The following is a 55,736-nucleotide window of genomic DNA, read 5'->3' on the forward strand; positions in this document are numbered from 1 at the left end:
TTCGGCTTCAGAGCCAATCATGAACCGCCGTGGTACGGAACCGTATGCCCGGTGGTGTGAGAGGACGGGGGAGGCAACTCCCCCTCCTACTCGATTCAGGTTTCCCTGGGCCGGCTGTATGAATGCAATCCAGATCAGCTCAAATGGATGTCAGGCAACCGCTTCTTCGCGTTCCTTGTACTCGTCATCCAACTTCGGTGGCAAGTGCCGACCATTATCAGTAATCAACGACCAGACATCAGGCCTCCGCTTCTTGATGCCTTTAATCAGGGCTGCAGCCTCAGTGAACGCAGGACGACGGCGGCCGTGGTACTCCAATACAGGACCGACGTGATCAAACTCCACGCCAAATCGTTTTAACAGCCGAAGTTGCGACGGCTCCATGACAGCCATCCAGTGGGTTATGCCATGCTGAATCGACATCTGAAGAATGGCAGAGAAAAGGCCGAGACTGATGTAGGGCATCGCTCGCTTTCCTTTTTCGGCGTCACTGTAACAGGCGAGGGCGCTGATGCCGCTGGTGGATTTGTCTTCATTCAGGCGCCGACGGAACTCCCTGCTGACGGCCATTCGGGAAATCTCCGCAACCCTGTCTCGAGGTGTTTGCATGATGGCCCGTAATGCCGTTCGATCCATGTGTGGGAGGCATGGGCCCTCCATAGGGAAATCAATATCGTCGGGCGTGTCGCCAGCCATGACCAGCCGAACGGCGGCCACGCTGTCACCGGTGACCCTGTGCCGTATCAGTGCGTGAGCCGAGCGGTGATCATATTCATCGTGCTCCCTCTTGTCGGCAAAGCAGTTGGGGTCTTCGAACGGCCGGTCGATACAATAGACCTGATATCGTACTGCAAAAACCTCGTCGATGGTTTCTGGAGAATTTGCCAGGTGTACGGCAAATACCGAGTTGAAAATATTGCTGATGTCTTCCGGCACCTGAGCGTTCTTGGTGTTATTTGTTTGATGCGGAAAAGCAAACCCTGTGTGCATTGTTAGGTCCTCGCTCTTTTCCGTCCCTGGAGCTGTATTATCTATGATGTTGGGGGTAAAGCGCCCTCAAGGTCTGAAGGGGGTGCTTCGTTATATCGAGGCTACAGCTCATAAAGCCTCGTAGTTCTTTGGCCCGGGCACGTATCGCCCGGGCGCCAGAATATTGTTAGGGTCGATTGCAGATTTCAGCTGGCTGGCGAGCTTGCCGGATCTGGAGCCAGCGGGATAGGCAAGCTCCATGGCGTCAACGTTCAGACGGTAAGGTAGAAACCCTTCCTTCTGGCCGGCTTCATACAATGCCCGGTAACACTCCTGAGCTCGTGCGGTGGAGTTGGCGTCGCTACGATCAAACAGCAGTGGCACGGTAGAATCAAAACAGCGGTCGTTAATGGTCGTTAGTGTGATCAGTGGATTCACGCCATACTGGGGGCAGATCCGTTCAATCATGTTGACATACCGGCGCGCATCGCTACCGCGGATGGGAACCAGGGGTGCAAACCATATCAGCCCGCAACCATCCCTCGCGGGATTTTTCGGCTGTCCGTTAGCTGGCAATGCCCCTGAGCGCCAGTAGGCTAATGCAAGGGCAACATCATTAGGGCGCCCGTGCATTATTTCCAATGCGCCGGAAAGCGTGTCCGCCATGCCTGTAATTTTCGTGGACCATCGCTGCGGGACCAACTTCGCCAGCTTTCTTGCTGCGTTAACTCTCCGTTTGTCGATAAACACCAATCGGTCGGTATCCGGGCCAAGTAGTCGTTTCAATGTTCGTTTGGCAGCCTTTGCTACCTCCCGGGGTGCATAGATTGCGCCAACGCCACTCCATGCTGGCACGCCGTGGATGTCGGCAAGCAGTTGAGTCTCGTGGTCAGGCAAAATCCCATCGACTGCTTTGTCTTCGGGGAAAGGCACCATCATGGAGAGCATTCGTCTGCTATTTAGCAGGTTTATCGCTACGACCGATCCACCCAGCGCTCGTAACACGGACCTGACCGTGGGCACCAGGGCTTCGAGTTGGGCGTCGTCTTTTGTTGAGAAGAAAAAGGCAGTTACAGTCTCGGGGGCCGGGGCAAGGGCGATGGTCATATTGACGACCACTCCGAAATTGCCCTGGCTGAAAAGGCCGTCCAGATAGGGGCCGACGCCCCATTTAAACAGGCGATCAACCTCTTCCCCGCCTTGTTCAGTGAGAGACGTCTGGTAAAGACTTCCATCGGGTAAAACGGCGGTGATTCTGGTCACTGCTGAAAAATGGTCAGTAATAGGCGTGATGCCGTAGCCTCGTTCCAGCGCATTACCGAGTAGACTGCAAGTGGGGCCTGCGCCGGTTACGGGAACAAGGTAGTCGCCTTCATTCTCATCCAGGAATTCGCGAAGTGCTGCCTGTGTCACTCCGGGCTGAATAGTGATGACACCCATTTCCGGGTCAAAGTCGGAAATACGGTCAAGCCCGCTCAGGTTGAGGATGACGCAGCCATCCTCAACCGGGTTGGCGCTACCGTAACCCCAGTTATTTCCAGTGCTTACGGGGTACACCGGCACTTGCCACCGCTGCGCGATCTGTAAAATCTTCGCGACTTGTTCCTGGTTCGTTGGGTGGAGTACGGCTGGAATCGAGCGCTTGGTTCCAATAGTTGAAGCGCCGAAGCCGGCCGTGTCAGTGGCACTGACGCCCGACGCCCCCAGAACGGCGGTCCATTCGTCAATTGCGGACTGAATAGGGATTTTAATCACTGGCATTCTCAAGGTTCATTAACGTTAAGTTAACGTCTGCTAACTGTGCGGTAAGTTATTGCGATGGGATTATAAGTGAGGTAGGGACTGTAACACTATGGATCGGTATTACGGCTTGGATAATCGATTTCAAGCGTGAAATTCACGTTATAACAGATGGTTGAACTCGATTCGGGTAAGCGGTAGGCAATACCTATGCATTAAAAAGACTTAACCTATGTTAAGCCTGGGACGGTAATTTATTGGTTATCAAAGGGTTTTCGGGTGTTTTATGGAATCGTAAAGAACTGAAAATAATGGTTATTTTTTGTTCTGATGACTGGGCGCATGCGGAGAGGGTGTGTTTCGGCGGGCAGATAATTTGAATTACTGTTCATATATGCGACACGTTTAAATAGGCGTCATATAAATGCAAGAGGATAAGAAAGGGTTTTAGGGTAAGTCAGAGACCAGCCCTCAGGGCCTGGTCTCTGAATACAGATGCTAAATGACTATTATGATTGGCGGCGGCGGGCTGCTCCCAGGCCAACCAGGCCGAGACCGAGTAGGGCCAGGGTGCCAGGCTCGGGAACCGTGATTTCGAACGATTGACCCATGAAAGTGCCCGCGTTTGGCTCGGCAAATGTGTGCCAGTCAAGGATCTCTACGTCGGGAGTATTGAATGCATCACTGATGAAGATGCCCTGGCCAGCTATGCCGCCGTTTGCACCTTCACCTCCACCAAACTCGCTTAGGTCCCAGAGGTTTGAGTAGAGATCAAACCGCATTTCATCGCCGAACGTGAATCCATTGTTGAGGGTGAAGTCGATGCCATCCCAGCAGCAGCTGTTGAGGGTGTTCCAGTCTGCAAATCCAAAGGTGCTGATATTGCCGGACGTCAGGATATCGGTGCCGTTGGTTTCGAACTGGAAACTTGACGCTTCATTAATGCTGTTGTTGAAGACTGTAACTGTTCCATTGAACACAAACGCTGCGGAAGAGTCTGCCGTCCAGCGGATGTGCCAGTCTTTGGCACTGCTGTTCCATATGTAATAGCCGGCCGCGCCTCCATTAAGCTCGCTATCGATTGCGGCGTCGCTGGAATTCGCATCGTAGGCAGCGGTGAAGCTCCCCGTTGTTTGTCCGTTGTACTCAGGTGTCGCTAATGCCGCGGCAGAGCCGAGCGACAATACGATGCCCGCTGTTACTAGCTGAAGGTTGTTCATCGAATACTCCTTGATACTGCATTGGCGTTCCATGCAGCCCGGCGGTCTCTGAGAGATCCGTGGCTTTCCGTCCCATCCTCGCGAATGGTTTGGCCAGCGTGACCGAGATTCTTGGCTCGGCGCTGGTCGGTGGTATGCAAGTGCGGTTCCAACTGAATAAAAAACATTAAAAACAGGAGGATAGGGATCTTATTGGGTCGAGGTGTAAAGAAATTCGACGCCAAAAATGCGAGTTGTATCGCTTTCTAGCCAATATAACAAAATTTAACAAATTGAGGTGTCAAGAAAGCTGACGTGCATAACTGCGGCGGATGACGATGGGAGGCCGGAGGATGAAGGCGCTCATCCTCCGGCGTGTTTCGGGTGATATTGGAGTCGTTTGGGTGGGCGGCTAGCCTACTGGCTAGAGCGCCTGCCGAGCATCGTTCAGGTGGTTTTTGATTTCCTGGTTATCAGGGTCAAGGTCCAGGGCCTTAGTGAGTTGTTCCACTGCCTGCTCATGCTGCCCGTCAAGATGGAGAATCCAGCCGTAGGTGTCCTGTACTGCGGCATTCCCGGGAGCCAGCTGGGCAGCCTGTGCGGCCAGGTCCAAGGCGCGTGGACGATTATTTTCCCGTAACAGCCAGGCCAGATTGTTCATGGCTCGGACATTATTTGGCTGTAGTCCTAATACCTGCTCGTATCTGGGTAACGCCTGTGCGTCGCTGCCCTTGCTCATCAGGTGATCCGCTCTAGCCAGGTGGGCAGCAGGGTTGGCAGGTTGGCGTTCAACCCACTGCTCGGTTAGCGAATCCACTTTATCAGGAGCCTCGCTACGGCTCAGCTGTATCAGGTCGGCAAGGACGGCTGGGTTTTCACTGTCCTGGTAATAATTCTCCAGAGTGGCCATGGCTTCGTCTGGACGTTCAGCAAGCATGAGGAGTTGTGCCCGGGACCGAACGGTGGCCGGTTGTTCGCCGAATGTAGCTTCAACCTCGTTCAGTGTGCTCAGGGCTGAGTCGGTATTGCCTTCCATGGCTGCGTAACGAGCCGGAAGCAGGGCTAAACTGACGTTGTCCGGCTGCAGGGTTGCGACTTCTCCTGCCTTTGCTCGGGCGGTTTCCCAGTCTTCTGCTTGCGCCGCCTGCTCAGCCTCGGTCACCAGGAGCTGGCTGGTCAGTGCGATGACAGTATCTTCCCTGTTGTTCTGGGTAAGCTTTTCAAGCAACTCGCGGGCATCTTCGGTGCGGCCCTGCTGGATTCTGGCCTGGGCGGCAAGGACAGTGGCGTTAAATTGGATTTCCGGGCGTTGTGTGCCTAACTCCTGGAGCCAGCTGATAGTTTCCTCTGACGTGTGGGTTGAGGCGTATAGCCGGGCGGCTTCGCTGAGCGGTCTTATCGAATCCGGGGTCAGCGCGGCTGCGGTAATGAGGGACTCAAGCGCCTTGTCCGTATTCCCCGTTCGCTGATAAGCGGATGCCAGGGCCTGATGAGTCAGAGCTGATTCGGGGTTGTCATTTGTGAGTTTTTCGAGCCGATTCAGGGCAGACTCGGTTTCTCCCAGGCGGAGTTCTGCCAGGCTGGCGAGCAGCAGCGCCGGTGGTTCATTGGCGAAGCCGTTGAGTAAGGACTCTTTCACTTCCTCGGCTTCTTTTTCCCTGCCAGTATGCATCAGCAAGGCCAGATAGCTCTGAGTCACGGTCCAGTCTGTGGGTGTTTCAGTGAAGGCAACGCGCATCTGGGCCAGTGCCTGCTCCTGCTGCTCTTCCGACATGTAATGACGTGCCAGAGCCAACCTTAAACGCGACCGGGACCGGTCCAGTTCCAGTGCTTTGCTCAGGCTGGCGACACCGGTTTCTTTATAATCATCCAGGGACAGGGCCAGAATGCCGTGCATCGCCAGTAGCTCTGCATCCTTAGGGCGTGCCTCGATAGCGCGGGATAGCGTTCGAAGGGCTTCCTCGCGCTTGCCGCTGTCAATTTGGGCAATGGTCGCTGCGCGAAGAAACGGGGTGGGTGTAGTCTCTGCGTCAATGTTACCGGCGAGCAGTTTTTCCGCTTCTTCCCTCTCGCCTTCCTGCAGGCGAAGTGTGCCCAACATAAGGGCGACCTGTTCATTGTCGGGGTTCTGGCGTATCAATTCTTCGAGGGTCGTGCGTGCTGTATCCATGTCGCCACGTAGAATGGCTTCGAGGGCAGACTCAGCACGCTCGCGGGTATCGGAACTGGTGTTCTCCGCCAGGATCTTGTTGTAAACCTGGGCCTCGGTGATGCGACCCTGCTCGGTCAGGCTCCGGGAGAGCAGGGTAAGGATGCTGCGGCGCACCGGCAGGAAGATGTCCGAGGTGGGAACGGCCGCGGTGGCATCGGTCAGCACCTCGGTACTTTCTTCAATATTGCCCATGCGGTAATGGGCCAGGCCGGTCAGGTAGAGCACCTCGGCATTATCGCCGTTCTGTTCGGTCCACCGGGTCAGGCTGTTCACAGCGGCCTCGGCCTCACCGCTCGCCAGCAGTGCCTTGGCCAGGGCCACGGTAATTTCAGCATCGGCAGGGTGGGCTTCCTGAAGGCCGCGTAGCTGGCTGACGGCCTGCTCGGTATTGCCCGCCAGGCGCTGGCTCTCGGCTCTCAGGTAGTCGTATTCCCGTTGTGCTGAATCGGTCTGGGGCTGGAAGCCATCCAGGGCTTCGCGGGCAGACAGGTGCTTGCCTTGCAGGATATAGCCCCGGGCCAGGGGCAGGGACACCTGGTCCCCGTGGTCCTCTTGCCAGGGTTCCAGCAGGTCGGTGGCCTGTTCCCCGGCGCCAATGCTGTTATAGATGCCCGCCAGGACCAGCACGTGGTCCACGTTGCCCGGATCCTTCTGGACGGCATTGCGGACTTCCAGCATCGCGGAGCGGTACTGGCCCTGGTCGGCGTAGGTTTCGGCGCGGGTAATGTGGCCGGCGGCTTCCGAGTTGGTGTCGTCGGAGCTGCTGCAGCCAGCGGTAAACACAAGGATGGAGGAGGTAGCGGCAGCGGCCAGGAACCGGAGTGCGGTGTTCATGGTTTCGATCCTTCGAACAGGTCTGGTTGGTTTTTAATCGTATCCTAGCGTCAATGTTACTTTTTGGATAGGCGGATTTTGCAGTGAAGGGGATTTGTCGGGAGCGTCGCCAGGTGGCTGTTTTCTGGTCTGGTCTGTGTGAGTCCGTGCCATCCGTGGCGAAGGACTGCGGCTTCGGGTACTACCAGCGGCAGGAAAGGTTCAGCGCGACAGGTTGCTCAGCTTCGGGTTGGGCTGCTTGGCGCGGCGCATCACGATGGCAATCTTGCCGATGGTCTGGACCAGTTCGGCACCAGACTGGCTACACAGCTCGCTGATGACTTCAGCGCGGGCCTCCCGGTCATTGCTGGCCACTTTCACCTTGATCAGTTCGTGGTCGTCCAGGGCCCGGTCCAGCTCCTGCATCAGGCCCTCGGACAGGCCCTTGTCGCCGATGATAATGATGGGCTTCAGGTTGTGGGCGATGGCGCGATATTCGCGACGCTGGGCAGACGAAAGGCTCATGATGAACTCTCTTGATCAAGGCTATTAAAAGATAGTAGCGGGCGATCGGGAGAAATTAAGGCCCCGAGCCCGTATAATCGCGGCATGATAACAGAGAAGCCTGTCGGTTGGATGGGCGATTGCACTTACAGCACGACCGGGAGGCACATTGGCGCGCTCGAAATCCAGTGATCGCTGGCTTAAGGAACATTTTGACGATGTATGGGTCAAGAAGTCGAGGGAAGACGGCTATCGTTCCCGGGCCAGCTACAAGCTCATCGAGCTGGACGCGAAGGACAGGCTGTTCCGCCCCGGTCAGACCGTTGTGGATCTGGGCGCAGCCCCCGGCGGCTGGACCCAGGTGGCGGTTGAAAAGGTGGGCGACAGGGGTGTCGTGGTCGCCAGCGACATCCTGCCTATGGATCCCATCGCCGGTGTGGACTTTGTGCAGGGGGATTTTACCGAGCAGTCGGTGTTCGATGAACTCATGGCAGTGCTGGGTGATCGGCCGGTGGATGTTGTGATTTCCGATATGGCCCCCAACATGAGTGGTAACCCGGCGGCAGATATCCCTCGGGCCATGGCGCTGGTAGAGCTGGCGCTGGATATGGCCACGCAGGTATTGCGCCCCGGGGGCGTGTTTGTCGCCAAGGTGTTTCAGGGGGAAGGTTTTGATTCGCTGCTGGCGGAGATGAAGCGTTCATTCTCGTCAGTGGTCAGCCGCAAGCCGGATTCGTCCCGCGCCCGGTCCCGTGAGGTGTACCAGGTGTGCAAGGGTTTTCGCGGATGACCGGTTTCTGGTGGTAGCACGTACAATTGGTGTAAGGTAACCGACAACAGGCCGCTGTGGCTCAGGCCCCGGCTGCCCTGCAATTCACAGGTGATGATCCTTGAACGATATGGCTAAAAATCTGGTTTTGTGGCTGATAATCGCAGCCGTACTGCTGATGGTGTTCCAGAATTTCTCTCCGACGACCACCGCTCAGCAGGTCAACTATACCGAATTCGTCCAGATGGTGGAGCAGGGCCAGGTGCGCCAGGTCACCATCGACGGACTTCACATTCAGGGGCAGCGTAGCGACGGCTCCCGGTTCGACACGGTACGGCCGCCGATTCCGGATAATCGCCTGATGGACGACCTGTTCAGCAATAATGTCGAGATCATCGGCAAGGAGCCAGAGCGTCAGAGCCTCTGGACCCAGTTGCTGGTGGCGGCGTTCCCCATCCTGATCATCATCGCGCTGTTCGTGTTCTTCATGCGGCAGATGCAGGGCGGCGGTGGCGGCAAGGGCCCCATGTCGTTCGGCAAGTCCAAGGCCCGCCTGATGAGCGAGGACCAGATCAAGACCACCTTTGGCGACGTCGCAGGTTGTGATGAAGCCAAGGAGGACGTGAAGGAGCTGGTGGATTTCCTGCGGGACCCCAGCAAGTTCCAGCGTCTTGGTGGCCGCATTCCCAAGGGCGTGCTGATGGTGGGTCCTCCGGGTACGGGTAAGACCTTGCTGGCCAAGGCCATCGCGGGTGAGGCCAAGGTGCCGTTCTTCACCATCTCCGGTTCTGACTTCGTGGAAATGTTCGTCGGTGTCGGTGCCTCCCGGGTGCGTGACATGTTCGAGCAGGCCAAGAAGCAAAGCCCCTGTATCATTTTCATCGACGAGATCGACGCCGTGGGTCGCCATCGTGGCGCCGGCATGGGCGGTGGTCACGACGAGCGTGAACAGACCCTGAACCAGCTGCTGGTCGAGATGGACGGCTTTGAGGGCAACGAGGGCGTTATCGTCATCGCCGCTACCAACCGTCCGGACGTCCTGGACCCGGCGCTGCTGCGTCCCGGCCGTTTCGACCGCCAGGTGGTGGTCAGCCTGCCGGACATCATTGGCCGTGAGCAGATCCTTAAGGTGCACCTGAAGAAGGTGCCCCTGGCAGACGGTATCGAGCCGGCGGTGATTGCCCGTGGTACGCCCGGCTTCTCCGGTGCCGACCTGGCCAACCTGGTAAACGAGGCCGCCCTGTTTGCGGCACGTCGTAACCAGCGCCTGGTCACCATGGAAGAGCTGGAGCTGGCCAAGGACAAGATCATGATGGGCGCCGAGCGCAAGTCCATGGTCATGAACGAGAAGGAAAAGCTCAACACGGCCTACCACGAGTCTGGCCACGCCATTGTTGGCCGGCTGATGCCGGAGCACGACCCGGTGTACAAGGTGAGCATTATTCCCCGCGGCCGCGCCCTGGGTGTGACCATGTTCCTGCCGGAAGAGGACAAGTACAGTCACTCCAAGCGTTACCTGATCAGTTCTATCTGCAGCCTGTTTGGTGGCCGTATCGCTGAAGAGCTGACCCTGGGCTTTGAGGGTGTAACCACCGGTGCCTCCAACGACATCGAGCGTGCCACCCAGCTGGCCCGCAACATGGTCACCAAGTGGGGTCTGTCCGAGAAGCTCGGCCCGCTGCAGTACGATACCGAGAGCGAAGAGCCGTTCCTGGGTCGCAGTGCCGGCCAGAGCCATACGGTCTACTCTCCGGAAACTGCCCAGCGTATCGATGAGGAAGTGCGTAACATCATCGATACCTGCTATGAAAAGGCCAAGCAGATCCTGGTGGAAAACCGGGACAAGCTCGACCTGATGGCTGAGGCACTGATAAAGTACGAGACCATCGACCGCTTCCAGATTGACGACATCATGGAAGGCCGTGCGCCGCGTCCGCCCAAGGGTTGGGGGGATGGCTCCGGTGGTGGTGTCACCATCGACCAGCCGGAAACCGGCACCCTGTCCGACAATGACGGTCGCGACAGCGGCGCAGCCGGGCAGCCGGCCGGCGAGCACTGATCGCCAGCCGGTAAGTTCGGAAGCAAGAATACACGCCGCCTGCGAGGGCGGCGTTTTTGTTTCAGTCAGGCCCTTTCTTTCCCGTATTATTTCTTTTCAGATCCAATCAGGCAGGTTGTGTTATGCAGATGACATTCGCCGGGCGCGAGCTGGACATGGGGCGTTGCCATGTCATGGGCATTGTTAATGTCACGCCGGACTCGTTCTCCGATGGTGGCCGCTACAATTCGGTTGAGCTGGCGGTGCAGCGGGCCCGCGAGATGGTCGCTGACGGCGCCGCGTTCGTGGATGTGGGTGGCGAATCCACCCGCCCGGGTGCGGCACCGGTGTCCGAGCAGGAAGAGCTGGACCGGGTGTGCCCCGTTGTCGAGGCGATTGCCCGTGACGTCGATACGGTTATTTCGGTAGACACCAGTACGCCCTCGGTTATCCGGGAAACGGCGCGCCTCGGTGCGGGCCTGGTCAATGACGTGCGGGCCCTGGAACGGGAAGGCGCCGTCGATGCTGCCGTGGAGGCCGGCTTGCCGGTATGCCTGATGCATATGAAAGGTGCTCCGGGCACCATGCAGCAAAATCCGGAATACCGCCACGTGGTTCGGGATGTGGCGACCTATCTGATGGACCGGGTCAGGGTGTGTGAGGCGGCCGGCATCCCGGCAGAGAAAATCCTGCTGGATCCGGGGTTCGGGTTTGGCAAGACCCTCGAGCATAACCTGCAGCTGCTGACCGCGCTGGAGCAGTTGCGAGTGCTGGGCTACCCTCTGCTGGTGGGCATGTCCCGCAAGACCATGCTGGGGCAGATTACCGGGCGGGAGGTAAGCGAGCGCTTGCCGGCCAGCCTGGCAGCCGCCACAATATCGGCCCTCAAAGGTGCCTCGGTGATACGGGTTCATGACGTGCGCGAGACCGTGGATGCGGTGAAAGTGGTCGAAGCGGTGCAGGCTCGGAGTTTTTGATATTTTGCCAAGGTTCTTCCACAGACACCCTTCGACGGGCTCAGGGTGAGCGGAATGGCCCTTCGACAGGCTCAGGGCAAACGGGAGAAAGTTTTAGCCACTAAATCCACGAAACCCACTAAAAACACGCAAGGTCACAAGCGTAAATTTTCGTGGATTTGGTGGCAAAGAGTGCTTGGTCTTTCCTTTCTGTGTTCTGTCATGGATGCCGAGGAGGGCCGTTCGCCCTGAGCCTGTCGAAGGGCGCCACAACCTACCGTTCGCCCTGAGCTTGTAGAAGGGCGTTTGTAGAAGAACGGCTGTCGAAGGACCCTGAATTCCGCGGTTAAATAGATTTCAAAAAGGAGCAGACTCACAAATGACGGACAAGAGCGCAGCGGTAACGCGCCGGTATTTCGGGACAGACGGTATTCGCGGCCGGGTGGGTGATGCGCCCATTACCCCGGATTTCATGCTGCGTCTGGGCTGGGCCGCCGGCCAGGCTTTCAAGCGGGACGGTCAGCGCAACAGCGTGATTATCGGCAAGGACACCCGCCTGTCCGGTTATATGTTCGAGTCTGCCCTGGAGGCTGGTCTCTCCGCGGCCGGTGTGGACGTCAAACTGCTGGGTCCCATGCCCACGCCCGCCATAGCCTACCTGACCCGGACCTTCCGGGCCTGCGCGGGTATTGTGATCAGTGCCTCCCACAACCCCCATTATGACAATGGCATCAAGTTTTTCTCCGGTGACGGCACCAAGCTGGACGACAGCCTTGAGGCGGAGATCGAGCGCTGGCTGGATCAGCCGGTCACCGTCTGCGAATCGGCCGACCTGGGCAAGGCGTTCCGGGTGGAAGACGCCCCCGGCCGTTACGTGGAGTTCTGCAAGAGCACCGTGCCCAACGAGTTTGTGCTCGATGGCATGCACATCGTGCTCGACTGCGCCCACGGCGCCACCTACCACGTGGCGCCGAAGGTCTTCCGCGAGCTGGGTGCCCGGGTTTCGGTGATCGGCGGTGACCCTGACGGCCTCAATATCAACCTTGGCGTGGGTTCCACGCACCTTGAGGCGTTGAAGGAGACTGTCCAGCAGCGTCAGGCGGATCTCGGTATTGCCTTTGACGGTGACGGTGACCGTGTGCTGATGGTGGACAAGGACGGTACTGAAGTGGACGGCGATGAGCTCATTTACGTGATTGCCGCCCAGCGCAAGAAAGCCGGCACCCTTCAGGGTGGGGTGGTCGGCACCCTGATGACCAATCTGGGCGTCGAGCTGGCCCTGCAGGATCAGGGCATTCCCTTTGAACGAGCGAATGTTGGCGACCGCTATGTCATGGAGCGCCTGCTCCAGCGGGGCTGGCTGTTGGGGGGAGAGGGCTCGGGCCACCTGGTGATCCGCGACTGCACCACCACCGGTGATGGCATTGTCTCCGCCCTGCAGGTGCTGCTGGCCTGCTGGCGAGCCGACAAGACCCTGGGGGAGCTGCGCCAGGGCATGACCAAGCTGCCCCAGACCATGATCAACGTTCGCGTGGGAGAGCGCTTTGACCCCATGACCCGCACGGATATTGCCGAGGCGGTACGCAAGGCGGAAGACCACCTCGGCGCGGCAGGCCGCATCCTGCTGCGCGCTTCCGGTACCGAGCCGTTGATCCGGGTGATGGCGGAAGGCGAAGACGCTGCTGTGATTGAGCGGGTGGCTGAGGAGCTTGCGGAAGTGGTTGGTCGTTCTCGGGCGTGATTTTTCCGGGATCCAGGCACCCTTCGGCAGGCTCCCTTCGACAAGCTCCCTTCGACAAGCTCAGGGTGACCCTTCGACAAGCTCAGGGCGAACGGTGGTTGTGGCGCCCTGTGGCAGGCACCCTTCGGCAGGCTCCGGGCGACCCTTCGGCAGGCTCAGGGTGAGCGGAGGGGCGGTCCTTCGACGGGCTCCCCAACCCCCGTTCGCCCTGAGCTTGTCGAAGGGCGTTTGTTGAAGGGCGTCTCGCAAAGGGTCGCGGATTCCGAGACAAAAACCACTCTTGTACACTCCAGAACGCTGCTGTATAGTTCGCGCTCGTTTCCGGACGGCCCCCGGGCATAACCCTGATGACGGATGGCATGCGCAGACAGATCGTTGCAGCAAACTGGAAGATGAACGGCTCCCTGGAGTTGGTTCAGCAACTGGTACCGGTCGTCAGGGATGGGGTGGCAGCGCTTGATAATGGCCCCGAGGTTGTTATTATGCCTCCCTCACTTTACCTCGGTGAGGTGAAAGCAAGGCTGGCCGGCTCGTCCATTGCGACGGGCGTTCAGAATGTGGCCCAGTGGCAAAGCGGTGCGTACACTGGCGAGATTGCCGCGGCCATGGCCGCTGATGCCGGTTGCCAGTACGCGCTGGTGGGGCACTCGGAGCGCCGCCAGTTGTTTGGCGAGACTGATGAGGCCGTCGCCGCCAAGGTGGCTCAGGTTCTCGAGAGCGGTTTGCAGGCCGTGGTCTGTGTCGGCGAAACCCTCGAAGAGCGGGAATCCGGCGATGCCGAAGCCGTCGTCTGCCGTCAGGTGGAAGGCGCTCTGGCAGGGGTGTCCGCCGACGAAGCTGGAAAGATTGTTGTCGCCTATGAGCCTGTATGGGCCATTGGTACCGGTAAAACCGCAACAGCGGAAGATGCCCAGACGATGCATGAGGCGATCCGTCAGAAGCTGGTTGAGCTCGGGTTGCCGGGAAATGCGATGTCAGTGCTTTACGGCGGCAGTGTAAAACCGGATAATGCTGCCGCGCTGTTTGCAAAGCCGGATATCGACGGTGGGCTGATCGGCGGCGCCTCGCTGAAGGCCGAAGATTTTATCGCGATCTGTCAGGCGGTTGTTACGTAAGACCGGACAGGATCACACGGGTTCTGCAGTCCTCCGGGACTGTTACAGAGTTACAGAGAGCAGATATGGACTGGATGGAAACACTGGTTGTCGTCGTGCACGTCGTGATTGCCGTGGCACTGGTGGGTCTGATTCTGATCCAGCAGGGCAAGGGCGCCGACGCCGGCGCTGCGTTTGGTGGCGGTGCCTCCCAGACGGTATTCGGCAGTCAGGGTAGCGGCAGCTTCCTGACCCGTGTGACCAGCATTCTGGCCCTGGTGTTCTTTATTACAAGTTTTTCGCTGGCGATTTTCGCCAAGCAGCGCGCTGAGGTGGCGGGTCAGGCCGGAGTTCCCATGGTGGAACAGGTTGATCGCAGTGCCCCGGCGGATGATGCTGAAGGCGGGGCGCCGAGCCTCAGCGAAGAAGAGGGCGGTGATGGTGATTCCATTCCCGAGCTCGAGTGAGTTTTTGCCGAAGTGGTGGAACTGGTAGACACGCTATCTTGAGGGGGTAGTGGCGTAAGCCGTGCCGGTTCGAGTCCGGCCTTCGGCACCATATACAGAAGCGGCTTGGTGTAGCTTTTACCCAGGCCGTTTTTTTTGGTCAGTCCTTGACCACGGTCGCCCGGGTCCTTATACTCCGGCGATTATTGAAGCGACTCGGCGCGTGGGTTTGTCCCGCACCGGGTTGCGGTGACAGGCCAGGTGTCTGTCGGCGGTCCATCCGGTTATCCGGCGCTGGTTCGCGATTACTTGCAACAAAAGGCCCCACAGGCAGGTAGTTCCGGAGTTGTCATGGTCCGGGCTGTCTGAGCAGTCGGGGCTTTTTGATTAAGGGGCCTGGCGCGTCGGGCCCTGATGCATGAAAAGGGCTGCCAGACAGCCCTTTTTTTGTTTTTGTGGCCTGAAAAAATCAGCCGCCGGCAAAGCTGGCGGGTTACCACGGGAGTCGCATCGGACTTGTCTGCAAAACTGAACAAACTTGAAGAAATCCTCCGCCCGGTGGTGGAAGGGTTGGGGTATGAATTCTGGGGGGTTGAATTCCGCTCCCAGGGTCGCAACTCGATACTGCGCCTGTTTATTGATGACCAGGAAAATGGCATCAGCATCGAAGACTGTGAAAAGGTCAGTCGCCAGGTCAGCGGTGTGATGGATGTGGAAGACCCGATCCAGAACGAATACACCCTTGAGGTTTCATCCCCGGGGATGGACCGGCCCCTGTTTACCCTGGAGCAGTTCAGTGCCTGGGCGGGGTACCAGGTCAGTATCCGTTTGCGGATGGCCTTTGAGGGACGGCGCAAGTTCCAGGGCATCCTGAAAGGCACCGAAGACGGCGATGTGGTGGTTGTGGTGGATGACCACGAGTACCTGCTGCCGTTCGAGAGTATTGATAAAGCCAACATTGTGCCGGTTTTCGAGTAAGGCCGGATGACTGCAAGTCTGAGAATTGTAAGGGCAGGGCATTTCAATGAGTAAAGAAATCCTGATGGTGGTTGAGGCCGTTTCCAACGAAAAGGGCGTCGAGAAAGACGTCATTTTCGAAGCCATCGAGCTGGCATTGGCGACCGCGGCAAAGAAACGTTTCGAGGATGAGGAAGCGGACATTCGCGTTTCCATCGATCGTCGCACCGGTGAGTATGAAACCTTCCGTCGCTGGCTGGTGGTGGACAACGATGCCGTTCCGGCCCTGGGTACCGAGCTGACCCTGCAGGAAGCCGAAGAGATCGATACCAATCTCAAGCCCGGCGATATCCATGAGGAAAAGATCGAGTCTGAAAGCTTCGGTCGTATCGGCGCCCAGGCGGCCAAGCAGATCATTTTCCAGAAGGTGCGCGAAGCCGAGCGCATGCGCATCGTCGACAGCTATCGTGACCGCGTAGGCGAGCTGATCTCCGGTACGGTCAAGAAGGTGACACGGGACAACGTCATCATTGACCTGGGTAACAACGCTGAAGCCCTGCTGCCCCGTGATCAGCTGATTCCCCGGGAAACGTTCCGCATGGGCGACCGGGTTCGCTCCCTGCTGCAGGACATCCGCACGGACCACCGCGGCCCGCAGCTGATGCTCAGCCGGACCGACCCGCAGATGCTGATCGAACTGTTCCGCATTGAAGTGCCGGAAATCGCCGAGGAGCTGATTGAAATCCGTGGCGCCGCCCGTGACCCGGGCTCCCGCGCCAAGATTGCGGTCAAGACCAACGACCGTCGCATTGATCCGGTGGGTGCCTGTGTCGGTATGCGTGGCTCCCGGGTACAGGCCGTCTCCAACGAGCTGGCCGGCGAGCGCGTCGATATTGTGCTGTACGACGACAACCCCGCCCAGCTGGTGATCAACGCCATGGCACCGGCAGAAGTGGCTTCCATTGTGATGGACGAAGACAGCCACACCATGGAAGTCGCAGTTGCCGAGGACAACCTGGCCCAGGCCATCGGCCGTAACGGTCAGAACGTACGTCTGGCCAGTGAGCTGACCGGCTGGACCCTCAACGTCATGACCGAAGAGGAAGCCGGCGAGCGGCAGGAGCAGGAATATAACCGCCTGCTGACGCACTTTATGGAAAACCTCGACGTTGACGAGGAATTTGCCGGTGTGCTGATCGAGGAAGGCTTTACCTCTATCGAGGAAGTGGCCTATGTGCCCATGGAGGAAATGCTGGCGATTGAAGGGTTCGACGAGGAGACCGTTACCGAGCTCCGCCGTCGTGCCAAGGATGTATTGCTGAACAAGGCCCTGGCCAGCGAGGAAGCCCTGGAGGGCAACGAGCCGGCCGACGACCTCCTTGGAATGGAAGGTATGGACCGTACCCTGGCGTTCAAGCTGGCGGGTATGGGTGTCCGCACCATGGAGGATCTGGCAGAGCAGTCGGTTGATGACCTGCTCGACATTGAAGGTATGGACGAAGAGCGTGCTGGTCAGTTGATCATGACGGCGCGTGCCCCCTGGTTTGAAGACCAGGCTTAATCGGGAGGAGGACCAGTATGGCAGAAGTAACCGTTAAACAACTGGCCGAAGATGTAGGCGCTCCCGTGGATCGTTTGCTGCGTCAGATCGTGGAAGCTGGCCTCAAGGCCCGTTCCGAAAATGATTCCGTGACCAGCGATGAGAAGCAGCAGTTGCTGACCTATTTGCGCAAGAACCACGGCGAGGCCGAAGCAGAGCCCAGTAAGATTACCCTCAAGCGGAAGACCACCACCACCCTGAAAACCGGTGGCGGTGCCCGTGGCGGCAAGACCGTTAACGTGGAAGTGCGCAAGCGTCGTACCTATGTGAAGCGCGCTGAGTTGCAGCCCGAGCCGGAGCCGGAGAAGCCCTCCGCACCGGTGGCAGAGGAGAAGCCGGAAGCCGCGCCCCAACCGGCCGCCGAGCAGGCGCCGGTGGAAGAGCAAAAGCCGCAGGCCCCCGAGGCGCCCGCTGCTGAAGGCACGCCTGAAACCGGCCCGATTGCGGTTGGTGAAGAAGATGCCGCGGAAGCCACCAACAAGGCGGTCAAGCCGGAGAATACCGCAGCGGAGGAAGAGATTCCGATGCCGCCGCCTGATCCTGAAACCGCCAAGGATAAGGAACGCAAGGCCAAGAAGAAGAAGGAAAAGGCCCGCGAGCGTCCTGATGATGCGGAAGAGGGCAAGCCCAAGAAGAAGTCCGCAGGTCATCGCGGACCACGCAGTCGTCCGGTGGAAGAACCCATTGTGCTGTCCGAAGATGAAGAGGACACCACGCTGCGCAAGCCGTTGCGGGCGAAAAAGAAACCCAAAGAGAAAAGGCATGGCTTCGAGAAGCCAACCAAACCAATGGTCAGAGAAGTCGAAATTCCGGAAACGATTACCGTTGGTGATCTCGCCCAGCGCATGGCGGTGAAAGCCGCTGATGTGATCAAGACCCTGATGGGTATGGGTGTGATGGCCACTATCAACCAGGCCCTCGACCAGGAAACAGCAGTACTGGTAACCGAAGAGCTGGGTCACAAGGCCAGGACCGTCAGCGAGGATGCCTTCGAGGAAGAGGTCATCAGTGAGATTGCCGGCGACACCGGCGGCGAGAAGACCCGCCGTGCACCGGTGGTCAGCGTTATGGGTCACGTCGACCACGGCAAGACCTCCCTGCTGGATTACATCCGTCGTACCAAGGTAGCCGCCGGTGAGTCCGGTGGTATTACCCAGCATATCGGTGCCTACCACGTGGAAACCGATCACGGCATGGTGTCCTTCCTGGATACCCCGGGTCATGCGGCCTTTACGGCGATGCGTGCCCGCGGTGCCCAGTGTACCGACATTGTTATCCTGGTGGTGGCGGCCGATGACGGCGTTATGCCCCAGACCAAGGAAGCCGTTAACCACGCCCGTTCCGCCGGCGTGCCCCTGGTGGTTGCCATCAACAAGATGGACAAGGAAGGAGCCGACCCCGACCGCATCAAGAACGAACTGGCCGGCATGGAAGTGATTCCCGAGGACTGGGGCGGTGACGTCCAGTTCGTACCGGTGTCAGCCCATACCGGTGACGGTATCGATGCGCTGCTGGAAGCGGTTCTGCTGCAGGCGGAAATGCTGGAGCTGGAAGCCGTCAAGGACGCTGCGGCCAAGGGTGTCGTGGTGGAGTCCTCCCTCGAGCGTGGCCGTGGTTCTGTCGCAACTGTACTGGTCCAGAACGGTACCCTGCGCCAGGGTGACATGGTGGTCGCAGGTGCCTGGTTCGGTAAGGTCCGCGCCATGACCGACGAGACCGGCAAGCAGGTCAAGGAGGCTGGCCCGTCCATCCCGGTGGAGATCCTCGGGCTGAACGGTACTCCGGATGCCGGTGACGAGTTCTTTGCCGTTGCCGACGAGCGCAAGGCGAAAGAGCTGGCCGAGTTCCGTCAGACCCGGGAGCGGGAGCAGCGGTTGCAGCGTCAGCAGGCGGCCAAGCTGGAGAACCTGTTCGAGAACATGGGCAAGGACGAGGTCAAGACCCTCAACGTGGTCCTAAAGACCGACGTTCGTGGTTCCCTGGAAGCCATTACCAAGGCCCTGCAGGACCTGGGTAACGACGAGGTCCAGGTGAAGATCATCTCCTCCGGCGTGGGTGGCATCGCGGAAACCGATATCAGCCTGGCGCTGGCGTCCAACGCCGTCGTCTTCGGCTTCAACGTGCGGGCGGATACCTCCGCCAAGCGCCTGGTGGAGCAGGAAGGTGTGGACCTGCGTTACTACTCCATCATCTACAACCTGATCGATGATGTGAAAGCGGCCCTGACCGGTATGCTGGCACCGGAATTCCGCGAGGACATCGTCGGCATCGCCGAGGTGCGGGACGTATTCCGTTCACCGAAGTTCGGCCAGGTGGCCGGCTGTATGGTGGTGGAAGGCACCGTTTACCGGAACAAGCCGATCCGCGTTCTGCGTGACAACGTGGTGATCTTTGAAGGCGAGCTGGAATCCCTGCGCCGCTTCAAGGACGACGTGCCGGAAGTTCGCAACGGCATGGAGTGCGGTATCGGTGTTAAAGGCTACGATGTGAAGGTGGGTGACCAGATCGAGGTGTTCGATCGGGTTCGTGTTGAACGCAAGCTGGAATCTACAGGTTCATAATGCCCAGAGAGTTCAGTCGTCTCGACCGCATTGGTGACCAGATCCAGAAGGAGCTCTCGCAGCTCATCATGCGGGAGGTCAAGGACCCCCGCGTGGGCATGGTTACCGTCAATGCGGTGCGCGTCAGCAAGGACCTCGGCTATGCCGATATCTATGTGTCCCTGCTCAGTACCGAGGAACTGACCGAGGAGTCCGGCGAAGTGCAGGACTCCCTCAAGGTTCTGCGCAATGCCTCCGGGTTTCTCCGGGGGCAGCTCGGTCGCGCCATGAAGTTGCGGGTGATTCCGCAGCTTCGTTTCCACTTCGACACCCTCCAGGGTCAGAGTCGTCATATTGACAGTCTCATCGACCAGGCCGTGGGCAAGAAGCCCACAGTCCGTCAGGACGACGACAACGACCAGGAGTCCTGAGTTTGGCTCGCAGACGCAAAGGCCGTGACGTTAACGGCATACTGGTCATCGACAAGCCCCAGGGCATTACTTCCAACGGCATTCTTCAGCAGGTCAAGCACCTCTATGGCGCGGCGAAAGCCGGCCATACCGGTGCCCTTGACCCGTTGGCGACCGGTGTGTTGCCCTTGTGCTTTGGTGAGGCCACCAAGTTTTCCCAGCTGATGCTGGACAGTGACAAGGCCTATATCACCACGGCAAAGCTGGGCGTCCGTACGGAAACCGCCGACAGTGAAGGCGCCGTGGTCGCCGAGCGGCCCGTGCCGGAAGGACTGACCGAGGCGGATGTCGAGGCCGTGCTGGCCGACTTCCGGGGTGATATCGAGCAGGTCCCTTCCATGTACTCGGCCCTGAAACACAAGGGCCGGCCGTTGTACGAGTACGCCCGGGAGGGCATCGAGGTGGAGCGCCCGGCCCGGCCGGTGACCATCTATGAGCTGACCCTGCTGGCGGTGCGCCCCGACGAGCTGGACCTGGCGGTAAAGTGCACCAAGGGCACCTACGTTCGTAACCTGGTGGAAGACATCGGTGAAGCCCTCGGCTGCGGCGCACACGTGTGCGCCCTGCGCCGTACCCTGGCGTCCGGCTTTACCCTGGCGGATGCCCACCAGGTGGCCGACCTGGAGCAGATGCGGGAGCGGGGCGAGTCCCTGGATGGACTCCTGGTGGCGCCGGATGCAGCGCTCACCATGTTCCCGGAGTTGACCCTTGAGGGGGCAAATTTACAGTCGATATTGAACGGACAACCCGTTAGAATGTCGGGTCAATCCTTGACCGGACCGGTACGGCTTTACGGTGATAACCGTTTTGTCGGCCTCGGTGAAGGACAGCCGGAAGGCGAGGATACAACCGTGGTTGTGCCCCGTCGTCTGGTTTCAAGCAGTCGATAACCAGCCGGTTGTGACTGCCTAGCCGGGCTGCAGAGATGCGCGGTTCGGCCGGATGATTTCAGGCATCGCAAACAATGAGGTGATTTATGGCACTTTCAGCCGAGGAAAAAGCACAGATCGTCAAGGACTACCAGCAAGGTGATGGCGACACAGGTTCCCCTGAAGTTCAGGTTGCCCTGCTCAGCGCCAACATCGACAAGCTGCAGGACCACTTCAAGGCCAACAAGCAGGATCACCATTCCCGCCGCGGCCTGATTCGCATGGTTAACCAGCGTCGTAAGCTGCTGGACTACCTCAAGCGCAAGAACGCTGACCGTTACCTGGATCTCATCCAGCGTCTGGGTCTGCGTCGCTAAGCGGACGACCTGTCGGCTGGCGCCATTCCGGTGCCGGCCTGTGCTCCGATGGCTGGGCCCGGTTTACACCGGGGCTTGTCATCGGGGTATGCTTTTCCACCCGAACCGGTACCAGAACCGGTTGTTACGCCACTACCGAAGTGCTTCTGCTGTCATGACCGAAAGCGCCGATAGCAGGTTGTTGAAAGGCCCGGGTATATTTCCCCGGGGTTTTGCAACAGCCTGTTCGCTTTCTGGTAGCAGGGCTTTGGGAATGCGTCTTCCTGATCTGGTGCATTTGAAGATCAAGCAAAATCAGGAGTTACTGTGATTCCACAAGCAACCAAGAAAACCTTCGAGCTCGGTGGCAAGACCGTCACCCTCGAAACGGGCCGTATTGCCCGCCAGGCCACCGGTGCCGTGCTGGTGACCATTGATGACATTTCTGTACTGGGTACCGTTGTGGGTGCCAAGGAAGCCAAGCCGGGCCAGCCGTTCTTTCCGCTGACCGTGAACTACTTCGAGAAGACCTACGCCGTGGGCAAGATCCCGGGTGGCTTCTTCAAGCGTGAAGGTCGTCCTTCCGAGAAGGAAACCCTGACCTCGCGCCTGATCGACCGTCCGATCCGCCCGCTGTTCCCCAACGGCTTCATGAACGAAGTGCAGGTCATCTGTACCGTCATGTCTTCCAGCAAGACCCAGGATCCGGACATTGCCGGCATGCTGGCGGCTTCTGCAGCCCTGTCCATTTCCGGTATTCCGTTTGACGGCCCCATCGGTGCCTCCCGTGTTGGCTTTACCAACGACCGTGGCTACTTCCTGAACCCCACCTTTGAAGAGCTGGAAACCTCAGTCCTGGACATGGTGGTTGCCGGTACCGAAGACGCCGTGCTGATGGTTGAGTCCGAGGCGAAGGGCCTGACGGAAGACCAGATGCTGGGTGCGGTACTCTTCGCCCACGAAGAGATGCAGTCTGCCGTTACCGCTATCAAGGAATTCGCTGCCGAAGTTGGCAAGCCCCGCTGGGACTGGCAGCCAGAGCCTGAGAACACCGACCTGCTGAACGCCATCAAGGATGGCTTCGGCGGCGATATCGCTGAAGCCTACGCCATCCGCGACAAGATGGAGCGCTACGCGAAGCTGAAGGAAATCAAGGATGCCGCCGTTGCGAAACTGGCCGGTGAAGAAGAAGGCCAGCCGGCTGAAGACGAAGTGAAGAAGTACTTCGGCAAGGTCGAGAAGAACGTGGTTCGCCAGCAGGTTATCGAAGGTAAGCCACGGATTGATGGTCGTGACAACAAGACCGTCCGTCCCATCAACATCGAAGTGGGCATTCTGCCGAGCACCCATGGTTCGGCCCTGTTCACCCGTGGTGAGACCCAGGCCATCGTGACCACCACGCTGGGTACTGCCCGTGACATGCAGATCATCGATGCCCTGGAAGGTGAGCGCAAGGATCCGTTCCTGTTCCACTACAACTTCCCCCCGTACTCCGTCGGCGAAGCCGGTCGTGTGGGTACCCCGGGTCGTCGTGAAGTGGGCCACGGTCGCCTGGCCAAGCGTGGTGTGGCGGCGGTTATGCCGACCATCGAAGAGTTCCCCTACACCATCCGTGCGGTCTCCGAGATCACCGAGTCCAACGGCTCCAGCTCCATGGCCTCTGTCTGTGGTTCCTCCCTGGCACTGATGGACGCGGGTGTGCCCATCAAGTCGCCGGTGGCCGGTATTGCCATGGGCCTGGTGAAGGAAGGTGAGCAGTTCGCCGTCCTGACCGACATCCTGGGGGACGAAGACCACCTGGGCGACATGGACTTCAAGGTGGCCGGTACCTCTGAGGGCATCACTGCCCTGCAGATGGATATCAAGATCAACGGCATCACCGACGAGATCATGGAAATCGCCCTGGAGCAGGCCCACGAAGCGCGCCTGCACATCCTGGGTGAAATGGCCAAGGTCATTGCCGAGCCCCGCACCGAGCTTTCCGAGCGTGCGCCGAGCATCACCACCATCAAGATCCATCCGGACAAGATCCGCGACGTGATCGGTAAGGGCGGTGCGACCATTCGTTCCATCTGCGACGAAACCGGTGCCTCTATCGATCTGGACGATGACGGTAACGTCAAGATCTACGCTGACACCCAGCTTGCTGCCCAGGCAGCGGTCAACCGGGTCAAGGAGATCACCGCCGAGATCGAAGTGGGCGCGCTGTACAAGGGCAAGGTTGAGCGCATCATGGAGTTCGGCGCCTTCGTTAACATCCTGCCTGGCAAGGATGGCCTGGTTCACATCTCCCAGATTTCCGACCAGCGTGTCGAGAACGTCACCGACGTACTCAGCGAAGGTCAGGAAGTCCTGGTCAAGGTGCTGGACGTAGACAACCGTGGCCGCGTCAAGCTGTCCATGAAGGAAGTGAAAGAGGGCGACAAGCCCACCGACTTCAGCTAAGTTCGTCTGAGGTCAGAAAAAGCCGCCCCGGGAGACCGGGGCGGCTTTTTTGCGTTCAGAGTGCAGGAAACCACCCGGGGTGACAGGCCATAAAAAAGGCAGCCTGGAGGCTGCCTTTTGAATCGAAGTGGGCGTGGCTGGTCAGCCGTTACCCTTGCGCATCTGATCGTACTCGTCTTCGAAGAAGAACTTTTCTTCACCGAAGGCTGGCTCCAGCTCGTGCAGCCAGGTGGCGGTTTCGCTGTACTTCGCGAAGAAGGGGCGTTGCACCCAGTCCGGGTTGCGGCCCTGCAGGAAGCGCAGTACAAAGACTTTCTCGCCCTTGATCTCGGTGACCCCCTGGATTTCCACCTTGCCGGGGCCGGCGCTCATGGACGGACCGCGGGCGGTACGGGCCAGGCCGGAGACCTGTTTGATGGCCTCACGGTAGATGTCATAGGCCTTCGCCAGCGGCACCTCGAAGTAGTTCTTGGCGCCGGTGTCCCGCTCCACAAACATGTAGTAGGGGATGATGCCCAGCTTTACTTCCTTCTTCCACAGCTTCGCCCAGTCGTCAGCATTGTCGTTGACGTGCTTGATCAGCGGGCCCTGGGCACGGATTTCGGCGCCCGTGGCCCGGATGCGACGGATCGCTTCTTCCGCAATGTCGGTGGTGATTTCCTGCCAGTGATTGTAGTGGGCCATCAGGGCCACGTGCTTGCCGGCATCGACCAGTTTCGCAAACAGCTCGATCAGCTCGTCGGCGTCTTTGTCGGTGACAAACCGGTACGGCCAGAAGGTCAGCGCCTTGGTGCCGATGCGGATGGTCTGGATGTGATCGAACTCCGGCTCCAGCAGCGGCTCCAGGTACTGCACCAGGTTCTTGGTCTTCATCACCATGGGGTCACCGCCGGTCATCAGCAGGTCGGTCACCTCGGTGTGTTGTTTCAGGTAGCCGTGCAGCTGCTCGGCGTCGCTGCTGGCGATCCGCAGGTCCTTGTCACCCACAAACTGCGCCCAGCGGAAGCAGAAGGTGCAGTAGGAGTGGCAGGTCTGGCCCTGGGCGGGGAAGAACAGCACCGTTTCCCGGTACTTGTGCTGCAGGCCTTCCAGCGGCACACCATCCAGGGTGGGCAGGTTCATTTCCATCTGGCCGGCGGGATGCGGGTTCAGCTCGTCGCGGATTTCCTTGGCGACCTTCTGGATCAGCTTCTTGTCCGCGCCTTCCCGGTGCAGCTTGGCCATGCGTTCAAAGTGTTCGTCCTTGAGCATGCCTTTTTGCGGGAACACCAGCTGATACAGCGGGTCGTTGGGCACGTTGTCCCAGTTGATCAGTTCGTTGATGACGTATTCGTTGACACGGAAGGGCAGCACGCTGGCCACCACTTTCATTTCGAACAGAGTCTCTTCGGGAAGATTCTGGATAATCTCGATCTTGTCGAGTTGGCGGTCGGTGTAGACCTGGAAACGACGCTCTTCAAACTCGACGGTCGGAATCCGGTTCGGGAAGGTGACGATGGAATTCATGGATCGCCCTCTGTCTGAGTGAAATGGCCGGCGGCCGGAATGCATCAGCCACCACTGTTCAAAAATCAGGCAGGCAAGTATACCGGAAAGGAACAACATTTTCAGGTCTAATTAAAAAAATGAGGTTATTCAGGCGGCTGTTGGGATTCAAGGCGGGTGGTTGTCGCGTTATCGCAGTCGTTAGTTGGTTAATTGGTGAAATTGGGCGCATTTGCCTTCACGTTCGCAGCGCTGATGGTTTGGTAAAAGATGTTTAGTGCGAAAAACATTGTGGCACCGGAAACATGGACCGGTGCTAAACGCGGCGTCAGGTTGGCCGGCTTGGTCTTTGGTCGAGTTGTGAAGGATGTCGCAAGTTGGCAACATGACTTCTATAGTCTTGACGTTCCTCTGAATTTTTCCGGCGCCAAAAGCGCTGGTTGATCCACCGCAAGCCAACCGGCCGGAGACCCCGGCTATCCTGATCTATGCTTGTGGTGACGGTTTCTCCGGGCCGGCGTTTATCCCCCGCTGCGCCCTGTTCAGCGGCATCCTGGCCGCCTAATCGAAGACACGGGAGGGTTCGATGTACCAGGACGATGACCCCACTGAAACCAGCGAATGGCTGGATGCACTGGAATCCCTGATTGAGAACGAGGGCGTTGACCGCGCCCGGTTTATCCTGGAGCGCCTGTCAGAACGGGCCAGCCGGGAAGGCACGGAACTGCCGTATTCCATCACCACGCCGTTCCGTAACTCCATTCCGGTTACCAATGAAGCACGCATGCCGGGCGACCTGTTCATGGAGCGTCGCATCCGTTCGCTGATCCGCTGGAATGCCATGGCCATGGTGGTGCGGGCCAACAAGCGCCCCGGTGAGCTGGGCGGACACATCTCCACCTTTTCCTCCGCCGCCACCCTGTACGACGTCGGTTTCAACTACTTTTTCCACGGTGGTGACGAAAAGCGCGAGTCAGACCTGGTCTATTTTCAGGGTCACGCCTCCCCGGGTATCTATGCCCGTTCCTACCTGGAAGGTCGCTTTGACGAGGAACACCTGGACAAGTACCGGGAAGAGGTGGACGGCAATGGCCTGTCTTCCTATCCCCACCCTTGGCTGATGCCGGACTACTGGCAGTTCCCGACGGTCTCCATGGGCCTGGGACCGATCCAGGCCATCTACCAGGCCCATGTGATGAAGTACCTGCACAGCCGGGAACTCATCGACATGGACAGCCGCAAGGTCTGGTGCTTTATTGGGGACGGCGAGTGTGACGAACCCGAGACCCTGGGGTCCATTTCCAAGGCCGGTCGCGAGAAGCTGGACAACCTCATTTTCGTGGTCAACTGCAACCTGCAGCGCCTGGACGGCCCGGTGCGGGGCAACGGCAAGATCATCCAGGAGCTGGAAGGCATTTTCCGTGGGGCGGACTGGAACGTGATCAAGGTGGTCTGGGGCCGCATGTGGGACCCGCTGTTCGACAAGGATGAAGACGGCGTGATGCAACGGGCCATGGATGAGATCTGCGACGGTGACCTGCAGAACTACACCAGCCAGGGCCCGGCCTATACCCGCAAGGAATTCTTCGGCAAGTATCCTGAGCTGGCGAAGATCGCGGAGAACCTCTCCGACGACGACATCAACAAGCTCAATCGGGGCGGTCACGATCCCTACAAGGTGTACGCCGCGTATCACAAGGCGGTCAACGAGGCCAACGGCCGGCCCACGGTCATCCTGGCCCATACCATCAAGGGTTATGGTTTCGGTGCTGCGGGCGAGGCCCAGAACACAGCCCACTCCCTGAAAAAACTCGACAAGGAAGCCCTCAAGGCCTTCCGGGACCGTTTTGGCGTGCCCCTCAAGGACGACGAGCTGGAAGACATTCCCTATTACCGGCCGGCCCCGGACAGCCCGGAAATGGTCTACATGAAAAAACGCCGCCAGGAACTGGGGGGCTTCTATCCCAAGCGGCGCAAGGATTCCCAGCCATTGAAGGTACCGGAGCTGAGTATCTTCAAGAGTGTGCTGGAAGGCTCCGGCGACCGGGAAGTCTCTTCCACCATGACCTTTGTGCGCATCCTCAATTCGCTGGTGAAAGACAAGCGGGTCGGCAAGCGGGTGGTCCCCATTGTGCCGGATGAAGCCCGTACCTTCGGCATGGAAGGCATGTTCCGGCAGTTGGGCATCTACACCTCTGAAGGCCAGAAGTACGTGCCCCAGGACCGGGACCAGATCATGTACTACCGGGAGGACAAGAAAGGCCAGATCATGCAGGAGGGCATCAATGAGGATGGCTCCATGGCGGCCTGGATGGCGGCGGCCACCTCCTACAGCCACAACAACTTCCCGTTGATTCCGTTCTACGTGTTCTATTCCATGTTCGGCTACCAGCGGGTGGGGGACCTGGTCTGGGCCTCCGGCGACATGCAGGCCCGGGGTTTCCTGATCGGTGGTACCGCCGGCCGTACCACCCTGAACGGTGAGGGCCTGCAGCACCAGGATGGTCACAGCCATGTTCTGTTCAACGTGGTGCCCAACTGTCGTGCCTACGACCCGGCCTTCGGCTATGAAATGGCCGTGGTGGTCCAGCACGGTATCAAGGAAATGTTCGAGGACAACAAGAACGTCTTCTACTACCTGACCATCGAGAACGAGAACTACCAGCAGCCGGCTATGCCCAGTACCAAGGGTCTTGAAGAACAGATCATCAAGGGCATGTACAAGTTCGAGTCGGTGGAAACCAAGGGCCGCAAGAAGACTCCGCGGGTCCAGCTGCTGGGCTCCGGCGCCATTCTCAACGAGGTGCGGGCGGCCGCCGAGCTGTTGCGGGATGACTGGAGCGTGGCCAGCGATGTCTGGAGCGTCACCAGCTACAACGAACTCGCCCGGGACGGCATGCACGTGGAGCGATGGAACCACCTGCACCCGGATGATACTCAGAAGACGCCCTATGTTACGAAGTGCCTCGAAAAGCAGCAGGGTCCGGTGGTTTCGGCCACTGACTACATCAAGCTGCATTCCGAGCAGTTGCGGGCCTACATTCCCAAAACCTACTACACCCTGGGCACCGATGGTTTTGGCCGCAGTGATACCCGGGAGAAGCTGCGCAACTTCTTCGAAGTGGACCGTTACTACGTGGTGATCAACGCCCTGTCGGCGCTGGCCGAGGACGGCGAGATCAAGAAGGACCAGGTGTTGGAGGCCATGCGCAAGTATAACATCGACCGCAATAAACCCAACCCGGCGTACAGCTGAGGAGGCCGCTATGAGTGAGCAGGACATCAAGGTTCCCGATCTCGGCGGTGCGGACGAAGTCGAGGTTATCGAAGTACTGGTCAGCAAGGGTGACACCGTCGAGGAGGAAGATCCCATCCTCACGGTGGAGTCCGACAAGGCCTCCGTGGAACTGCCGGCCCCCTTTGCCGGCAAGATCACCAAACTGTCCGTCAAGGTGGGCGACAAGCTCAGTGAGGGCGACGTGGTCGGCACCATCGATACTGACGGGGCCGGCGGTGGTGATGATGACGAAGACGACGGCGACGAGGAACCGGCTGGCGAAGGCAAGGCACAGAAAACGGACGAAGCGACTGAGAAGGACCAGTCCGACGACGAAAGCGATGATGATAATGGCGCCGATGAGGACAAGTCGTCTGACAAGGGTGGCAAGCAGGCAAGCAGGAAAGGTGGCAGCCGCAAGGAGACGGTGAAAGTCCCGGCCCTGGACGGCTTCGAAAACGTTCCGGTGATCGAGATCAACGTCAGTGAAGGCGATTCCGTTGGCGAAGATGACCCACTGGTCACGGTGGAGTCCGACAAGGCCACCATGGAGATCCCGTCGCCCTACGCTGGCAAGATCGACAAGATCCTGGTGAAGGAGGGTGACAAGCTCTCCGAGGGTGACGACCTGCTGGAAATGACCGTCGAGGAAGGCGGTGATGAGGATACTGATGCCGGCCGGAAAGACGACAAGGCCGCTGGCAAGGACGAAGAATCCGGCAAGGCCGACAAGGAGTCGGGGGACGGCAAACAGGAAAAGCCAGGCGATACCTCTGAGGACAGTCAGGGCGACAGCACCTATCAACCGCCAACGCCCGGCGCCAAGGTCCATGCCGGCCCGGCGGTACGCAAGCTGGCCCGGGAGCTGGGGGCAGACCTCACCAAAGTGAAGCCTTCCGGTCCGAAGGAACGCATTCTCAAGGACGACGTGGAAGCCTATATCCGCCAGAACCTGAAGAAAGCCCAGGAGGGCGGTTCGGTGGAAGGTGCCGGCATACCTGGTATCAAGCTGCCTGATTTTAGCCAGTTCGGCGAGGTAGAGCGGGAGAGCATGTCTCGCATGATGACCGCCACCGCCACCAATATGCAGAAGAGCTGGCTGAACGTGCCCCACGTCACCCAGTTCGACGAGGCCGACATCACCGAGATGGAAGCCTTCCGCAAGGGCCAGAAGCAGGCGGGTGAGAAAAAGGGCGTCAAGCTCACGCCACTGCCCTTTATCCTCAAGGCCTGCGCCGCTGCGCTGGAGGAGTTGCCCCAGTTCAACGTGTCACTGGATATGGAGCGCAAGGAGGTGGTGCGCAAGAAGTACGTGCACATTGGCATTGCGGTGGACACGCCCCACGGTCTGATGGTGCCGGTCATCCGCGACGTGGACCAGAAAGGCCTGTGGCAACTGGCCGAGGAAGCCCAGGAACTGGCGGACAAGGCCCGGGACAAGAAGCTCAAACCGGCGGAGATGCAGGGGGCCTGCTTCTCCATCACCAGCCTCGGTGGCATTGGCGGCACGGCGTTTACACCCATTGTGAACACGCCGGAGGTGGCCATACTGGGCGTCTCCAGAGCGGCCATGAAACCGGTATGGGACGGCGAGGCGTTCCAGCCCCGGCTGATGCTGCCTCTGTCCCTGTCCTATGACCACCGTGCGGTAAACGGTGCAGATGCAGCCCGGTTTACCAACCTGCTGGGGCAGTTGCTGGGGGATATCCGGCGGCTGTTGCTGTAGACGCAAGGCCGGGAGCCAGCCTGCTCCACCCTCTCCCTGGCTCTCTCCCGTTCAGGGAGAGGGTGAGGGCAGGCGAACCGACAAGTTTCCGGCCTTGTTTCACGCTTTGAAGTACACTGCCTTCATGAACTTCTTCAACTCCACCACCTTCGCCTTCCTTGACCTGGAGACCACCGGCGGCTCAGCGGGCCATGACCGTATTACCGAGATCGGCGTCCGTTTCTGGCGCAATGGCGAGGTGGTGGACGAGTGGCAGACCCTGGTCAACCCGCAGATGCGGATTCCCCCGTTTATCGAGCGCTTCACCGGCATCAGCAATGCTATGGTAGCCGACGCGCCGCTGTTCGAAGACGTGGCGGATGAGCTGGAGGAGCGTCTGAAGGGCACCGTGTTTGTCGCCCATAACGCCCGCTTTGACTATGGTTTTGTAAAGGCCGAATTCCGCCGGTTGCTGCGCCCATTCGCGGCAAAGGTGCTGTGCACCGTCAAACTGTCCCGGCGTCTTTATCCCCAGTACAAACGCCACAACATGGATGCCCTGATCCAGCGCCACGGCCTTGGCGCCGTGCAGCGACACCGGGCCATGGGTGATGTCACCGCCATGATGGACTTCTTCACCCACGCGCTCGCCGAACATGGCCCGGAGAGTGTGGAGGAAGCAGTACGAACCCTGCTGCAACGCCCCAGCGTGCCTTCCCATATGCCGCCGGATGTACTGGACGAGGTACCGGCGGTGCCCGGTGTGTACCGGTTCTACGGCGAGAATGACGTGCTGCTGTACGTGGGCAAGAGCACCAATATTGCCCAGCGGGTAGCGTCCCATTTCTCCGGTGACCACAACTCGGGCAAGGGTATCCGCCTGTCCGAAAGCATGCGCCGCCTGGAGTGGACCGAAACCGCCGGGGAACTCGGGGCCCTGCTGCTTGAGCTCAGGCAGATCAAGGGGTTGCGCCCCATGTACAACCGCCGCTCACGGCCCGCCAAGACCCTGTGGAGCATCGAGCTGACCGGAAACGAGCAGGGCTACCTCCAGGCCCGGCTGGTAAGGCAGATCGAGCCCCACCGGCTGGGCCATTACTACGGCCTGTTCCGCAGCAAGCGGGATGCCCTGAAAGCCCTCACCGGCATCGCCAGCAAGAACGAACTGTGCAATAAACTCCTCGATCTGGAGCCGGCGGACCAGCACGGCCCCTGCTTCCAGCGCACCCTGGGTCGCTGCAAGGGTGCCTGCGAAGGGGAGGAGGATGTCACCCGCTACAACCTGCGGGTGCAGATCGCCTTCCACAGCCTGCGTCTGAAAACCTGGCCCTGGCAGGGGCCTGTCGGCGTGATGGAGCAAAACCCCAACACCGGACGCACCGACATCCTGATCATCTACAACTGGATGCACGTGGCCACCGTGCACTCGGAAGAAGAGCTACACGACCTCAGTCTGCGGGGCACCGCCGTCACCTTCGACATGGACTCCTACAAACTGGTGGTCAAGGCCCTTTCCGGCAAGGGCATCGGCGGCCTGCGAATCCTTGAGTTGCCTCCGATCGGTGAGCCGGACATCCTGGCGGTCTCACCGGAAAACAGCTGAGTTTTCCACACACTCCCGCTCTGGCGTATGATAAGGCATTCCAACGCTGGCCCCGCACGAGCAATGGCCGGCATCCGCAAGGTCCAGAGAGGAAGGTATGAACAGAGAACCCGTCACCCGCGAACTCTTCAACGATGTCATGGTCCCCAACTACGCCCCCGGCGCCATGATTCCCGTGCGAGGTGAAGGGTCACGACTCTGGGACCAGCAAGACCGCGAATACGTCGACTTCGCCGGCGGTATCGCCGTCAACAGCCTCGGTCACGCCCACCCGGGCCTGATCGGCGCGCTCCAGGAGCAGGCCGAAAAACTCTGGCACGTCTCCAACGTCCTCACCAACGAACCGGCCCTGCGCCTGGCCAGGACCCTGTGCGAACTCACCTTCGCTGAGCGGGTCTTCTTCGCCAACTCCGGCGCCGAAGCCAACGAAGCCGCCTTCAAACTCGCCCGCCGCCACGGCTGGACCCACCACGGCCCGGAAAAGCACGAGATCATCTCGTTCACCAATTCCTTCCATGGCCGTACCCTGTTCACCGTCAGCGTGGGCGGCCAGCCCAAATACCTGGAAGGCTTCGAACCGGCCCCGGGCGGCATCCACCATGCCACCTACAACGACCTGGAATCGGTAAAGGCACTGATCTCCAAAGAAAAGACCTGCGCCATCGTGGTAGAACCCATCCAGGGCGAGGGCGGCGTACTGCCCGCCGAACCGGACTTCCTTCAGGGCCTGCGCGATCTCTGCGACGAAAACGATGCACTACTCATATTCGACGAAGTCCAGAGCGGCGCCGGCCGCACCGGCCACCTGTACGCCTACCAGCACTACGGCGTCACCCCGGACATCCTCACCAGCGCCAAGGGCCTGGGCGGCGGCTTCCCGGTAGCGGCCATGCTCACCACCGCAGCCGTCGCCGAAAGCTTCGGCGTCGGCACCCACGGCAGCACCTACGGCGGCAACCCCCTGGCCTGCGCCGTGGCCCAGAAAGTCATCGACACCATCAGCCAGCCGGAAATCCTCAAAGGCGTCCGTGCCCGGTCCGAAAAACTCCGCAAGGGCATGATGGCCATCGGCGAAAAGTACAACCTCTTCACCGAAGTCCGCGGCGAAGGGCTGCTGCTGGGTTGTGTACTCACGGAACAGTGGCACGGCAAGGCAAAAGACTTCGTTGCCGCCGCCCAGGAACAGGGACTGCTCGTCCTCGTGGCCGGCGGCGATGTCGTCCGCCTGGCTCCCTCCCTGATCATCCCCGACCAGGATATTGAGGAGGGACTGGAGCGGTTTGAGAGAGCTGTGGCTACACTGGTGGAGAAGTAAACCCAACTGGCGGATGGCAAGATGCTTTGGTAGTGCCGCTTGATAACAGGTGGCCCAGGGCTTTGGCGAGCCAGCAAATAGTACGAAGCTTTGGCAAGCAGGCTGGAGCTGCCTGAGCAATTGCAAACGATGGCGGCGACGAGCTAGCGAATAGCACATTGTCCCGGTGGACGGGCTGGTGTTGTTTTCCGGGACCTTCAAAAACATGGACGTTTTTGAAGAGCCTCCATGGATGGATTCACGGCGTGTCCCGGAAAACAACATCAGACCGGCCGCCTGGCACCCAAACCCGAAGTCCTGGAGGGGGTAATGCTCATAATCAGGCCATTAGCCGAAAATGATCTCGATGATCTCTATGAAATGGCCGCCTCAGCCGGCAACGGCCTCACAACCCTCCCCCCGGACCGCCAACTCCTCAAAACCAAGATCGAAAAAGCCCAGGCCACCTTCAAGGGCCAATGCCCACCAGGCGCCGGCCTCTACCTCTTCGCCCTCGAAGACACAGAACAACAACGCTGCGCAGGCATCAGCGGCATCCAGGCCCGGGTCGGCCTCGACGAAGTCTTCTACAACTACCGCCTGAGCATCACCGTCAGCGACAGCCGCGAACTCAACGTCCACGTGCGGACCCCCACCCTCTACCTCACCAACGACATGACCGACGCCACCGAAATCGGCTCCCTGCTGCTGGCAGACAGCCACCGGGGCGGCGGCAACGGCTTACTGCTCTCCCGCAGCCGGTTCCTCTTCCTGGACGAATTTCGCGAGCATTTCTCCGACAAAATCTTCGCCGAAATGCGCGGCGTCTCCGACGAGCATGGCCAAAGCCCGCTGTGGGACGCCCTGGGCCGGCGCTTCTTCGACATGGAGTTTGTCGAGGCTGACAGACTCTCCGCACGGGGCAACAAATCCTTCATCGCCGAACTTATGCCCCGCTTCCCCATCTACCTGTCTTTATTGCCCGAGAGTGCCACCGAAGTCATCGGCAAAGTCCACAAAAACACCGAGCCGGCCCTCAACATGCTCCAGGCGGAAGGCTTCAACTTCAACGGCCTGGTGGACATCTTCGACGGCGGCCCGGTGGTGGAAGCATTTCTCCACAACATCCGCACCATCCGCCAGAGCATCCTGCGCCCGGTCAGGCGAGTGGACCGGCCGCTGCTGAACAACCTGCCGGCGGGCGAGCGGGTCATGGTCAGCAACCGCTCCTTCGAAAACTTCCGGGTTGGTACTGTGCCCAGAAGCGCCATCCGCGATGAAGAGATACAGATGCCGGGCCCCATCATGGAGTCGCTGGGGGTGGCTGAAGGGGATGTAGTGCGGATCGCGCCCTTGAAAGAAGCCCTGTTCTGACCAATACCTTTAGTATCAACCCGGGGTTGCGAGGTGATGACGACCCCTTCTGAGTGTCCGGGTCCGGGTTGGTACAGGCAACTTTCTATTTTATGGGCACGGGAGGTGTTCCATGAGTCTTACGCTGACCGGCGAACTGTTTATTAATGGGCTGTGGGTGTCCGGCCATGGTGAAGAGCTGGAATCCATCCATCCGGTAACCCGAGATACCCTCTGGCAGGGTATTGGTGCCGGGCTGGATGATGTGAATGCTGCGGTAAAGGAAGCCCGCGGGGCCTTTCCCGCCTGGGCAAGGCAACCGGTGAAAGAGCGTGAGGCCATCATCCGCCGCTTCGGAGAACTGCTGGAGGAACATCGCGAGGAACTGGCCCGGCAGATCGGTTGTGAAACGGGCAAGCCGCTATGGGAATCCCGCACGGAAGTGTCCGCCATGATCGGCAAGATCGACATCTCCGTCCGGGCCCGGGAAGAGCGGGCCGGTGAGCGAACCTCCGAAGTGGCTGGCGGTCAGGCGGTACTGCGCCACAAACCCCATGGCGTGGTCGCCGTCTTCGGCCCCTACAACTTCCCCGGGCACCTGCCCAATGGCCATATTGTTCCCGCACTTCTGGCGGGGAACACGGTAGTGTTCAAACCCAGCGAGCTTGCCCCGGGCGTTGCAGAAATGACCGTGCGGCTGTGGCACCTGGCCGGCCTTCCTGACGGGGTGTTGAACCTGGTACAGGGCGAGGCGGACACCGGCCGCGCCCTGGCGGGTCACCAGCAGATTGACGGCCTGTTCTTTACCGGCAGCTCAACGGTGGGAAAACTGCTCCATGAACAGTTTGCGGACCAGCCCCACAAGATTCTGGCGCTGGAGATGGGTGGCAACAATCCATTGATCGTTGAGAATGTGAAGGATACGCGCGCGGCGGTCCACCATACCCTGCAGTCCGCTTTCCTGTCCGCCGGCCAGCGCTGCACCTGTGCCCGCCGTTTGCTGATACCCGAGGGCAAGGCGGGTGATGCGTTCCTGGAGAAGCTGATCGAGGCCGCGAAGGATATTACGGTGGGTAAGTACGATGCTGACCCGCAGCCGTTCATGGGTGCGGTCATCTCTCCGAACGCGGCCAGTCGCCTGATGGAGGCCTGGCACAAGCTGACGGCGGCGGGGGGTAAGCCGCTGCTGGAGATGTACCACGAGGAAGGTACCGGCTTGCTGACCCCGGGTATCGTGGATCTGACCGGGGTGGAGGCGCCTGATGAGGAGTATTTCGGGCCGTTACTGAGTGTGTATCGGTACCAGGATTTTGACGAGGCCATCGAGTTGGCCAACAACACCCGGTTTGGTCTGGCGGCCGGTATCCTGACCGATAAGCGAGAGTTATATGATCGGCTGGTGGAGGAGGTTCGTGCCGGTATCGTGAACTGGAATCGACCGCTGACCGGCGCCAGCAGCGCGGCCCCCTTTGGTGGGGTGGGGGATTCCGGTAACCACCGGCCCAGTGCCTATTACGCCGCGGATTATTGTTCGTGGCCTATGGCTTCCCTTGAGTCTGAGCGGGTGTCGTTGCCGGATGAGTTGGCTCCCGGGTTGAAGTTGTAGTTGTGGGTGGATGCGTTGACTTTCCAATTCTTGGTCTGCTGGCTTTGGTGGAGGCCCCCGCAGGCCGATGAGGCATTTCGGGACACGCCGTAAACCCGTCCATGGGGGCTCTTCAAAAACGTCCCTGTTTTTGAAGGTCCCGAAATGCCTCCTCAACCCGCGGAGACCCAGAGTATTCGGTTGCCTGCGTGCTTTCAGGGAAAGGCGGGTATTGCGGTTAACGGTCCACACGGAGACGAATAGGGTTTTTCGATGACTGGGCTAAACCTAAGCGGACTAGCGGTTTGTTAAACATCAGGCGACTGAGTAGTCCGAGTGTCCACGGGTTGAGAAGATTTTCCGGGACCTTCAAAAACAGGGACGTTTTTGAAGAGCCTACATGGATGTATTCACGGCGTGTCCCGGAAAATCTTCTCGGCCTGTGGGCACATGCTCTAAAGCCAGCAGACGAAGAGGCGAGCACCACAAACTCCGGATGGCGGTAAACCAGAAGGCCAAACTCCATGGATACCTACAACCCAGAAAAAGCAAACGCCCAGAGCAAAACCCGGGAAATGAACCTGGACGGCCTCGTTGGCCCGACCCATAACTATGCGGGCCTGGCCCGGGGCAACCTGGCGTCTGGTGCCAACGCCAACCAGGTATCCAGTCCGAAAGACGCGGCCCTGCAGGGCCTGGCCAAGATGAAAGCCCTGGCGGACCGGGGCCTGCCGCAGGGCGTTCTGCCGCCGCAGGAACGGCCCCACATGCCGACGTTAAGGCGTCTGGGCTTTACCGGCACCGAGGAGGCCATGCTCTGCCGGGTGGCCAAAGACTCGCCGGAACTTTTATCAGCGGTCAGCTCAGCCTCCTCCATGTGGGTTGCCAACGCCGCCACCGTCTCACCAGCGGCGGACACCGCCGACCATCGGGTGCACTTTACCCCCGCCAACCTGGCATCCAGCTTTCACCGGTCACTGGAGGCGGCGGAAACCGGGCGCATCCTCAGGTCCATTTTCACTGACGAGGCCTGGTTCGCCCACCATGCGCCCCTGCCGTCGGTGCCCCAGTTCGGTGACGAAGGCGCCGCCAACCATACCCGCCTGTGCTCCAGCCATGGCAGGCCCGGCGTGGAGTTGTTTGTGTATGGCCAGATGGCCTTCGACAGCCGTGCCGCGATACCGCAAACCTACCCGGCAAGGCAGACCTTGGAGGCCTCCCGGGCCGTGGCTCGGCTCCATGGGTTGAAGCCGGAGCGGACGGTCTTTGCCCAGCAAAACCCGGCGGCCATTGACGCGGGAGTGTTTCATAACGATGTGATTGCCGTGGGCAATGAGAACCTGCTGTTCTACCACGAGCAGGCCTTTCTGAATGAAGAGTCCCTGCTGGCGGAACTGCGCGACAAGCTCGGGGAAACCCCGCTGCAAACCATCCGCGTTACCGCTAAGCAGGTGCCGCTGGCAGACGCGGTGTCCTCGTACCTGTTCAACAGTCAGTTGCTGTCGGTGGACGACGGTATGCTTCTGGTGGTGCCGGCGGAATGCCGTGAGGTGCCATCGGTTAACCGGTACCTGGACCAGGTGCTGGCGGCTGATAATCCTGTCATCGGTATCGAAACGTTCGACCTGCGCCAGTCCATGCGCAATGGTGGCGGTCCGGCCTGTCTGCGTTTGCGGGTGGCGCTGTCAGACGAGGCGGTTTCAGCCATGAACCAGGGTGTGTTGCTCACCGATGAGCTTTATGACCGGCTGGTGGCCTGGGTGCAGGGGCATTACCGGGAGGAGCTTTCGCCGGCGGATCTGGCCGATCCCGAGTTACTGAAAGAGAGCAGGCACGCCCTGGATGAACTGACCGGGATTCTTGGGCTGGGGTCGATCTACGATTTTCAGCACGAGGTGTGATCCATGTCGAAGGGCAAACTGTCCTAGCTAGGACGGCTTTACCATCAACGCCACCCTGTGTCCCACCGGCACTTTCGGATTGGGGAAGATGACCGCCTCCGGCTGATCGCCCACCCGGTATTTCGTGTCGGCGTCCTCCCAGATCAAGGTACCGGGTGCGTACTCCGTAAAGTTGGCCACGTCGTCCGCGACGTGAAAACGGAAACTCTCACCGGTATTGATGACTTCGTGCACTACCTGGAATATCTCCGGGCGCTGGAGTTCGGGGCTCTCCACAGATGGCCTTTCCTCCATCAGGTCAACCAGGGCACGTCGCAACTGGCCCAGTCGCGTCAGGTCGTTATGGCCGAATGGGCGCACCTTGCCCAGTTCCAGGGTAAAACTTTCCGCCCCCAGGCGCTCTGAGCTGAAGCCGGAAAAGGTGGTTGCCCGCTTGTGCTGCAACAGCACGGTGCCGATGGCTGCCTGTGCCAGGAATGCCAGTTCCTGGTCCGGCACCTGCCGCCCGTCCACAAAGGGGTAAAGGGCGAACTTCTCTCTTTTCGAGGGCCTGATGGCGGTATGCAGGTCGTAATGTTTCAGTGCCAGGCCGGTTTCGTTTACAAATTCCCGGCAGATGGCTTCCAGCTGCCCAGCGCGGCGGGTCTCGTAACCTTCCGGGTAGTCTTGCCAGGCGCCGCAGAACAGCCGGTTCAGGTTGTGCTCCAGGAACCGTTCGCCGGCCACCATGGCTGGCGGGTTGCCCAGGATAAGCAGCAGGGGAATGCCGGGACGCAGCCGTCCCTGGAGCAGGTCGTTAACCAGTGCGTTGAGCAGCTCGATGGGCGCCGTCTCGTTGCCATGGATGCCGGCCGAGAGGATCAGGGCGGACTCGGGTGATGCCCCCTCAGGAGGACGATAGTGCAACAGCCCGGTGTCCAGTCGCTGTAACCGACCCCCGTCCGGTAGGCTGACAGTAGTGGGCGGGCAGGCCTGTTCGCTGACTGCCAGGGTGTGGGACAACCAGTCCCCGTGGCGGTCGAACAGTGCCTGCGCCGGGCCCATGGCTCAGCCCCCGGCGGGCCGCTGGTGCCGGAGCAGGTGGTTCTCCAGCTTGCGGAAGGCGAACACCAGCAGGAAGGTCAGGGCCATGTAGATCAGTGCCACCCCGATAAATGCCTCGAAGGGGGCGTAGAACCGGGAGTAGATATTACGGGCCGCCCCGGTCAGGTCCACGATGGTCACAACACTGGCGATGGCGCTGGCGTGGAGCATGAAGATGACTTCGTTGGAGTAGGCCTGAACCGCGCGACGGGCGGCGCTGGGCAGCACGATGCGACGCAGGCGCAGGAACCAGCTCATGCCATAGGCCTTGGCCGCTTCAATCTCGCCCTGGGGTGTGGCCGCGATGGCGCCCCGGAAGATCTCCGTGGTGTAGGCGGCGGTGTTCAGGGTGAAGGCCAGCAGGGCCGGGTAGAAGGGCTCCCGGAAGATGCCCCACCAGAAGGTCTGCTGGATGCCGGGAATCTGGGCCAGGCCGTAATAGATGATGTACAGCTGGATCAGCAGTGGCGTGCCCCGGAACAGGTAGGTATACACCCACACCGGTCCGGAGACCCACCAGCGGCGGTTCGTTCTCAGGATGGCCAGGGGCACCGCCACCAGCAGGCCGATAACCAGCGACAGGAAAACCAGCTGCACGGTCTGTACCAGGCCGTCCCAGTACTCCAGCAGGGTCATGGCGGTGAAGACATCGTTCTGGTCCAGCCAGGCGGTAATGAAGTCCGGCATATCAGCCTTCCCCCTGCACGACGCCGACGTTGGCCCGGCGATTGAGCCACTTGATAAACAGCTCGGAAACAGCAGTCAGGGTAAGGTACACCGCCGCAACCGGAATAAAGAACAGGAAGGGCGACCGCTCGGCCTTGGCTGCTTCCTCGGCTACGCGAACCATGTCTGTCAGGCCGATGATGGATACCAGCGCGGTGGTTTTCAGCAGCACCTGCCAGTTGTTGCCGATACCGGGCAGGGCATGGCGCAGCATCTGGGGCACCATGATCCGGCGGAAAGTGTGCCACCGGGTGAATCCATAGGCCCGGGCGGCTTCAATCTGGCCAGCTTCCACCGCCAGGAAGGCACCACGGAAGGTTTCCGCCATGTAGGCACCGAAGATCAGGCCGATGGTCAGTACACCGGAAATAAACGGGTCGAACTGGAAGAACCAGTCGATTTCATAATGTTCGTAGAGCAGGTCTGAAATACCGTTCACCAGAACCTGGCCGCCATAATAGAACAGCAGCATCATGACCAGGTCCGGTACACCCCGGACGATCGTGGTGTAGGTGGTGGCTACCCCCCGGGCAACCCGGCTGGCAGAGAGTTTTGCGGCAGCGCCGGTGAGTCCCAGGAACAGGGCCAGCAGAAGGGACAGCAAGGCCAGTTCGATGGTGACGACCGCGCCTTCGGCAAGCTGCGGCCCATAGCCTTTGAGATCGATCATGGGGGCATCCGGGAGGAGGTGGCCAGCATGGGCTGGCCACCCCGTGGTTTACATCTTGATGTCGTAGCTGAAGTATTTCTCCATGATGGCGTCGTAGGTGCCATCATTCTTCAGGGTCTTGAGGGCGGCGTTGATTTCCTCGGCCAGGTCCTTGTCACGCTTGCGCATGGCAACGCCGACGCCTTCACCCAGCTTGACCGGCTCGCCCACTTCCTTGAAACCGTCCTTGCTCAGCACAGTCTGCTCGCCCACCGGGTAGTCCACGAAGACCACATCCAGGCGCTGGCCTTCCAGGTCCAGGACCATGTCATCGGCGGTGGTGTAGCGTTTGATGGTGACCACGCCACCCATGTTATCGGTGACATAGGTGTCCATAGTGGTGCCGCGCTGAACGCCCACAGTCTTGCCTTCCATTGCTTCCATATCGGTGACGTCGGTGTCGAAACCTTCAGGGGCAAACCAGCCGCCGGGGGTGTTGTAGTAGGGCTCGGAGAACAGAACCCGCTCGGCACGCTCCGGGGTAATGGACATGGAGGACATGATGGCGTCGAACTTGCGTGCCAGCAGGCCCGGAATCATGCCGTCCCACGCCTGGATGACGAATTCGCAGTTGGCGTTCATTTCCTCACACATGGCCTCGGCCAGTTCCACCTCGAAGCCGGTCAGGTTGCCGTCTTCATCCCGGTACTCGAAGGGCTCGTAAGGCACATCAAAGGCGATGCGGATATCCCGGCCGTCCTGGGCCTGTACGGAGCCGGCCATCATGGCCAGGGCGCAGCCTGCTGCAACAATCATTTTCTTCATGGGGTTTCTCCAGTGTTGCGATTTCAGGGTTGTCGGGGACTCTTGATTCCAGTCCTTTTTTTCTCGTTTTTCCAGCGTTTGAGCTGGTTCAGAACCGGGGCGCAAGAAATTGCTGCATGCGCTCCGATTCCGGATGGTCGAAGACTTTTTCAGGGGTTCCCTGTTCTTCGATCACACCCTGATGCAAGAACAGGACCTGGCTGGACACATCCCGGGCGAAGGCCATCTCGTGGGTCACGACAATCATGGTGCGTCCTTCCTCGGCCAGTCCCTGCATTACTCTCAGAACCTCGCCCACCAGTTCAGGATCGAGTGCAGAGGTGGGTTCGTCAAACAGCATCACCTCCGGCTCCATAGCCAGGGCGCGGGCGATGGCCGCCCGCTGCTGCTGACCGCCGGACATCTGGGCCGGGTAATAGTCCTTGCGCTCGTAGATGCCTACTTTGTGAAGATAGGCCTCCGCGCGCTCGATTGCCTCTTTCCGGGGCACTTTCAGTACATGCACCGGCGCTTCGATGACGTTCTCGAGTACCGTCATATGGGACCAGAGGTTGAATCCCTGGAACACCATGGAAAGCCGCGCGCGGATCTGCTCCACCTGGCGGTTGTCGGCGGGAATACGCTCGCCCTTGCGATCCGTTTTGAAGCGGATCGGGTCGCCGTGCACGATAATGTCGCCGGAGGTGGGGGTTTCCAGCAGGTTGATGCAGCGCAGGAAGGTACTCTTGCCGGAGCCGGAACTGCCGATCAGCGACACCACATCGCCCTTGCGGGTTTCCAGGGAAATGCCCTTGAGCACCTCGTTCTGGTCGAAAGTCTTGTGGATGTCCCTGCAGATCAGGGGGGCGACGTCCGCCATGGCCATACTCCGGTAATGACTTCTTCATGATGCGTGAAAAATACACGAAAGATCCGGCACCATGAACAGAAAATGCACGCATTTTACAGAAAGGCGCACTTTGTACGGATTGCGACACAGAAAATCAATAGGCATGGTCGTCAGGATAGCTGATTTAATCAACGAAAGTCTGGTGGTGCTCCGGCCCTTCCTTCCTTATGATGACCTGAAACAACAGCCATAATCGCGACAGGTTGAATCATGTCAGTGGCACACTCCCATGAAGCGGACACTCCCCGGCCCATTGACGGGCGAACGGATTTTCCTCCCGTGTACCGGGCAACCCTTGCTGATCGCTTCCGGCGCTTTCTCAGCCCGGATTCGGTGATTACCGACGACGAAACGATCCGCCCTTACGAGTGCGACGGCCTTTCCATGTACTGCGAAATGCCGCAGATGGTGCTATTGCCGGAGACCGTGGAGCAGGTGCAGCAGATCATGCGCATCTGTTACGCGGAAGAAGTCCCGGTGGTGGCCCGGGGCGCCGGTACCGGGCTGAGCGCCGGGGCCATGCCCCATGCCGGCGGTATTGTACTGTCGCTGGCAAAGTTCAACCGTATTCTCTCCATTGATCCGCAGGCCCGCAGCGCCCGCCTGCAGCCGGGTGTGCGTAACCTGGCCATCAGTGAGGCAGCGGCGAAGCATGGCCTTTATTACGGCCCGGATCCGTCCTCCCAGATTGCCTGCACCATTGGCGGTAACGTGGCCGAGAATTCCGGCGGTGTGCATTGCCTGAAATACGGCCTGACGGTGCATAACCTCTTGAGTGTGGAAGTGGTTACTGCAGAGGGCGAGCGGGTGACCATTGGCAGCGACGGCTATGACAGCTGTGGCATGGACCTGCTGGCCTTGATCACCGGCTCTGAGGGGCTGTTGGGCATTGTTACCGAGGTGCAGGTGAAACTGTTGCCGAAGCCGGAGGTTGCCCAGGTGGTCATGGCCGGGTTCGACACGGTGCAGGCCGCCGGCGCAGCCGTGGCCGGGATTATCGGTCATGGCATTATCCCGGGCGGCCTGGAAATGATGGACGGCTTTGCCATCCAGGCGGCGGAAGATTTTGCCCATGCCGGTTACCCCACCGAGGCGGCCGCCCTGTTGCTGTGTGAGGTAGACGGCACCGAGGAGGAAGTGCACGACCATATCCACCAGGCCGAATCCCTGTTCCGGGCGCTGGGTGCCACATCAGTGCGTACCTCCGGCTCGGAGGAGGAGCGGGCATTGCTGTGGAAAGGCCGCAAATCCGCCTTCCCGGCCGTAGGGCGAATTTCCCCGGACTATTACTGCATGGACGGCACCATTCCCCGCAGTCAGCTGGCCCGGGTCCTCACCGAAATGCAGCGCCTGTCAGACCATTACCGGCTGCGCGTCGCCAATGTATTCCATGCCGGTGACGGTAACCTGCACCCGCTGATCCTGTTTGATGCCAATGTGGAAGGGGAGTTTGAGCGCACCGAGGCCTTCGGTGGTGACATTCTCAATCTCTGCGTTGCCGCAGGTGGCAGCATCACTGGCGAGCACGGTGTCGGTATGGAGAAGATCCGCCAGATGCCCAACCAGTTCGGCAACCTGGAAGTCTCCCAGTTCCATGCCATCAAGCAGGCCTTCGACCCCCTGGGCATCCTGAACCCGGGCAAGGGCGTGCCCACCCTTCGCCAGTGCCAGGAATACCGTGCCATTGGTCCCCTGCGCCAGCCGGACGTGGCACAGGAAGGGGAGGCGAGTGATGGGTGATATCAGCCAGCAGTTGGTGGAGCAGGTGAAACAGGCGTCTGAGACGGGTACCTCACTGGCCATTACCGGCGGTGGTAGCAAGCCTTTCCTTGGTCGTGGCTTGCGGGGTCAGCCCCTGAGCCTTGCGGAACATACGGGCATTATCAGCTATGAGCCGGTGGAACTGGTGATGACCGCAAGGGCAGGGACCCGCCTGGCGGATATTGATGCGGCGCTGGCGGAGAACAACCAACGGCTGGCGTTCGAGCCACCCCGGTTTGGCGAGTCGGATACCATTGGCGGCACCCTGGCTGTGAACCTGTCCGGTCCTGGCAGGCCCTGGCAGGGCTCGGTGAGGGACCACGTGCTGGGCCTGCGGCTGATCAACGGGCGGGGCGAACACCTGAAATTCGGTGGCCAGGTGATGAAGAACGTGGCGGGCTATGACGCCTCCCGTTTGCAGGCCGGTGCCCTGGGCACCCTGGGGGTGATCACCGAGGTCTCCCTGAAGGTGCTGCCCCTGCCGGCCATGGAGCAGACCCTGGTGCAGCCCATGGGGCAACAGCAGGCCATCATCCATATGAATCACCTTGCCGGCCAGCCCAAGCCCCTGTCGGCGGCTTGCTGGTACGACGGCAGCCTGTATCTGCGACTGTCGGGCGCGGCCGCCGCCGTAGAGGCAACGGCGAAGCGCTGGATGGCGGACAGCGGTGGCGAAATGGGGGTGCTTGAGGATGGCGAGGCCTTCTGGCGGGACCTTCGCGACCAGCGCCTGCCATTCTTCCATGGCAGCGCTCCCTTGTGGCGATTTTCTGTCAATCCCACCGCCGTCATGGAAGAACTGGGCAAGCAGGCACTGATCGACTGGGGTGGTGCCCAGCGCTGGAGCCGGGCGGACGAGACCCTGTCTGATATGGCCGGGCGCGCCGCCCGTGCCGGAGGGCAGGCAAGCCTGTTCCGCCACGGTGACCGCAGTGGCGAGGTGATGCATCCACAGCCGTCTCCCCTGTGGGCGATCCAGAAACGCCTGAAGGCGTCATTTGACCCGGACGGAATCTTCAATCCCGGACACCTGTATAGCTGGCTGTAATTATGCAAACCAACCTTGTTCAGGAATTTGCCGCACAACCGGAAGGCCAGGAAGCCGAAGCCATACTGCGCAGCTGCGTGCATTGCGGTTTTTGCACGGCGACCTGTCCCACCTACCAGGAACTGGGCGACGAGCGGGACGGTCCCCGTGGGCGTATCTACCTGATGAAAATGTTCCTGGAAGGGCAGGAAACCACCGAGAAAACCCGGGAGCACCTGGACCGCTGCCTGAGCTGCCGGGCCTGTGAGACCACCTGTCCTTCCGGCGTTCAGTATGGCCGCCTGCTGGATATCAGCCGCGGGCTGATGGAAGAGCGCATGGATTGCCCCGCCCGGGAGCAATGGCTGCGACAGGCGCTGGTGCGTGTGCTGCCAAACAGGCGCCTGTTCGGGGCCCTGCTGCGGACAGGACAGCTTGCCCGTCCCCTGGTACCGGAACCCCTGCGCAGCAAGATTCCCCCCAGGCGGGAAGCCAGTCCCTGGCCCACAGGCAGTCACCCGCGAAAGGTGCTGGCCCTGGCCGGGTGTGTGCAGCCCTCGGCGACACCGAATACCAACGCCGCTGCAGCCAGGGTGCTGGACCGCCTGGGTATAACCCTGGTGGAGGCGCCGGCTGCTGGTTGCTGTGGTGCCGTCAGTTACCACCTCGGGGAGCATGGCGATGGCCTTGACTACATGCGACGTAATATCGATGCCTGGTGGCCGGCCATCGAGAACGGCGCCGAGGCCATTGTCATGACCGCGTCCGGTTGCGGAGCCATGGTCCAGGATTATGGTCATTTGTTGAAGGACGATCCGGCCTACGCTGACAAGGCCCGCCGGGTGAGCGAACTGACGATGGACCTGGGTGCCTTTCTGCTGCAGCAGGATCTGGGCAGCCTCGGCCTGGCGAAAGGGCAGGGCAAGGTGGCCTTCCATTGCCCCTGTACCCTGCAGCATGCCATGAAGCAGAACGGAGTGGTGGAGCAGGTGCTGGAAAAGGCCGGTATCAATCTGGCGGAAACCACCGATAAACACCTCTGCTGTGGCTCCGCTGGCACCTACTCTGTGTTGCAGCCTGAACTGAGCCAGCGGCTGCTGACCAACAAGCTGGCCGCGCTGACCGTGGACCAGCCGGATGAGATTGTCACCGCCAATGTGGGGTGTCAGCTGCACCTTGAAACCCGTTCTTCCGTTCCGGTGCGACACTGGATCGAGTTGCTGGACCGGTAGCCAGCCGGGTGCCGGCTCAGCCTGACGGTGCGCGGGCGAACGTATGACATTATCTCAATAATGCCGACGAGCCTCCATACCTGTGCTACCTTGAGGAGGCATGGTCAGAAAAAACCTGGAAAGTCATCATCCATCAAGGAGATAGCAATGGCAGCACAATCTCAGGACGTAAAGGCATCGAATCCCGAGTACGAGCAGGTCAAAGCCGACCTGAAGGCACTGCGGGAAGATCTGGCTAAACTGAGCAAGAGTGTGGCTGACGGCCAGAAAAACAACCTGAACAGCTTCCGTGACGAGATCCGCCGGGAAAGCGAGGAAGCGCTGGACTATGCCCGTGGAGCCGGCGAGAAAGCTCTCCATGAGGCGGAAGAACGCATTGCCGAGCGACCGTTCCTGACGGTGATTATCCTCTTCCTGGCCGGTCTGGTGGTTGGCAAGCTGCTCGACCGGTAACGATGTATTCCAAACAGGAAGTTGAAGGGCTGGCACGCAAGGCTATTGCCGCGCTTATTGGCGCACTCCTCGCATTTGCCTTGTTGTCGGCCCTGCTCATTGCTGGCCTGGTCCTGCTGTTATGGGCGGCGACTGTCGGCCTGACCCCGATCGTCGGACAGGCGGGCGCCCTCGCCATAGCCGGTGGGGTGTGTTTTCTGCTGTTGGGCGTCTTTTTCTGGCGACTGATCAGTGCCCGGGCAACCTCGGGAGCGGACGACGACGGCGAGCAGAGCCCAACCATGCGGGAACGGCTCGAACAAACCATCCGTGATAATCCCCTGGAGGCGGCGCTGGGCGCCTTTGCCCTGGGCCTCTTTGGTCAGACCGACGCACGATTCCGGGCCATGGTGCTGCAAAGTGGCATGGCCTTTATGCGTCAGGCCAAGGCAGAGTCTTCCGGGTCGGGTGAGTCGGCGGATGCCGGTAGTGAGGCAGGTCCCGGAGAAGGAACACCGCTGGGAGGTGAGCCCTGAGGCCCCCGGGCTCGCGTGTCTCTTCCCCATTCCTGATTTCGTGGTTTTCCCGCGACGTCCTGTCCGTATCAGAGTAATCCTGCGTAGGCGCAATAGAGGAATGCTGCGGAGCCGCCGAGGATAACGATCCAGGCGGGGATGATCATGTCGCTGCGTCGAACCGTCTTCATTGTTGCTCCTTTTGTTCTTCTTGATTCATGTCAACTTTCATACGGTTTTAACGCAGCATAGATCATTTGCTGGTCATTCGCGAAATTTCGGTTAAAGAAACCGGGCCGGGTGGGCATTTTGGGAGCGTGCTCGTGAGATAGCCCCCTCAGTTACCGCCAATCGGCACTGATTCCGTTGGCTGGCTTGCAACTACGGCTGGTCGCCCGGAGCCAGCGTCTGGATAGCGGGATAGAACGACGACCGGTGAGGGTTCCCGTCCCCGGGAAAGAGCAGGGCATCCGAAAAGTCCAGGCCCTGCGACATAACGGCGGGGCTAGTCATGTCCTGAGTCTGCAACTCGCCGTTCACCAGAAGTTTCAGTGCCGCCCTGGGCTGGCCGGTGACGGCATTGACCCGGATGGCCATGCGGGCGGATTGCTCGAACGGGACGGCGGTGCTGGCGGTATCGTGCACCAGCAGGATAGGTGGGAAGTTCTTGTCAATCTGTGCCACAGGGCTGGCTTCCAGGGCCAGGTTGCTCATATAGACGGGGTAGCCCATCAGCACATCGGCGGCGTCGCGGGTAGGCTCCGGCAGGTTGGTGATATCGGATACTCCGTTCCAGGAAATGACCCCCTGGACGGCTGATGAGGCGTCGCCGCTCCCCATGCCGGGGTCTTCGGCTGTGGGGTCGTCGTTGGTGGCACCCAGCATCTGGGCAATATGGCCGCCGCTGCCGCTGCCCCAGGCAACAAGACGTTCGGTATCCAGCTGGTACTGGTCACCCTTGGCTCTCACGAAGCGGACAGCCGCCTTGGCGTCGTGTAACTGCGCCGGCCAGAGAGCGTCGTCAGCCAGCCGGTAGCCCACGCTGACCAGGGCATAACCCTGATAGATGGCACGGTATATGGCCGCATCCGCAGCGCCTACCCGGCTGCCGGACTGCCAGTCACCGTCATGGAAGTAAACGATGGTGCGGTAGGGCGGTTCGCCCTCAAAGGGGTAGATGATGTTCAGGCGCTGCCGGGGGCTGCTCTCATTCTCTGTATAGGGAAGGTCCTGCTCGACTTTCCAGAACTGCCCCAGGTCAACCTGGCCATCCGGAAGACGGGTCCCTGTCGGGGCTTCTGGCTGCTGGCGACGGTTCTCCATTCGCCGCAGCGCCTGACGGAAATCTGCTACCAGTTCAGGCGTCGCTTCGCCGGAAATTTCCAGACTGACCGGAGGAATCTGTCGCGCCTCGGTCAGGCCGCCTGCAAACGGAACTGCCAGCAATAGGGGGAGGATGATCCTGCGAGTCAAGCCGGGCTCCTGGGATGCTATCGAAAATGAAATTGTTGATGGGGGCCAAGGATAAGGGTTGTTATCACCGGCGTCACTTCGTTCAGGCCCGCCGGAAGCTGGCCAGGGCCACCGCCGCCACCACGAACAGGCTGCCGAACAGCTGATTCATGCGTTTCTGGCGCCGGGGCGTGGTCATGAAACGATAAAGCTGGCTGGCAAGCAGGGCATAGCCCAGCATCACCACGCAGTCCACCAGGATGAGGGTCAGTCCCATGGTGACCAGCTGCGGGGTGTGGGGCTCTCCAGCTACCAGGAACTGGGGAAACAGGGCGACCAGGAACACCGTGGCCTTGGGATTGGTCAGGTTTACAAGCGCCGATTGCCAGAAACGTTTATGGTTGCTGGTGTCGGCGGAGGACCCTTGCGAGTGGGTGACCACCGGCTCACGCCATTTCTGGACACCCAGCCAGATCAGGTAGGCAACGCCCAGCCATTTGATGACCGACAGCGCCAGGGTGGAAGAGGCAATGATGGCGCCAAGGCCCGCACCGACCAGCAGTATCTGTGCCCCGTAACCCAGCTGAAGGCCCAGAATGGCCGGCACCGAGCGTCGCACACCATACTGAAGACCGTTACTCATGGTGTTTACCGCGCCGGCCCCCGGCGATACCGAGATCAGCACAGCTGCGACCACAAACGTCAGCCAGACCGTGAGAGACATGGCTTACTGGCCCTCCTCCTGTTGCTCCCGGGCCTGCTGGTTCAGTCTTTCCAGTTCCCTGTTCAGTTGTTCCATCCAGTCGACCAGTTCCTTCTTGAGCTGGTCGTAGGACTGGTCAGACAGTTCCGAGAGCTGCTGTTGTATCCGGGCCAGTTCCTGGCTGACTTCAGCCGCAGCTCCGGAACCTTCCCGCTCCAGGGCTTCTTTCTGGTCCTGGATGGCCTGTTGCGCCTGGTCCAATGTCTGCTGGTCGTCAGGACTGGCATCCGGGTTCTGCTGCCGGGCTTCATCCAGCGAGCGGGCGAAGGCGTCCATTTCCCGCTTGAGGTTGTCGCTATACTGCTCCACCAGGGCTGACAGTTCTCGCTCGGCCTCTCCGGCGAGGGTGGCGAACTCTGCGGCCAGGCGATCCATTTCCTGCGCGGCTTTTTCCGACTCGTCCGCAAACCGGGAGCGCAGGGAGTCGCCCAGACTCCGGAAACTGCCCATGAGGCTCTCAAGCCGGCGGTCAGCCCCGATCTCGTCTCCGGTGTGGTGGTAGTCCACCCGCCACTGGTCGTTGATCCGGATCAGCCGGGTGGTGGTTTCCAGCGCTTCACCCCGGGTGTCGTCCAGACCGTTAACGATGGTTCCGATACTGGCGTGCTCGCCCTCGACCGTCACCCGGCCCCAGCTGATCTCTGCTCCGGTCCAGTCCATACCGAAGCGGTCGAAGCCTGTTTCATCCACCAGTGTTGAAAGTTCGGCCGCCGTTTCGGCGTCGTTTTCAACGACGGCTTCCCAGAATGCCTGTGTGACTTCCTGCGGGGTTTCCGGGTTGCTGCAGCCGGCCAGGGTCAACAGGCAGAACAGGGTGAGTGGTGTAAGCAGGCGACTCATGGTCATGGGAATTCCGGGCTGTCGGTTCGTTTATCAGAACGGGATCATACCGCTGTCGCGGCGCAACTGAAATGTCCCGACTCGGTACCCTGTTCGTTCCTCCGTTTTTCCGTCGTCCACTCCGGTAGCCAGGTGGCCTGGTGCCGCTAGCCGCGGCCAGAGACGGCGTTCCTGGCGTGACTGTCATAAACAGGCTTTGCTACCGGGTTGTCTGGCATGGGGGCGATTGGGCAGGTATCGTAAACCGTTTCCGCCGGTGCCTCCTGTTTCTGTAGACACACCGGCATTTGATGCTCAGTAGTTCCCGGGGATGAGGTATGGATTACATCGCGGCTGTCAGCAGTGCTGTAATGGCTATTGTGTGGATTGTTTACTTCCAGATCTTCTTTATTCAGTACAAGCGCAATAACCGCCCTTACTTGGTGATTCACCATGCGCAGAACGAGAACCCCGATGCCCTCTGCCTGCTCGTCAACATGGGCAAGGAGACTGTCCACATCCAGTGTGTGCAAGTAGTCGTTTTCACCCGTGCAGGGGAAGAAAGAGTACTGACCGTTACTGAGTACCGTCGTCTGGGGGCTGACGACAGCCGAATTCAGCAGGTGCTTCGACAGGGGCCCCTGCAGTCCGGGGGATACCTTGTGCTGGGTTCTTTCCGCAGCATTATCCTCGGCAGGCGTAGCGAGGATGATGACGCGGAATATCTTCTGGAGGATATTACTGACATCGAACTGCGAGCTGCAGTGATTCACGGCCCAAGCCGGTCCCCGGTCGGTGTACGCCGTCACTTTGTGCTCCAGCACGAGGCGGGAGGGTCGAGGATCTTTCCCCGTAATATTCACAGTGAGCAGCTGACCCGCCGACGGGACCGCCAAGAAGTGCGCCGCTGGGTGGAGTCCGAGCTAAGGCCCGAGCGGGAGGGTGGCAGCGAGTCCGAGAATTCCGACCAGACTCGGTGAGTAAGTGGTTGATCTAGTGAAAGGACACGGGACTGCTTGCCTGCCATAATGGGGCCCCGATGTCCCACTGATGAGTGTACTCATGACAGATCGATTCGATCCAAAGACAGCCCGGGAGCTCAAGGGTGGCACCGGGCTGAGCCGTATTCTGAATGCTACCGGTTACTCCATGCAGGGGTTCCGGGCGGCTTTCCGTACTGAGCCCGCGTTCCGGCAGCTGGTGCTTCTCAACGTGGTACTGTTGCCCGTCGCGCTCTGGGTGGATGTGACCCCGGTAGAGCGCGCCCTCCTGCTGCTCACTCCCCTTTTGTCACTGACGATAGAGCTCATCAACTCATCCATCGAGCATGTGGTCGATCGAATTTCCCTGGAACTGCACCCCCTGTCCAAGTCCGCAAAGGATATGGGCAGCGCAGCGCAGTTTATGGGGTTAGTGCTGATCGTCGTCTGCTGGACCACTATTCTGATTTAGTCTGTCCTCCGTAAAGATAGCGATTGCGCATTCCGGGAAAATACGATTAGCTGTCTACCTTTTGGAGGAATGCTTTGTCGCAGTTTCGTCTGGCAATACTACTGGGAATGACCGTTGCGCTGGGTCCCCTGGCGCTGGATGCTTACCTGCCTGCGTTCCCGGATATCGCGGCTGACCTCGGTGTAACCCTCGGCGACGTGGGGCTGACCCTGAGCGCCTATGTCGGCGCCCTGGGGCTGGCCCAGTTGGTGGGGGGCCCGTTGTCGGACCGTTACGGGCGCCAGCTGATTCTGCTGGGCGGGCTGCTGGTGTTTGGCTGCGCGGCGTTCATGGTTTCCCGGGCGGCTTCCATTGATGAAATGTTGCTCTGGCGGGTCGTGCAGGGCATCGGTGGGGCTTTCTGCGCGGTCTCCGTTCCGGCCATTGTGCGGGACACCACCAACGGACAGGACGCGGCCCGCCTGTTTGGCCTGATCGGGCTGATCATGTTTGTAGCCCCTGCGGCAGCGCCATCCATCGGCGCCTTGCTATTGGTCGTGGGTGAGTGGCCGGCGGTGTTCCTGATGTTGACCGGCTACGCTGTATTTCTGGGCTTCGTGCTCAAGCTGGTGATGTTCCGCCGCCTGCCGGTCCATAGGCCGGTGACCACGCCCCTCAGTACCCTGGTGACCAATTACGCCCTGGTGCTTCGCCACCGCACCACCATGCGCTTTGTGGGTATCCAGGTGCTGTGTTTCAGCGCCATGCTGGTATTTATTACCCATGCCTCGTTTATTTACCAGGAATGGTTTGGCCTCTCGAAAACCCATTTCTCAGGGCTCTTCGCGGCCAACGTCGGCATGATGGCAGTGCTGAACCTGCTCAACCGGCGGCTGCTTCTCAGTTACCCCTCCACCCTGTTGCTGCGCATCGGCGTGGTAGTCCAGTTCATCGCCATGCTGTCGCTGGTGGCGAGCGCTTGGGTGGAGGCCCCCTATTGGGTGGTGGCTGGTTGTATTATTGTCGGGGTGGGGTGCATGGGCGCCATTATCCCCAACAACATGGCCAATGCACTGGAGTACTTCCCGCATCTGGGCGGCACAGCCTCGGCGTTGCTGGGGGCAACCCAGTTTACCTTTGCCGGGATTATCAGTGCGCTATCCGCTACCTATGCGGGTGATGCGCTGCTGCCGATCGTGCTGACCATGGCAATTTGTTCCCTCGGTGCCGCAACACTTGCATTTGGTGCACCTCGTGCCGTTGCCCTTGAGGTTGAGGCCGGGTAACCTCCGAAGCTTTCTGAACCCATGGAGAGTCCGAATGCCAGGATGGCAGCCTCCGCTCTTGTTAGCGATTTTGCTGGTGATTTCATCCCCTGTGAATGCTCAGGTCTATAAATGGACCGATCTGGAAGGCGTGGTTCACTACGCTGACAAGGCGCCGGCACAACAGGCCCACGAGCCCTTTCGGTTCGAGGGCTACAGCGAAGTCGAGATGCGGGAGAATATCCGCGCCAGTGAAGCGGTAAGTCGGGGCAGGCGTGAATTGCGTGCCCGGATCGGTTCCGGCAAGGGCAATGGTAGAAAGATCGACAAAGGTGAGGGTGAGGCCCAAAAACGCGAGGCCCACTGCCGATCCCTGGTTGAGCGCATCGAATGGATCGACAGCCGGTTGCGGGTTGGCGGCTACTCGGTCGATCAGGGCAATCGGTGGCGGGCAGAGCGCAGGGAGCTGTCTGGCAAGCGAGCCTGGGAGTGTTTGCGGAACTAGAACACTATGATTGAGCGGTGCCCGGAAAGAGTCTGCAAGCCGGGCACGCAGGTTGTCAGGGGCATTGCGTACGCATCAGAGGTGTAGGGAGTGTTATAATATTTCGCGTTTACAAGCGGCCAACAGAGGAGAAACCAACATGGCCAGGAAAAAGGCGAAAGCCACACAGCACAGCGCCGTGCAGCGGGATCTGAGAACCCCGAAGTATCAGATGCGAGTTGTTGAAGACAAGAGCAAGTACAAGCGCACCCGGGACAAGACGGTCAGGATGGAGGACTTTCGCAAGGCCGCATGATTGTGGTTTTACGAAAGTCTTTCCCCTGATCGCTTCCCATGACGGTAACTGCATTCATGGCTGACATGAAGTAATGGCTCAGCCAGCGCATGGTCGTACTCCCTCCCTGATTGGTGGCTCCAGCATTGTTGCCGGTGTGTGCGTGGGCGCCGGTATGCTGGGCTTGCCCAGCTCCGGAGCCGGCGCCTGGACATTGTGGTCCAGCCTGGCCCTGATACTCACCATGTCGGTAATGACATTGTCTGGCTGGATGCTGCTGGAGGCTTTCAAGCATTACGACCTCCGAGCCTCGTTCAACACCGTCACAAGGTCCCTGCTCGGGGCGAAGGTTAATACCTTCAGCAACCTGATGGTCTACTTTGTGGGTGGCATACTGCTCTACGCCTACATCACCTCTTCAGGGCTGATTATCCAGGACCTGACGGGCATCAGCAGCAAGCTTGCCTCCGTTGCCTTTGTTGCTGTGTTTTCACTGTTTGTCTGGCACTCCACACGAGCGGTGGACCGGCTGTCGGTTGTGCTTGTCACCTTCATGGTGTTGAGCTTCGTGCTGGGGATATCCGGCCTCGCGGCCAGGATCGATCTTGGTGTTCTGTTCGATACCTCGAACGTGGGCGGCCACTACGCGCCCTACGCCCTGGCCTTGTTGCCAGTCGCACTGACATCGTTTGGCTATCATCATTCCGTGGCGTCCCTGCGCGCCTATTACGGTGACGAACGCAAGGCGCAAAAGGCCATTCTCGGTGGAACCCTGATCGCGCTGATGCTCTACCTGGCGTGGCTGGTCAGTATCTTCGGCAACTTGCCGAGGGCCGACTTCGGGCCTGTGGTCGCCCGGGGTGGTGACGTGAATGTCTTGCTGGCAGCCCTGGCTTTCGCCATTGATTCGGAGCGGGTAGCGAACCTTGTCAGCGCCTTCTCGGCTGCGGCGATACTGTCGTCCTTTATCGGCGTAGGGTTGGGCACCTTCGACTACATGGCAGACCTGTTCGGCTTCAGCAACGACCGCAAGGGGCGCACCCGAACCTGGGCCATCACCTTTATCCCGCCATTGCTGCTCTCGCTTGTTGCCCCCTTTGGCTTCGTGCTGGCCATAGGCTATGCCGGTGCAGCCGCCGCCGTATGGACGTGCATTATCCCGGCCCTGCTGGCCAGGAAATCAAGATCACTGCACGGAGGTCGATCAGGCTTTGTGGCCCCAGGTGTGCAAGCAGCAATTGTGTTGGTGCTGGTGTTCGGCGTGTTGACGGTTGCCTTTCATGTCATGGGGCTATTGGGAGTGTTGCCGGTGGCAGAACTGGGGGGAAGGGCGCAGTAGGTTCAGTGTGTGGCTTGCCCGATCGTCAGGCCTTGAAACAACAAAGCCCGCACAAGGAGGCTGTGTAAAAACTCGATTTACATAGCCCCTGAGCTGGCAAGCAAAATGCCTCGGACATTGTCCGGGGCATTTTTGCTTTGAGTCGGTTTATATTTCCAGGCAATAAAAACGCCGGGGACAAACTCAGGCCAGCCTTGCCAGCATCGCCTTCACGCCCAGCACATTGATCGCTCGCATCAGGTTATAACTCAGAACACCCAGGCTGTACTCGCTGCTGGCAGAACCAAGGCCCCAGCAGGTAGCTGGTTATCGTTGCCCGCCGGGGTCAACTCATGGTGGACGATCAGTTGGTGCGCCTCATCAACGGCATTCTGCGCGTTATAACCCACCACCATGCCTTCCCGGCCGGATTTCATCAGCTTGGCATCCGGCTCAGTACGACAGTGTTGAGTTTTGTCTTCATCGACCAGCGTCTTCAGCTCATCCTGAAGCTCTGCCTTGTGGGCTTCCTGAAGCCCATCTCGGACAGATTCAACAAATCGACAAAGGCATCAATGACGCGAACCGGGTGATCTTCGGGGACGTAATCTTCAACGCTGGGCGGGAGCCGCAGCGTCTGACTGCGAGGGGTACCTTCCAGATGTCTCATAAAAAATAACCGCGAGCCATGTCGCGGTTATTTTGCCAGCTTGGGAGGCTGTTTTCACACAGCCTCCCAAGGCGGGCTTCGTCTGAATTCTAATGGTGCCCGGAGGCGGAATCGAACCACCGACACGGGGATTTTCAATCCCCTGCTCTACCGACTGAGCTATCCGGGCAGGTTGCAGT

At 59.8% G+C, this 55,736-nt stretch carries 46 protein-coding genes, 2 tRNA genes and 1 riboswitch; of the genes, 33 read left to right on the forward strand and 15 right to left on the reverse strand.

Annotation, left to right across the window (positions count from 1 at the left end; genetic code table 11):
- Positions 1-150 precede the first annotated feature (150 nt).
- From ACESMZ_RS14530 to yhbY, 5 genes are all read right to left on the reverse strand, one after another.
- Positions 151-990 (reverse strand): PEP-CTERM/exosortase system-associated acyltransferase, encoded by an 840-nt coding sequence (locus ACESMZ_RS14530; protein WP_372972845.1) that lies wholly within the window; start codon positions 988-990, stop codon positions 151-153.
- Between the two features lie 108 nt (positions 991-1,098).
- On the reverse strand, positions 1,099-2,730 hold the full coding sequence (locus ACESMZ_RS14535; RefSeq protein ID WP_372972846.1) for an FAD-binding oxidoreductase: 1,632 nt from the start codon (positions 2,728-2,730) through the stop codon (positions 1,099-1,101).
- A 488-nt stretch (positions 2,731-3,218) separates the two neighbouring features.
- Complete coding sequence (locus tag ACESMZ_RS14540) at positions 3,219-3,929, reverse strand: PEP-CTERM sorting domain-containing protein (RefSeq protein WP_372972847.1); 711 nt, start codon at positions 3,927-3,929, stop codon at positions 3,219-3,221.
- A 29-nt stretch (positions 3,930-3,958) separates the two neighbouring features.
- Positions 3,959-4,033: riboswitch (cyclic di-GMP riboswitch) on the reverse strand.
- A 299-nt stretch (positions 4,034-4,332) separates the two neighbouring features.
- Positions 4,333-6,954, reverse strand: coding sequence for a tetratricopeptide repeat protein (locus tag ACESMZ_RS14545; RefSeq protein ID WP_372972848.1), 2,622 nt, complete (start codon positions 6,952-6,954; stop codon positions 4,333-4,335).
- A gap of 201 nt (positions 6,955-7,155) precedes the next feature.
- Positions 7,156-7,458 (reverse strand): ribosome assembly RNA-binding protein YhbY, encoded by a 303-nt coding sequence (gene yhbY, locus ACESMZ_RS14550; RefSeq protein ID WP_372972849.1) that lies wholly within the window; start codon positions 7,456-7,458, stop codon positions 7,156-7,158.
- A gap of 148 nt (positions 7,459-7,606) precedes the next feature.
- Here yhbY and rlmE point away from each other — a divergent pair, with 148 nt between their 5' ends.
- The 14 genes from rlmE (at position 7,607) to pnp (ending at position 23,718) form a co-directional block, all read left to right on the forward strand.
- Positions 7,607-8,227, forward strand: coding sequence for a 23S rRNA (uridine(2552)-2'-O)-methyltransferase RlmE (rlmE, locus tag ACESMZ_RS14555; RefSeq protein WP_372972850.1), 621 nt, complete (start codon positions 7,607-7,609; stop codon positions 8,225-8,227).
- Positions 8,228-8,327: 100 nt separating this feature from the next.
- Positions 8,328-10,265 carry an ATP-dependent zinc metalloprotease FtsH gene (gene ftsH / locus ACESMZ_RS14560; RefSeq protein WP_372972851.1) on the forward strand — a complete coding sequence of 646 codons (1,938 nt, stop codon included), beginning with the start codon at positions 8,328-8,330 and terminating at the stop codon, positions 10,263-10,265.
- Positions 10,266-10,387: 122 nt separating this feature from the next.
- Positions 10,388-11,221 (forward strand): dihydropteroate synthase, encoded by an 834-nt coding sequence (gene folP / locus ACESMZ_RS14565; protein ID WP_372972852.1) that lies wholly within the window; start codon positions 10,388-10,390, stop codon positions 11,219-11,221.
- Between the two features lie 358 nt (positions 11,222-11,579).
- Positions 11,580-12,941 carry a phosphoglucosamine mutase gene (gene glmM / locus ACESMZ_RS14570; RefSeq protein ID WP_372972853.1) on the forward strand — a complete coding sequence of 454 codons (1,362 nt, stop codon included), beginning with the start codon at positions 11,580-11,582 and terminating at the stop codon, positions 12,939-12,941.
- Positions 12,942-13,300: 359 nt separating this feature from the next.
- On the forward strand, positions 13,301-14,056 hold the full coding sequence (gene tpiA, locus ACESMZ_RS14575; RefSeq protein WP_372972854.1) for a triose-phosphate isomerase: 756 nt from the start codon (positions 13,301-13,303) through the stop codon (positions 14,054-14,056).
- A 65-nt stretch (positions 14,057-14,121) separates the two neighbouring features.
- A complete protein-coding gene (gene secG / locus ACESMZ_RS14580) occupies positions 14,122-14,502 on the forward strand; it encodes a preprotein translocase subunit SecG (RefSeq protein WP_372972855.1) in 381 nt (126 codons plus the stop codon).
- 6 nt (positions 14,503-14,508) lie between these two features.
- Positions 14,509-14,593 (forward strand) — tRNA-Leu (locus tag ACESMZ_RS14585).
- Between the two features lie 404 nt (positions 14,594-14,997).
- Positions 14,998-15,459 (forward strand): ribosome maturation factor RimP, encoded by a 462-nt coding sequence (gene rimP / locus ACESMZ_RS14590; RefSeq protein ID WP_372957485.1) that lies wholly within the window; start codon positions 14,998-15,000, stop codon positions 15,457-15,459.
- Between the two features lie 46 nt (positions 15,460-15,505).
- On the forward strand, positions 15,506-16,999 hold the full coding sequence (gene nusA / locus ACESMZ_RS14595; RefSeq protein WP_372957486.1) for a transcription termination factor NusA: 1,494 nt from the start codon (positions 15,506-15,508) through the stop codon (positions 16,997-16,999).
- A gap of 17 nt (positions 17,000-17,016) precedes the next feature.
- On the forward strand, positions 17,017-19,599 hold the full coding sequence (gene infB, locus ACESMZ_RS14600) for a translation initiation factor IF-2 (protein WP_372957487.1): 2,583 nt from the start codon (positions 17,017-17,019) through the stop codon (positions 19,597-19,599).
- Complete coding sequence (gene rbfA, locus ACESMZ_RS14605; protein ID WP_372972856.1) at positions 19,599-20,009, forward strand: 30S ribosome-binding factor RbfA; 411 nt, start codon at positions 19,599-19,601, stop codon at positions 20,007-20,009. The genes infB and rbfA overlap by 1 nt, the downstream gene beginning before the upstream one ends.
- Positions 20,010-20,011: 2 nt before the next feature.
- Positions 20,012-20,938, forward strand: coding sequence for a tRNA pseudouridine(55) synthase TruB (truB, locus tag ACESMZ_RS14610; protein ID WP_372972857.1), 927 nt, complete (start codon positions 20,012-20,014; stop codon positions 20,936-20,938).
- Between the two features lie 86 nt (positions 20,939-21,024).
- Entirely contained in the window at positions 21,025-21,294 is a 270-nt protein-coding gene (rpsO, locus tag ACESMZ_RS14615; protein WP_264995353.1) for a 30S ribosomal protein S15, read from the forward strand.
- A gap of 306 nt (positions 21,295-21,600) precedes the next feature.
- Entirely contained in the window at positions 21,601-23,718 is a 2,118-nt protein-coding gene (gene pnp, locus ACESMZ_RS14620; RefSeq protein ID WP_372957490.1) for a polyribonucleotide nucleotidyltransferase, read from the forward strand.
- Positions 23,719-23,859: 141 nt separating this feature from the next.
- Here the strand turns inward: pnp and ACESMZ_RS14625 are convergent, their stop codons facing one another.
- Positions 23,860-25,224: a KamA family radical SAM protein gene (locus ACESMZ_RS14625; protein ID WP_372957491.1), complete on the reverse strand. Its 1,365-nt coding sequence runs from the start codon at positions 25,222-25,224 to the stop codon at positions 23,860-23,862.
- A gap of 565 nt (positions 25,225-25,789) precedes the next feature.
- Here ACESMZ_RS14625 and aceE point away from each other — a divergent pair.
- The 7 genes from aceE (at position 25,790) to astB (ending at position 37,921) form a co-directional block, all read left to right on the forward strand.
- On the forward strand, positions 25,790-28,459 hold the full coding sequence (gene aceE / locus ACESMZ_RS14630; protein ID WP_372957492.1) for a pyruvate dehydrogenase (acetyl-transferring), homodimeric type: 2,670 nt from the start codon (positions 25,790-25,792) through the stop codon (positions 28,457-28,459).
- A gap of 10 nt (positions 28,460-28,469) precedes the next feature.
- On the forward strand, positions 28,470-30,206 hold the full coding sequence (gene aceF, locus ACESMZ_RS14635) for a dihydrolipoyllysine-residue acetyltransferase (protein ID WP_372957493.1): 1,737 nt from the start codon (positions 28,470-28,472) through the stop codon (positions 30,204-30,206).
- A gap of 124 nt (positions 30,207-30,330) precedes the next feature.
- Positions 30,331-31,788, forward strand: a complete 1,458-nt coding sequence (locus ACESMZ_RS14640; protein ID WP_372957494.1) for an exonuclease domain-containing protein — start codon at positions 30,331-30,333, stop codon at positions 31,786-31,788.
- Between the two features lie 97 nt (positions 31,789-31,885).
- Entirely contained in the window at positions 31,886-33,103 is a 1,218-nt protein-coding gene (locus ACESMZ_RS14645; protein ID WP_372957495.1) for an aspartate aminotransferase family protein, read from the forward strand.
- Positions 33,104-33,412: 309 nt separating this feature from the next.
- Entirely contained in the window at positions 33,413-34,456 is a 1,044-nt protein-coding gene (gene astA, locus ACESMZ_RS14650) for an arginine N-succinyltransferase (RefSeq protein ID WP_372957496.1), read from the forward strand.
- A gap of 112 nt (positions 34,457-34,568) precedes the next feature.
- Entirely contained in the window at positions 34,569-36,041 is a 1,473-nt protein-coding gene (gene astD / locus ACESMZ_RS14655; protein ID WP_372957497.1) for a succinylglutamate-semialdehyde dehydrogenase, read from the forward strand.
- A 503-nt stretch (positions 36,042-36,544) separates the two neighbouring features.
- Positions 36,545-37,921: an N-succinylarginine dihydrolase gene (astB, locus tag ACESMZ_RS14660; protein WP_372957498.1), complete on the forward strand. Its 1,377-nt coding sequence runs from the start codon at positions 36,545-36,547 to the stop codon at positions 37,919-37,921.
- A gap of 27 nt (positions 37,922-37,948) precedes the next feature.
- Here astB and astE read toward each other — a convergent pair whose 3' ends face one another.
- The 5 genes from astE to ACESMZ_RS14685 all read right to left on the reverse strand — a co-directional run bounded on the left by astE (position 37,949) and on the right by ACESMZ_RS14685 (position 42,063).
- Entirely contained in the window at positions 37,949-38,965 is a 1,017-nt protein-coding gene (gene astE, locus ACESMZ_RS14665) for a succinylglutamate desuccinylase (protein WP_372957499.1), read from the reverse strand.
- 3 nt (positions 38,966-38,968) lie between these two features.
- On the reverse strand, positions 38,969-39,691 hold the full coding sequence (locus ACESMZ_RS14670; protein WP_372957500.1) for an ABC transporter permease: 723 nt from the start codon (positions 39,689-39,691) through the stop codon (positions 38,969-38,971).
- A gap of 1 nt (position 39,692) precedes the next feature.
- Positions 39,693-40,400 carry an ABC transporter permease gene (locus tag ACESMZ_RS14675; RefSeq protein WP_372957501.1) on the reverse strand — a complete coding sequence of 236 codons (708 nt, stop codon included), beginning with the start codon at positions 40,398-40,400 and terminating at the stop codon, positions 39,693-39,695.
- Positions 40,401-40,448: 48 nt separating this feature from the next.
- Positions 40,449-41,204, reverse strand: a complete 756-nt coding sequence (locus tag ACESMZ_RS14680; protein WP_372957502.1) for a transporter substrate-binding domain-containing protein — start codon at positions 41,202-41,204, stop codon at positions 40,449-40,451.
- 88 nt (positions 41,205-41,292) lie between these two features.
- On the reverse strand, positions 41,293-42,063 hold the full coding sequence (locus ACESMZ_RS14685) for an ABC transporter ATP-binding protein (RefSeq protein ID WP_372957503.1): 771 nt from the start codon (positions 42,061-42,063) through the stop codon (positions 41,293-41,295).
- A 240-nt stretch (positions 42,064-42,303) separates the two neighbouring features.
- On the opposite strand from ACESMZ_RS14685, the gene ACESMZ_RS14690 reads away from it, so the two are divergent.
- From ACESMZ_RS14690 to ACESMZ_RS14710, 5 genes are all read left to right on the forward strand, one after another.
- The gene (locus tag ACESMZ_RS14690; RefSeq protein WP_372957504.1) at positions 42,304-43,833 is read left to right on the forward strand and encodes an FAD-linked oxidase C-terminal domain-containing protein; all 1,530 of its coding nucleotides are present in this window, start codon (positions 42,304-42,306) and stop codon (positions 43,831-43,833) included.
- Positions 43,826-44,902 carry a glycolate oxidase subunit GlcE gene (glcE, locus tag ACESMZ_RS14695; RefSeq protein ID WP_372957505.1) on the forward strand — a complete coding sequence of 359 codons (1,077 nt, stop codon included), beginning with the start codon at positions 43,826-43,828 and terminating at the stop codon, positions 44,900-44,902. The genes ACESMZ_RS14690 and glcE overlap by 8 nt, the downstream gene beginning before the upstream one ends.
- 2 nt (positions 44,903-44,904) lie before the next feature.
- Positions 44,905-46,113 carry a glycolate oxidase subunit GlcF gene (gene glcF, locus ACESMZ_RS14700; protein ID WP_372972858.1) on the forward strand — a complete coding sequence of 403 codons (1,209 nt, stop codon included), beginning with the start codon at positions 44,905-44,907 and terminating at the stop codon, positions 46,111-46,113.
- 147 nt (positions 46,114-46,260) lie between these two features.
- Complete coding sequence (locus ACESMZ_RS14705; RefSeq protein ID WP_372957507.1) at positions 46,261-46,566, forward strand: YqjD family protein; 306 nt, start codon at positions 46,261-46,263, stop codon at positions 46,564-46,566.
- A gap of 2 nt (positions 46,567-46,568) precedes the next feature.
- Positions 46,569-47,081 carry a hypothetical protein gene (locus ACESMZ_RS14710; RefSeq protein ID WP_372957508.1) on the forward strand — a complete coding sequence of 171 codons (513 nt, stop codon included), beginning with the start codon at positions 46,569-46,571 and terminating at the stop codon, positions 47,079-47,081.
- Positions 47,082-47,441: 360 nt separating this feature from the next.
- Here ACESMZ_RS14710 and ACESMZ_RS14715 read toward each other — a convergent pair whose 3' ends face one another.
- From ACESMZ_RS14715 to ACESMZ_RS14725, 3 genes are all read right to left on the reverse strand, one after another.
- Positions 47,442-48,533 (reverse strand): alpha/beta hydrolase fold domain-containing protein, encoded by a 1,092-nt coding sequence (locus ACESMZ_RS14715; protein ID WP_372957509.1) that lies wholly within the window; start codon positions 48,531-48,533, stop codon positions 47,442-47,444.
- An 82-nt stretch (positions 48,534-48,615) separates the two neighbouring features.
- On the reverse strand, positions 48,616-49,236 hold the full coding sequence (gene rhtB / locus ACESMZ_RS14720; RefSeq protein ID WP_372972859.1) for a homoserine/homoserine lactone efflux protein: 621 nt from the start codon (positions 49,234-49,236) through the stop codon (positions 48,616-48,618).
- Positions 49,237-49,239: 3 nt separating this feature from the next.
- Positions 49,240-50,121, reverse strand: a complete 882-nt coding sequence (locus tag ACESMZ_RS14725) for a hypothetical protein (RefSeq protein ID WP_372972860.1) — start codon at positions 50,119-50,121, stop codon at positions 49,240-49,242.
- 311 nt (positions 50,122-50,432) lie between these two features.
- On the opposite strand from ACESMZ_RS14725, the gene ACESMZ_RS14730 reads away from it, so the two are divergent.
- The 7 genes from ACESMZ_RS14730 (at position 50,433) to ACESMZ_RS14760 (ending at position 55,480) form a co-directional block, all read left to right on the forward strand.
- On the forward strand, positions 50,433-51,074 hold the full coding sequence (locus ACESMZ_RS14730) for a hypothetical protein (RefSeq protein ID WP_372972861.1): 642 nt from the start codon (positions 50,433-50,435) through the stop codon (positions 51,072-51,074).
- 82 nt (positions 51,075-51,156) lie between these two features.
- Positions 51,157-51,546, forward strand: a complete 390-nt coding sequence (locus ACESMZ_RS14735; RefSeq protein ID WP_372972862.1) for a diacylglycerol kinase — start codon at positions 51,157-51,159, stop codon at positions 51,544-51,546.
- A gap of 74 nt (positions 51,547-51,620) precedes the next feature.
- Positions 51,621-52,811, forward strand: coding sequence for a multidrug effflux MFS transporter (locus ACESMZ_RS14740; protein WP_372972863.1), 1,191 nt, complete (start codon positions 51,621-51,623; stop codon positions 52,809-52,811).
- 34 nt (positions 52,812-52,845) lie between these two features.
- Complete coding sequence (locus ACESMZ_RS14745; RefSeq protein ID WP_372972864.1) at positions 52,846-53,295, forward strand: DUF4124 domain-containing protein; 450 nt, start codon at positions 52,846-52,848, stop codon at positions 53,293-53,295.
- Between the two features lie 139 nt (positions 53,296-53,434).
- Positions 53,435-53,590, forward strand: a complete 156-nt coding sequence (locus tag ACESMZ_RS14750; protein ID WP_372972865.1) for a hypothetical protein — start codon at positions 53,435-53,437, stop codon at positions 53,588-53,590.
- 73 nt (positions 53,591-53,663) lie between these two features.
- A complete protein-coding gene (locus ACESMZ_RS14755) occupies positions 53,664-54,908 on the forward strand; it encodes an aromatic amino acid transporter (RefSeq protein WP_372972866.1) in 1,245 nt (414 codons plus the stop codon).
- 332 nt (positions 54,909-55,240) lie between these two features.
- Positions 55,241-55,480 carry a hypothetical protein gene (locus ACESMZ_RS14760; protein WP_372972867.1) on the forward strand — a complete coding sequence of 80 codons (240 nt, stop codon included), beginning with the start codon at positions 55,241-55,243 and terminating at the stop codon, positions 55,478-55,480.
- Between the two features lie 170 nt (positions 55,481-55,650).
- Here ACESMZ_RS14760 and ACESMZ_RS14765 read toward each other — a convergent pair.
- A tRNA-Phe gene (locus ACESMZ_RS14765) sits at positions 55,651-55,726 on the reverse strand.
- Positions 55,727-55,736: the final 10 nt, after the last annotated feature.

The organism is Marinobacter sp. (assembly GCF_041690615.1).
GTDB lineage: Bacteria > Pseudomonadota > Gammaproteobacteria > Pseudomonadales > Oleiphilaceae > Marinobacter.

Coding starts and splice junctions, on each gene's coding strand:
- tpiA (WP_372972854.1), top strand. CDS start 13,301: ATGCGCAGACAGATCGTTGCAGCAAACTGGAAGATGAACGGCTCCCTG.
- astB (WP_372957498.1), top strand. CDS start 36,545: ATGGATACCTACAACCCAGAAAAAGCAAACGCCCAGAGCAAAACCCGG.
- folP (WP_372972852.1), top strand. CDS start 10,388: ATGCAGATGACATTCGCCGGGCGCGAGCTGGACATGGGGCGTTGCCAT.
- glmM (WP_372972853.1), top strand. CDS start 11,580: ATGACGGACAAGAGCGCAGCGGTAACGCGCCGGTATTTCGGGACAGAC.
- rhtB (WP_372972859.1), bottom strand. CDS start 49,236: ATGTCTCTCACGGTCTGGCTGACGTTTGTGGTCGCAGCTGTGCTGATC.
- ACESMZ_RS14755 (WP_372972866.1), top strand. CDS start 53,664: ATGGCTCAGCCAGCGCATGGTCGTACTCCCTCCCTGATTGGTGGCTCC.
- secG (WP_372972855.1), top strand. CDS start 14,122: ATGGACTGGATGGAAACACTGGTTGTCGTCGTGCACGTCGTGATTGCC.
- ACESMZ_RS14705 (WP_372957507.1), top strand. CDS start 46,261: ATGGCAGCACAATCTCAGGACGTAAAGGCATCGAATCCCGAGTACGAG.
- yhbY (WP_372972849.1), bottom strand. CDS start 7,458: ATGAGCCTTTCGTCTGCCCAGCGTCGCGAATATCGCGCCATCGCCCAC.
- ACESMZ_RS14760 (WP_372972867.1), top strand. CDS start 55,241: ATGGTGGACGATCAGTTGGTGCGCCTCATCAACGGCATTCTGCGCGTT.
- ACESMZ_RS14710 (WP_372957508.1), top strand. CDS start 46,569: ATGTATTCCAAACAGGAAGTTGAAGGGCTGGCACGCAAGGCTATTGCC.
- infB (WP_372957487.1), top strand. CDS start 17,017: ATGGCAGAAGTAACCGTTAAACAACTGGCCGAAGATGTAGGCGCTCCC.
- ACESMZ_RS14640 (WP_372957494.1), top strand. CDS start 30,331: ATGAACTTCTTCAACTCCACCACCTTCGCCTTCCTTGACCTGGAGACC.
- nusA (WP_372957486.1), top strand. CDS start 15,506: ATGAGTAAAGAAATCCTGATGGTGGTTGAGGCCGTTTCCAACGAAAAG.
- ACESMZ_RS14625 (WP_372957491.1), bottom strand. CDS start 25,224: ATGAATTCCATCGTCACCTTCCCGAACCGGATTCCGACCGTCGAGTTT.
- ACESMZ_RS14690 (WP_372957504.1), top strand. CDS start 42,304: ATGTCAGTGGCACACTCCCATGAAGCGGACACTCCCCGGCCCATTGAC.
- ACESMZ_RS14645 (WP_372957495.1), top strand. CDS start 31,886: ATGAACAGAGAACCCGTCACCCGCGAACTCTTCAACGATGTCATGGTC.
- ACESMZ_RS14545 (WP_372972848.1), bottom strand. CDS start 6,954: ATGAACACCGCACTCCGGTTCCTGGCCGCTGCCGCTACCTCCTCCATC.
- astA (WP_372957496.1), top strand. CDS start 33,413: ATGCTCATAATCAGGCCATTAGCCGAAAATGATCTCGATGATCTCTAT.
- aceE (WP_372957492.1), top strand. CDS start 25,790: ATGTACCAGGACGATGACCCCACTGAAACCAGCGAATGGCTGGATGCA.
- ACESMZ_RS14535 (WP_372972846.1), bottom strand. CDS start 2,730: ATGCCAGTGATTAAAATCCCTATTCAGTCCGCAATTGACGAATGGACC.
- aceF (WP_372957493.1), top strand. CDS start 28,470: ATGAGTGAGCAGGACATCAAGGTTCCCGATCTCGGCGGTGCGGACGAA.
- glcF (WP_372972858.1), top strand. CDS start 44,905: ATGCAAACCAACCTTGTTCAGGAATTTGCCGCACAACCGGAAGGCCAG.
- astE (WP_372957499.1), bottom strand. CDS start 38,965: ATGGGCCCGGCGCAGGCACTGTTCGACCGCCACGGGGACTGGTTGTCC.
- ACESMZ_RS14750 (WP_372972865.1), top strand. CDS start 53,435: ATGGCCAGGAAAAAGGCGAAAGCCACACAGCACAGCGCCGTGCAGCGG.
- ACESMZ_RS14670 (WP_372957500.1), bottom strand. CDS start 39,691: ATGCCGGACTTCATTACCGCCTGGCTGGACCAGAACGATGTCTTCACC.
- ACESMZ_RS14730 (WP_372972861.1), top strand. CDS start 50,433: ATGGATTACATCGCGGCTGTCAGCAGTGCTGTAATGGCTATTGTGTGG.
- ACESMZ_RS14685 (WP_372957503.1), bottom strand. CDS start 42,063: ATGGCGGACGTCGCCCCCCTGATCTGCAGGGACATCCACAAGACTTTC.
- ACESMZ_RS14680 (WP_372957502.1), bottom strand. CDS start 41,204: ATGAAGAAAATGATTGTTGCAGCAGGCTGCGCCCTGGCCATGATGGCC.
- rpsO (WP_264995353.1), top strand. CDS start 21,025: ATGGCACTTTCAGCCGAGGAAAAAGCACAGATCGTCAAGGACTACCAG.
- ACESMZ_RS14675 (WP_372957501.1), bottom strand. CDS start 40,400: ATGATCGATCTCAAAGGCTATGGGCCGCAGCTTGCCGAAGGCGCGGTC.
- ACESMZ_RS14530 (WP_372972845.1), bottom strand. CDS start 990: ATGCACACAGGGTTTGCTTTTCCGCATCAAACAAATAACACCAAGAAC.
- ACESMZ_RS14735 (WP_372972862.1), top strand. CDS start 51,157: ATGACAGATCGATTCGATCCAAAGACAGCCCGGGAGCTCAAGGGTGGC.
- ACESMZ_RS14745 (WP_372972864.1), top strand. CDS start 52,846: ATGCCAGGATGGCAGCCTCCGCTCTTGTTAGCGATTTTGCTGGTGATT.
- glcE (WP_372957505.1), top strand. CDS start 43,826: ATGGGTGATATCAGCCAGCAGTTGGTGGAGCAGGTGAAACAGGCGTCT.
- rbfA (WP_372972856.1), top strand. CDS start 19,599: ATGCCCAGAGAGTTCAGTCGTCTCGACCGCATTGGTGACCAGATCCAG.
- astD (WP_372957497.1), top strand. CDS start 34,569: ATGAGTCTTACGCTGACCGGCGAACTGTTTATTAATGGGCTGTGGGTG.
- ACESMZ_RS14725 (WP_372972860.1), bottom strand. CDS start 50,121: ATGACCATGAGTCGCCTGCTTACACCACTCACCCTGTTCTGCCTGTTG.
- ACESMZ_RS14540 (WP_372972847.1), bottom strand. CDS start 3,929: ATGAACAACCTTCAGCTAGTAACAGCGGGCATCGTATTGTCGCTCGGC.